Raw genomic sequence first — 44,973 nt, 5'->3', positions numbered from 1 at the left:
ATAAATCAGTCAACGAACCGACAAAAAGGGGACATCTCAAACCGCGAAAAAGAGGACTTCTCAGACCGGCATTGACATTAGTTCTGGCAGCTACCATCTCTTCAGTAGGTAACTGCCAGATAAATGCCATCGCACTAAAGTGCGGCCATTTAGTTCGATTGTCTATTGGCTCGCGCTAACTACCCGATAGTGCCCTTTCGGCAAAATATGTGATCCAAACATCAGTGAAGCAGTAGCGGTTTTGGGGCTCAGTATCGTCATGCCATTGTACTCGCCGAGTATTGTAGCATCGTAGGTGCCGGGCATGGCCGAGACTATCCCATCCAACTCAACTCTGGCTGAGCGGGCTGTTGGTCGTCCCTGTTCAACTTCGTTCATCAATACTGAAAGGGCAGCGCGGATGCCGGCGTCTGCATATTCTTTCGCGAGCTTTGCATCCTCGCTTAGCCAGCCTCTAGGGCCGGTGAAGGGGTGAGGTGTGGGGGCGTGGTAGATGTAGACATTTGACCACTCCTCACTGCCGCTCACATTACGTAGCGATGCGCGCATATATACATAGAGTCTCGCGTTAATCGCGTCACTGGTGCCTAGATAGACCCAGGGTCGCAGTATGAGGGTGTTGTCTGGGCTTTCGGGCACACCTATTCGGAAGCGGTTCTGAGCGTTATTGTCATCGATGACCTGTCTAGCAATGCTGAGTACCTGTTCTGAGAGGGAGTATTGCAAGCTGCCTTCGTGTCCTGTGACGAACGCCTGGCTAGCCTCTTTCCCGCTGCTGTGTGCAGCCATGACGCCCAACAGGCCTGTCATCTTGTGGGCTGTTTCCAAGGGCTTAAACTTTCCGATGACGTACATGCTATTAGGCACTTCATACGAGCCTATCGGCCTGTTGAGGCCGAGAGTTTCGTCTTCTGATTTGATCGTGATGGTATCGTAAGTGGTAGGGAATGCAGGGGATGTTTTCAGTTGTGCGCAGCCAGCAAGGCTGACAATCACAGCAGTAAGGAGAAAGATCTTTTTCATAACTATCATCCTTGACATAAGGGGGGTGCTCTATTTTTTGTCCAGATCTCTCGGAGTCGATGCATGCCCCTGGCTTTTCAGGTAGTCCTGAATATATTCGATCATGGGTTTGGACCTAGGTAGTGGTTTTTGCTCCAGCAGTTTTGCCAGCATTTTGGTGCCCTGTTCCCCTTTGCCCCTGAGCTGCATCGATATCGACTGCGCGTATACGGCGCCAAACCCCTTGGGCGAAAGCCCCATCGCTTTTTTGATCTCACCTCTGGCTTCATCCAACCTGTTTTGAAACACGAGGGCAGATGCCAAGCCGCCGTGGGCCTCACCGAAGTTGTGGTCTATCTCGATCGCCTTGCGGAAGGCCTGTTCGGCTCCGACGGCATCCTGGTTGGCGAGCTTAGCCCACCCGATGATCAGGTGGTTGGTCGGATATCCGGCCATGGCGTCGTTGGCTTTGTTCAGTGCTTCGATCGCTTTGGGAAAGTCCTGTTGATGCATGTAGGCCAGCCCTAGCCCTTGCCAGCCCCGCGGGTTGTTGGGCTCGGATTGAACCACCTGCTGAAAGTGGGTGACCGCTTGCGATACCTGCTGCTGTTCCATATGCCAGGTACCCATCACGACATTTGCGTCGGGGTTCTCGGGATGTTGCTGCAGAAGGTGCTGGGCGCGAATTTTTGCCGCATCCATATCGCCGTGATCCATCTCCAGCATCGAGATGTAACCTTCGGTTTTTTCCCCAGGTGATTCCTGCAGCCAGGTTTGTGCCAGCTCAAGTGCCTGCGCAGTATCGTTCTTCTTGTGCAGGGCATACACCATATAGGCAAGGTTATTCGGGGTGTGTATCCCCATCTCACGGGCTTTCTGGAATGCTGCCTGTGCCTCGTCGAACTTGCGTTGATAGAAGAGGGTTAGCCCCAGGTTGTGTAGCAGAGCGCTATCCTCCCCTGTCTGAGCCATGATGCCTTGAATGATCTGTTCCGCTTCATCGAAGCGGTGTTGGCTGATCAGGACATTCGACAGTCGGCTACGCGCGATCATGTTGCCTTCGTCGAACATCAGGCACTTCTCATAACAGGCGATCGCTTCCTCCCAGCGGCCGGATTGATGGTACAGGTCCCCCAGGTTTGTCCAGAGCAGAGCGTTTTTAGGGTCTTGCTTGATATAGGTTTCGAAACGCTTGATCTCGGCTTCTTTCGCATTCGCTGTGGAATTCATCGTTACGACATCCGTTCTGTCAGTTGCCCGTAGAGGTTGACCAGTTGTGGGTATAGGGGATGGGTTTGCGGCATATGTTGGCTCGCCCGTTCAAGGCACTCCCTGGCTTGCTCTGTACTCCCTAGCTGGAGATGTGCCAGCGCGCTATGAAAGTTTGCCATGAATTCGTCTTTCATTTCGAGCATTGGGCGCCAGGTTTCGAGCGCACCTTTGGGATCGCTGCTGTTAAGTTTGGCCATCCCCAGTTGAAACCGTGCCAGAGGGTTTTCGGGATAGGTTTCCAGTAATTGCTCGAACAGATCCGATGCCTGTTGTGTCAGTCCGAGCTGCAAGTAGACCGATGCCAGCATCCCCAGTGACAGCTCGTGATTGGGCTCTAATGCGAGTAGGGATTTCAGCGTGCTGATGGCCTCGTCGAGGTTGCCTTGCTTGGCTTGCTCGGTGGCGTCGATGAGCAGAGTTTCCACCTGCGTTCGGGGTTTTTGATCGGGCATTAGTCTCTGTCCTTGGTTACTGATGATTGTCCGGGAGAGTACGGTTGACAGTCTACCTAATCATTGCGCATTCGTCTTTTTTGGTTAATTGTCTTTTTATTTCAATAGGATAGGGTGTTGATGGGTTACGGTTACGCTTTCGCCACAACGGTTTGTTAGCATCCTGATGTTAACTTTGGATTTATAAAAAACTGAGATTAATCCCCTGGCATATTGTCGCTAAAGGGGAACTGTGGTTAGAATTGCGCTCGGCAACCGCTACAAATGTATCCGCATAGTCGCGAATATGTTTAGGGTTGTTGACGTAAAAATTGTAATAGAAGCCGTATTGGATACGGCGAAGACTGCTGTAAATAGTGGGACTCAGGGTAGATGTTGTCGAGTCCAGGGACTGAAGGGAATGAGCACAGACTTCGCGTTAGCTCTTACAAACGAAATGCTGTGGACTGCTATCTGGCTTGCAGGGCCGGTACTCGGCCTCAGTATGCTGGTTGGCCTGTTGATCAGTATTTTTCAGGTGGTCACTCAGATTCAGGAGATGTCCCTGACGTTTGTGCCGAAAATTCTCACTGTAGCCCTGGTTCTCATCGCCTTGGGGCCGTGGATGATGGCAATTCTTTTAGAGTTTTCATCCTCGGTTATCCGAAATATCCCACTCTATTTTTAACAATAAAGTGTATGAACTGACGCTCAGGATGGGGTGTCGGGTGGGTTGATGAATGCAACTAAATGCAGATATGGCATTTGTAACGGCGACTCTGCTGGCGTTTATTCGTCTTGGTGCGCTGTTTCTAATGACGCCTCTCTTTGCGACTACGCAGGTACCGGTAAATATCCGCGTGCTTCTGCTGCTGGCGCTCTCTGCTGTGTTTGTTGCCAGCCTTCACATCCGGCCGACGCAGGTGCCTCACACCCTTGGTGATCTGTTTTTAGCCTCATCGTACGAGTTATTCGTTGGCGCGTTGATGGCTTTCGGTCTATACGCTGCGTTCGGGGCATTCCTGTTTGGCGGCAGGATACTGGACTTTCAGATGGGCTTCGGTGTCGCCAATCTTATCAACCCCTCTACCAACACCCAGGGGCCGTTGCTTGGAAATATCCTCAATTTGATGGCAGTGGTGACCTTCTTCCTGCTCGACGGTCATCACGTGGTGATGAGAGGGATTGCTTACTCCTTTCAGCAGATACCGATAGGGCAGGGGCTAGTTCATTTCGATATCGAACATGTCGTATACCAGTTTGGGCGGATGTTTGTATTCGGCTTGATGCTGGTGGCGCCTGCGGTCTTTATCTTGTTGCTGCTTGATGCCGGGATGGCCGTTGCCGCCCGCACTATGCCTCAGGTCAATATCTTCATCGTTGGACTGCCGCTTAAAACCTTCGTCGGGCTCGTGGTGCTTGCTGCGTCGCTGAAGTATATGAGCCCGCTGGTATCAAAAATCTTTGAATCGATCTTCCGTTACTGGGAGAGGGCGTTGGCTTGAAAAAGGAATGTAAAGGCTAAGCATGGCTGCAGGATCAGATCAGGACCAGGATCGTAGTGAACCAGCAACGCCGTTTAAGTTGCGTGAAGCTCGCAAACGTGGGCAGGTGGCGAAAAGCCTGGAGATCAACTCGTTGCTGCTGCTCTCGGTGGCTCTCGTGGTTTCCTATTTCATGGGGGATGGCCTGATTGAGAAGCAGCTGGTGCTGAGCAAGGAGTTGCTGTCGGCAGCTGGAGCGGTCGACTTGGATGCCAGGTCAGCGGCTGGGATATTCGAATACACAACATCCTTTCTCGTGCACCTGCTGGCTCCCTTTGTTGCGGCGCTGATGCTCACCGGCATAGTGGCCAATATGTTCCAGACAGGGCCGATATTCTCTTTCTTTCCATTGAAGCCCGATATGAACCGACTCAACCCGGTCACAGGTTTCAAGCGGGTCTTTTCCAAGAAGCTGTTGTTTGAAGCGATCAAGACGATCATCAAGATCGGGATCTTCGGCTCGATTCTCTACTTTGCAATTTCGGCTCTGTTGCCGAAGGTTGTTGCCTTGCTTGATACCGATCCTCATGTCTATCCGGCTGTCGTGATGGCGCATGGTAGGGTGTTGGCCTATAAGCTGCTGCTCGCGATTTTGTTGATTGCACTGCTCGATCTCATGTATAGCCGTTGGGACTTTTCTCAACAGATGCGCATGAGTCGGCGTGATCTTAAGGAGGAGGTGAAGCGGCGTGAGGGTGATCCCCAGATCAGGGCTAAGCGGCGCCAACTGCAGAGGGAGGCCGTAAAGCGTGCCGGCGCCGTGCAACGTGTTCCGGATGCCGATGTATTGATTACCAACCCGACACACCTGTCCGTTGCGATCAAGTATGAGCGGGGACAGTCGTCGGCGCCGCAGGTGATCGCGAAAGGGGCCGGTGATCTAGCCATGAAGATGCGGCAAGTGGCGCGTAAGCACAGGGTTGTGATGGTTGAAAACAAGCCGTTGGCGCGTGCGCTGTTTAATAACACCGCTATCGACGACCCGGTTCCAGAGAAGTTGTTTCCAACGGTTGCGAAGATTCTTGCTTGGATATACCTGCAGCGTGATATGCAGGCGGGACTGGTGAGCGGGACCGGTCGTACTGTGCGGAGGGCTCAACTATGATCGCCTACCTGCGCAGCACATTGGGAAAACAGGGTGATCTGATATTGGTACTTTGTGTGACCGGTATCTTGATGGTGCTGTTCATGCCCATTCCGTCTGGGCTTTTGGACTTTCTGTTGATCAGTAACCTGAGCCTTGCGCTTGTTATTCTTCTACTTACCTTCTATGTCGAGAAGCCGCTTCAGTTTTCGACCTTTCCGTCACTGTTATTGATCGTCACTCTGTTTCGACTCTCGCTGAATATTGCCGCGACTCGTTTGATACTGTCCGATGCGGACGCGGGTAAGGTGATATCGACGATTGGGTCACATGTGGTGGGTGGCAACTACGTTATCGGGATGATCGTCTTCCTGGTGCTGATTGTTGTGCAGTATGTCGTCGTAACGAACGGCGCGCAGAGGGTGGCCGAAGTATCTGCACGCTTTACTCTCGACGGTATGCCCGGCAAGCAGATGAGTATCGATGCTGACCTGAATATGGGGTTGATCACCGAGAAGCAGGCGCAGGAGCGGCGGAAGCTGATTGAGAAGGAGACAAATTTTTATGGCGCCATGGATGGGGCCTCAAAGTTTGTTAAAGGTGATGCTATCGCGGGCATCATCATTATTCTTATCGACATTGTTGGCGGTTTGACGATAGGAATTGCGCAACGAGGTATGGAGTGGGGAGAAGCGCTTCAGACCTTCACTCTTCTGACCATCGGGGACGGTATCGTCACGCAGATTCCGGCGCTGGTTATCTCGACCGGAACGGGGGTGATTGTAACCCGTGCCGCGTCGGACGCTTTCCTCAGTAAAGAGATCTCAAGGCAGATAACGGCCTTTCCGAAGATTCTATGGATCGTCTGTGCAGCGCTAACCATGGCGCTCTTTATCCCGGGTATCCCGGCATTTCCTGTATTGGTTCTCCTGCTCGTCTTCGGTTGTATGTTGTTCTTTGCCATCAAAAGAGAACCGGAGGATGAAGCCGATATCGAACAGGACGAAGTTGAAGCCGGCTCGGAGGATGACATTTACGGCATGCTCACCGTCGAGGCGCTGGAGATCCGTGTCGGTATGAATCTGGTAGAGCTGTTCAATAGTGACGACAGCCTGATGATGGATAAGGTTGCCTCTTTCAGGAAGCAGTATGCATTGGATATGGGCTTCGTAATGCCTCGTCTAAGAGCCAAGGACGATAAAAAGCTGCCACCTCACCAATACGAAGTTTGGATGTACGGCGCGAAGGTGGGAGAGGGTGAGCTGCTGCCTGATCGTATCCTGGCTATCAATCCGGGAAATGTAACCGCGAAGCTGGACGGGCCGGAAACCCGTGACCCAACCTTCAATATGCCTGCCATTTGGATCGTCGATCAGCAGCGCGACGCAGCTGTGGAGGCTGGCTATACCGTGATCCAGCCAATGAGTGTATTGATGACACATCTTTCCGAGCTGGTGCGCCAGCACAGTGCGAATCTGCTGACACGCGGAGAAACCGAAAAACTAATTGATCGAGTTAAACAGCGGAATGCCGGCCTGGTGGAGGAGCTGGTTCCGGGTGTGCTGTCGATGGGCGATGTGCAAAAGATTTTGCAACGATTGCTGCGCGAAAAGGTATCCATTCGTAATTTGGAGATGATCCTGGAAGCGCTGGTTGACGAAGGTAAGCAAAGCAAGGATGCCGAACTTCTGACAGAGGTGGTGCGGCAGAAACTTGGCGCCTCTATCTGTCAGCCCCTCGCTAAAGGGAAGAATCTGAAGGTTTTGGTATTTGATCCAAAAATTGAGCAGAAACTGTCGACCGGCCTGAGGCGAGATGCGGATAGGAGCATGCTGGCAATCGAGCCAGGCTTCGCTGAGCAGGTGCTGACCCGTTTGGCTGCGCAGACTGAGAGCATGATGACCTCCAGCTTATCGCCGGTTCTATTATGTTCACCTGAGCTAAGGCGGCATATCAGGAGGATCACCGAACGAAGCATTCCGCACCTCTCCGTTCTGTCGATGTCGGAAGTGCCGCCGACATTTAACGTGCAATCGCATGGGATGGTGTCGTTGTGACGGTCGTAAATGTGCACAGCACGGTTCCAGGTAGCGTCGGTGAAAATTCGCGGGCGCTGACCTTCGGTACAGATGCCGATTTTGGTGACAAGCTTACGCTGGGCCAGATTATTAAAGGCAAGGTGCTAAGGCATTACGAAGGTAATCGATACGCTGTCCGTTTCGGCGGCCACGAGAAAGTAGTGGATAGCGCTATTCCGCTTAGGGTTGGAGATCAGGTGCAGGGGCGGGTCATCCGCCTGGATGACAAAGTACACCTGCAGCGTGTTCTAAGCAGCGCTTTCAACGAGGCGCAGTCTGTAACAGATGGGACGACGACCAAACAGAACCTAGGGTTGTCTGGTTCCGATCAGTTTCCGGATTTTCTTGATAAATTCCTGGCGAGTCTGTCGAAGTCCGAATTGGCGGCATTCACAAAGCTTCAAAGTAAGTTGGATGCAACTAACCTTGGGGCCAGCGCATTAATCGTGCGCAAGTTGGGATTGCCCCTTGATCCAGTGTTAGTCCGCGCTGTTCAGCGCGTTATGGCGCAACTTGAATCAGCCGGGGGCTCCACATTCTACCCCGGCGTGCAACTGGAGGCTGGTTCCGATGACAAACCAGAATCGGTGCTTATTCAAGGTCTGGCGCCGTTGCTTAATCGTATATCCGACCTCTTAACCCAATCCATACAAGACCAGCCCTCGGTGGTGACTGATCCGCAAAAGGTCGATTCGGGCTCGCTTATGGAGATGAATGATCAACAGGGCGGCGATGAGGGGCGGGAGCAAGAGAACTTGACTGAGTGGCAATTGGGAATGCAGATACTCAATGGCCAAACCGAGAGTTCAATCGCTCATAGAGTGTTGTTGATACCCCTGTGGTTTGGCGAACGTATGGTCGAACTCAGCTTGGCTCTATTTGCTGAACAGGGTGGCGGCTCAGCACAGCAAGGCAGTGATAACGCCCTTCGGTATCGTAAGGCTGTTTTTTCCCTCAGCACTGAAAACCTCGGAAAGGTCCAGATCGAAGCGAAGACCGCTGATCGTCATCTTAGTCTGCGGATTGGTGCCGAAAACGTTGAAGTCGCCGACGTGCTCAGTAGTCAGTTAAGCGTATTGACCGACTCCTTGGCTGAATGGGGGTGGGCTGTGGATGAAATCCGGTATGAGGTAGGTGGTGATGATTTGACCGTACCGCAGGCGGTTATTGAGCACCATTACCTTCAAGACAGCTTGAGTCGGGTGTTGTGATGTCAGGCGAGGAGAAAAAGGTAAAACGGGTTGTTGGACTCGAGTGTCCTCCCGGGGCAGGTGTGCCGAGAGTAATTTTAAAAGGCGCGGGCATTACTGCGGAGTCAGTGCTGGAAGCAGCTGGTAAACCACAAAGCGGCATCAAGGTGGTGAAGGATAAAGAGCTGCTTGATCGACTCTATCGGTTGCCTATCGACGCACCTATTGATCCAGAGCTTTTTGAACTGGTGGCGGTGTTGTTGGTGCATCTGTATATGGTGGACGAAAAGATGTTACGCGACACGATCAATGGTGCCGGCAAACAAGAAACGATTCGTTAGGACAAAGGGGCAGGGAAGTACGATGAGCACTGCAATTGCTATTAGCGAGCTAGGCATGATCAACGACATGCGAATGTTGGATGTGATCAGCAATAACTTGGCAAATGCGAATACAGAGGGATTTAAGCGTGATATAGCGGTAACACGAAGCTTTGAACAGTTGCTCTCACAAGCGAATGGTGCCGGACCTCAGTTGATCTCTGACCGGTTGGTTCCACCTTTGTCGGTTTTGTCTGATCACTCAGCGGGTGTGGTGCACCAATCCAGAAGCCCTTTGGATTTTGCGATTGAAGGCGATGGATATTTTGAGCTCTCGGGTAATGATGGGGCTTTTTACTCCCGAAAAGGGGCCTTTCACATAGATGCCACCGGTGCTTTGGTTAATAGTCAGGGACTGACTGTAAGTGGCGTAGACGGTGAGATTCTGCTCCAAGGAGGGGAGGTGACAGTCGATCGTGATGGGACAATCAAGGAGAGCGGAGAATATGTCGGACAGATCAAGCTGGTAACTTTCGATAGTCCCGAAGAACTGGAGCGGATGGGCAATGGGTTGTGGAAGGCCGGTGCGCAAAGCGCTAAACCTGCGACCGAGTCTGGTGTAAGGCAGGGTTATCAAGAGGCTTCCAACGTTAAACCGATGGACGAAATGGTCCAGATGATGGAGACGCTTCGCCATTTTGAAGCCACATCCCAGGTTATTAAGGGATATGACGACATTATGGGAACCGCGATTTCGACTATCGCCGAATTCTGAATGCTGAACTTATAAAGGAGTTGATGATGCTGGATGCTTTTCATATTTCAGCTAGTAGCATGGATGCCCACCAGGTCTATGTCGATGTTATAGCTAACAACCTGGCTAATACCAACACTACCGGCTTTAAGAAAAGTAAGGTCGAATTTGAGGACCTTATTTATAAGGAGCTTCGCCCTTTCAACGGAACACTAGTTTCGCCCGGAACCCATAATGGAATCGGGATGGGAACGGCCACAGCTGCGATCGAGAAAGTTTTCAGTCAAGGTGAGGCTAAAGGAACAGATCGCGATCTCGACTTGGCTGTTGAGGGCAAAGGCTTTCTGGAAGTGCTTTTACCGGATGGCGAATATGCATACACGCGCACCGGTCACCTGCAAATTGACCAAGATGGGATGTTGGTTAACTCCGATGGTTACCCGATCAGTCCGGCTATCGAAATCCCCTTCGATGCGCAGGATATTCTTATAAGTGCGGATGGGAACGTATCAGTCACAGTGCCTGACCAGGATTCTCCGGTCGATGTCGGCGCTATTGAGCTTGCCGGCTTTATGAACCCCGCTGGTCTAAGCCCTCTCGGAGATAACCTCTTCAGTCCTTCAGAGTCTTCCGGCGCCGCCTTCTATGGTGAGCCCGGCTTGGAGGGGTTCGGAACCATAGCTCAGGGATTTCTTGAGAGTTCCAACGTTAATCCAATCGAGGAGTTGACGACGTTGATGCTTGCACAGCGTGGTTATGAGATGAACTCAAAAGTGATTCAGGCTGCCGACGACATGATGGGAATCGTGAATAACCTGAGACGCTAATGGTGTGGTGTTTTTAATCCGATTTTTTCTAGTCCTTAGTCTGTTTTCCTCAGGGTTGGTGAAAGCGGGCGAGGTCATAGTTATCAGACTTAAACCTGAGGTTTCGGTCATGGAACGACAGTATCAGCTGGGTGATATAGCTCAGATATCAGCTGGAGGAAAGTGGAAGTCAAGGCTTGCTGCTATCGATGTCGGCTATTCACCGATGCCAGGACAGATGACGCAGCTTACACGGTTTCAGATCACGGCCGTTATGGAAACAGCTTATCCGGGCATCAATGGTGAAATCCAGTGGGAGGGAGAAGACACCGTTCGTATCCGTGGTGGTGGAGTCGCGTATGACGTCGGGACGCTACAAGATCGGGCCAGGGGACTACTCGAAACCTGGTTGGCTCATGAACTATCGACGTTCCGCGATGTGAACATAGCTGTGGAACCTATAGGCGGCAGCTCGAGAATTTATGTACCGAAAGGAAGAGTGGACATTGAGCCTAAGCTTTCACCGGCTGTTAGGTTGAGTAGCAGAATGGTGGTGTGGGTCGATATTCTAGTCGATGGAAAGCCTTATCAAACATTGCCTATATGGTTCAAGGTAGCTGCAATTACATCGGTCAGAGTTGCCGGCAGGAGTATAAAAAAGCACGAGTTATATCAGGAGATTGATTGGCGTATTGAGAGCCGTGATATAGCAGGGCAATCCAACTACCCGTTTGTAGGCAAAGTCCACGAGAACGCGTGGATGGTGAGAAGCGTCCATGAGAGCGACATTCTGACGGTTAATGATATTGATATAAAGCCCCCGGTTTGTGAGGGGGAAGAGGTCATCGTTATAACGTCATTCCGTAATGTATCGGTTCAAGTTAAAGGTGTCGCTCTAGAGAATGGGCAACTGAAAAAAAGGGTGAGGATTGAGAATCCGTCAAATGGAATATCTTACTCTGCGGTAGTAATTGGAAGAGGAGTTGTACGGGTTGATTAATACACGATTTCATGCTGAACGGACTAGGGTGCTGGTAAGTAAGAGTATATCGCTTATCGGCTCAGCTGTGCTCCTTTGCTCCTGTGCAATTAATGAAAACAGGGATGCCTCCTCCTCATCCGTGCATGAGAGACCTTCGAATTACAGCTATGCTGCCGAGAATATCGAAAACAAGACTCTCGATAACTTCTCTTCCCTAGTAAGCGATCATAAGCCTCGTGGTGTTGGCCAGAGCGTGACTGTTCTTATTCTTGAGGAGGCTTCGTCGACGACAAGCGCCGATACTCGAACTAGTAAATCGTTAGATGTCACTGGACGGCTCGAGGCCAACAGTCGTTCAAATGATATTGGTTTGGATTTGGGGAATAGCAGTGTCGGCGCTGGGGAAATTAACCGCAAAGGAAAATTGGTTGCCAGTGTGTCCGCAACAGTGGAGCATGTATTTCCAACTGGAGAACTATTTATATACGGGGAACAGGAGATTGAGTTTAACAACGAAACTCAGTTTATCAGGATCTCTGGGCGAATCAGGCCAGAAGATATAAATGGAGACAATACGGTCCTGTCGTCAAGAATGACTCAAGCCCGAATAACGTATAAAGGGGATGGGCTTCTCGGCAGCAGACAAAAGCCAGGGGTGATTACTCGTGCAATTAACTGGCTTTTCTAATAATGAGCAATGGAATGGTTAATAAAGTATTAGTACACCTGTTGTGTTTTATTTTCGTACTGTCATTTGAAGCAAGTGCGAATACTAAGGGGAGCGTTAGGCTCAAAGATTTGGCGAGGTTGGCAAGCGTCAAAGACAGTGCGCTGGTCGGTTACGGGATCGTAACTGGCTTGGCGGGAACCGGTGATTCCACGCGCAATTCAGCGACGCTGCAATCTGTTCATAACATGCTGCTCCGTTTCGGCCTCAATGTACCAACGGATCAAGTGAGAAGCCGAAACGCCGCGGCCGTCATGGTTACCGCAACTCTACCGGCATATTCGCAGTCCGGGGATAAGTTGGATGTAAATGTAACCTCAATCGGCGATGCGCGCAGTTTGGTGGGTGGGACATTGTTGCTGACGCCCATGGCGATGTCCGATCGTGATATCTATGCAATGGCACAGGGACCTCTGTCTGTCGGCGGTTTCAGTTACGACTTGAATGGGAATGTTGTACAGAAAAACCACCCAACGGCAGCGCATATTCCGGATGGTGCTACGGTAGATAGATCCGTTAATACCGCAATTGTTAACGGTGACGGAAAGGTTGTCTATAAGCTCCATCGGCCTGACTTTGAAACCGCTAGCCGAATCGTTGACTCACTGTCGCGGGTAATCGGAGCAGGCAATGCCAAGGCGTTGGATGCTGCCCGTATAGAAATTAGAGTACCCGGTAATAAGCCAACGGAGCTCGTAAGTTTTCTGACTCAAATCGAGCGGATTGAGGTAGTACCGGACAGCCACCTGATGGTGGTTGTAAATGAGCGTACGGGAACGGTAGTTTCAGGAGCCGAAGTCGTTATTTCACCGGTAACGGTAGCCCATGGGAATCTAAACGTGGCGATTAGTACTGAATACCAGGTGTCGCAACCGTTCGGAGTCGGGAATGTGATTATAGATAGCGATTTCGCCGGTGTAAGAACGGAAGTCGTTCCGAAGACATCTATTAATGTGGAAGAGCAGCAAACAGTATCGGTGTCATTACCTCAGGGGTCGAAAGTATCTGATTTGGTAACTGCTTTGAATAAAGTACATGCTAGTAGTCGCGACATTATCACTATTTTGCAAGGTATAAAAAGAGCTGGCGCGCTTCATGCTGAGCTTATTATTCAATAATTGACGAGAGTATAGGGATATTATGATCGAAGATGTAGGAGGGGTAACCTCGCAACTGGTATCTATCGCGTTAGATGCGGCCAAGCTGCGCCATGAGGTTATTGCCAATAATATAGCAAATGTGAATACGCCGGGCTTCTATGCCAAACGGATGCAGTTCGAAGAGCTCCTATCTGGAGCTTTGGATCGGTATTTGAATAATGAGGAAGGTATAGATAGGACTCAGCTTGATCTTATAAAAGAGAAGGTTGAGGATGGAGCCGGCTTGATTTTTTCCACATCTCATCTTGTCGAGTTGGATCAGGAGATGATTCGGCTTGCTGAAAATACACTGCGTTATGAAGCGATTATTAAGGCGAATGGTAAACGCGGTGATATTATAAAAATGGCTGTAAACGAAGGGAAACGATAAGTCATGAGCTATTTCTCTACCTTAGATATTAGTGCGTCAGGTATGGAAGTCCAAAAAATAAGGCTGGATACAGTTGCGTTGAATCTAGCCAACGTAAACACCACTCGCGGGGTGGATGGACGTCCCTATCAGCCGCTGAAAGTGGTAATCGGTGAAAAAGTACCGAGCCAATTCGATAGTACATTATCCATCTATCAGCAAAGCCTGCGGGGACCGGAAGTCGTCGATATAAGTCCGACTGGAGCCAGCCCTAAGTTGGTATATAAGCCTGAACATCCGGATGCTAATGAAGATGGGTTGGTGGCGTTTCCAGATATTAACCCAGTATCAGAGATGGTCGATCTACTTGAAGCGACCAGGGCATACGAAGCAAATGTGCGTGCAGTAAATGCTGCGAAGACAATGGCATTGCGTGCACTGGAGATCGGCGAGGGATAACGAGTATGACGATTGAATCGATAAGTTTCATCGCTGAAGACGCGAATATTGATATGTTGGCTGGACTTAAAAGCACACCGCCATCTGGCAGCTTCGTTGGCTGGCTAAGTCATGAAATGAGTATAGTGAATAGTCAGATTAATCAGGCTGATATTCAGGTCCAGAAGTTGGCTACAGGGGAAGAGGATAATTTGCATCAGGTGATGATGAGTCTTGAAAAAGCAAAACTAAGCTTTGAACTAGGTCTTCAGGTAAGAAATAAATTACTTGAAGGCTATCAGGAAATCATGCGGATGCAGGTATAAGTACCAATATGTCGACCTCTACTAGTGTATGGAGCAGTATGACGAAGCCAGCGAAGGTTTCGTTGCTTGCAGGTGTAATAGTTATTCTATTAGTCACAATTGGTGGATTCTTGTGGGTAACGTCGGAAGACTACCAGGTTCTATTCTCGGATCTAGAGGCTAGGGATGCCGCAAACCTGGTCGCAGAGCTGGATAAGCAAAAAATCGAATACAAGCTAGATGATACAGGTACGCAGATTCTGGTACCTGGGTCCACTGTACATGAGATTCGGCTCAAATTGATGGGATCAGGGCTACCAATGTCAGGAGGTGTCGGATTTGAGATATTTGATAGTGCTGATTTTGGTATGACTGAGTTTGCACAGAGGATAAATTATCAACGTGCACTGGAGGGTGAGTTGACGCGAACTATTATGACCTTGAACGAGGTTAAATATGCCCGTGTTCATCTAGTACTTCCGGAAAAGGGGCTCTTTCAGAAAGAGGATTCATCGCCTACAGCCTCAGTTACATTGTTTTTAAAATCTGATTACGTTGGTGATAATCAGGCATTGAGTACCAGTCAGATTATTGGTATTCAGCGTTTAGTTGCTGCCTCTGTGCCAGGTATGGATTTTAAAGAGGTCACAGTTACGGATCAATCTGGATTAACATTGAGTCATATATTGCCTCAAGATGGAGAGTCAGCAACTATTTCATCTAAGCTAGAGCAAAAGAAAGCAGTTGAATCCTATCTTCAAAATAAGGTCAGTTCATTACTTGCAGCGAGTTTGGGTATAAATAAGGCTGTTGTAAGTGTTGATGTCGATCTGGATTTTAAAGAGGTTAGGCATACATCTGAAAACGTTCTCGATAACGCAGAGGGCGGAAAAGGAATTATTCGTAAACGTGAAACTAAACAACCATCTTCTTCAGATGGTAAAAAGTCTCCTGGCTCAAGTATTACGACCGATATTGAGTATAAGCTTGGACGTACTGTTGAGCAAACAGTCGAGACACCAGGCTCTATTCTTCATTTAAGTGTTGGGGTGGCTGTTCCCGAAAATACTAGCGATAAGACTATTGAGAAAATACAGGAGCTGGCAAAGATGGCTGTCGGTTTTTCACAGGCGCGTGGAGATAGCATCGCTGTTCATGCGACTGTAAAAAAAGCCGAAATTAGCCCCAAAGATGTGGTGCCGAATACAGTTCCGAAACCGAAACTGAATGACATAAGCCAATCCAATTATTCAGAATTAAAAAATATTTTAGTGGGAAATATTTTTTATATCGTCGCTGCCGGGATCTTTCTGTTCCTGCTTCTCGTATTGGCGTTACTTCGTCGTCGGAAGCCGCTTCATGCGCGAGAGTTAACGGAAACGGAGCGCCGAGAGCTTTTGCGCAGGATAGAGCATTGGCTCGAAAGTGATGATACATCTGAAATGAGAAGGGTGGGGTGATGACAGTCCACCGCAAAATAGCACTACAGCTTCATGCACTGAATAAGAAGGATAGCCAATGGATACTGGATCAATTGGGAGCTCGTGATCGTGACAGTGTTGCTGTGCTGTTGGATGAGCTGGTTGAGTTAGGCATTCCAAGAGATCAGCCACTACTCACAGACAGTGCTATCGAGGAGCTTATTCAGAATGAGCGTGGAGAAGAGCCGTCTCAGCCCTCCTCGACAGAAGCGATCATAGCGCGGGCAGGTACCGAGGAGATTGTCAATGTGCTTTCGAGTGAGTCTGATGATGTTATTGGTTTGGTGTTGAGCATAAGTGACTGGCCTTGGTTACCCGCTTTTCTTGATTACTTTAGGGAGCCTCGAAGGACTGCAATCAGAAATGCATCATCCCGTACGAGCGTAATTTCCCCCAAAGTCAAAGAATCCTTATTAGACGCACTGTTGTTACGACTGAATCAGACAGAGCGACGCATGGTGGCGAAGCGGGACCATGGACAGGTAGATGTTCAGGAAGCGGCTGGCGGCAGGAATAGAACACGTTTTTGGAGAGCACTATGGCGGAGGTGATACGTGCAGCTGAGGTCCAGCTCAGCCGAGGACGTGCGCTCTGTGCTCCTAAGGTGCAGGACTTGAGAGAAGAGAATTCGGAGACCGATGCATCTAGCACCTTGTACCAAGAGCAGAGTGACCTTGTGCGCCAACTAGAGGAGTCCTGCGCGTCGGCCGAACAGAGGGCGACCCGAGCTGAGCAGGCACTTGCCGATTTTAGAACCCAGTTGGATGAACTGAAGGCGGAGGCCCAACGAGAGGGATATCAAGCAGGTCTTGATAGGGCCAGTAAAGAAGCGCAGGAGGCCCAGGCAAAGCAAGATCGCCTATTTTCGGAGTTAATGACCGGGGTTAAAGATGAGCATCGTGCTCTCATTCATTTGGCGAAAGACGCGTCGATAGAAATCGGCATGGCTATAGCCACCAAGATCCTCGGCAAATATAAAGTCGATAACTCAATGCTAGAGGCCGTGGTTACTCAAGCTCTGTCGCAAGTGGTAGAACGTGAAGGGCTGATCATTTGGCTATCTTCGCAGGATTGTCATCGCATGCAGTCTATAGCCAGATCTCCCACGAGAGGATGGGTGGGCGTCGAGTTCCGTGTTGATGACAGTATCGAACTCGGTGGATGTAAGATCGAGAGCAGATGTGGAACGCTAGACGCTCGCTTAGAACTCCAGTTGAACAACTTGAAATCGTTACTCACCCAAAATAACCAGAAAAACAGCAAGACAGGGAGCGGCTTGTGACGGATAAGGTGAGTGCTGATATTGACTGGGGAAGTGACTATGCGTCGTTGATTGGCCGTTCTGATCTGGTTGGAAGAGTAGGAAAAGTCAGCCAGTTTCTCGGCTTGGTCGTTGAGTCTGATGGACCCGAGGCCTTTTGGGGAGAGCGCTGCATAATCCGTTCTGGTGTGGGCAAAGAATCGACCATCGCTGAGGTGGTTGGCCTCAAGAAAGGAAAAGTGCTGCTGATGCCATATGGTCCCCTCCATGGAATCAGCCTCGGATGTGAGGTCATATCGACGGGTCGCCCCTCAGATATCCCTGTAAGTGATGGACTAATAGGTAGGGTGATTGACGCTTTTGGTAATCCTCTGGATGGTGGGCCGGAGATAGATGCTGATGATTACCTGCCTATCTATAGAGAACCACTGAACCCTCTGGACAGACCGCCTATCGAAGATGTCTTGGAAACAGGCGTGCGCAGTATCGATGCGCTGATGACAGTAGGGCGAGGGCAGCGAATGGGTATTTTTGCCGGCAGTGGCGTTGGTAAGAGTACGCTTCTCGGAATGATAAGCCGCAATATGAATGCCGATCTGAACGTCATTGCCATGATCGGCGAGCGTGGACGTGAAGTTTTAGAATTCATTAAAAATGTATTGGGTGATGAAGGGCTGAAGAGATCCGTAGTGATCGTTGCCACATCGGACCAGCCCGCCCTGGTAAGGTCTCATGCGGCTTTGGCGGCGACGACAGTTGCAGAATATTTTCGCGATAAGGGAAAAGATGTCGTACTGACTATGGATTCCATAACCCGATTCGCGATGGCCCAAAGAGAGCTCGGGCTTGCCGTTGGAGAACCCCCTACTAGTCGTGGATATACGCCCTCTGTATTTGCGCTGTTGCCTCAGTTATTAGAGCGATGCGGTACTTCAAGAAAGGGGTCTATTACCGCCTTCTATACAGTATTGGTTGAGGGGGATGATATGAATGACCCGGTAGCTGACCATGTAAGGGCGATACTCGATGGAGGAATTGTGTTATCGCGGCACCTGGCAAACCAGCGTCATTTCCCTGCAATTGACGTACTCCAGAGCAACAGTCGACTGATAACAACGCTCGCCTCTGAGGAGGAGCGTGTATTAGCTGGCCGCTTGGTAAAAATGCTAGATACTTATGAGAGATCTAGAGACATGGTTGACATAGGTGCTTATAAAACAGGAACTAACCCTGACCTTGACCATGTGTTGACAAAAATAGACCTTATACAAGGTTATCTTCAGCAGCCATTTGATTTATCAGTACTAAGAAGTACATCTCTAGAGCAACTGCAGAATATCTTCAACGGATGAAAAATCACAAGGAATTTAAATGATCGAGCGACACGGACGTAGAAGCAGAACCTTGGCGCTGACAATCAGAAAGCGGGAAAGCGAATTAGAAGTTGTTAAAGCTAAGAGTCTGGATGCGCGGAAGGTTATGGCTGATTTGAAGCTTAAGGTGAAGAATATTGCCGATGATATTGCGGATCATGAAAATATAGTGAGCAAATCTATAGCCTCTGATGTGAGCTTCAATCCTGATTTTCTTTATTCAGCTCAGCTATATATCGATCAGCAACAGCACATATATAAGGAAACGATGAATGAGCTTAAGAGAGCAAGACAAAAGGTAGAACTTTTTGAAAAAGAGTTACGTGATAGCACACTGGAGATGAAGGGGATGGTACGCGTTAAAGAAAAATCAGATAGGTTTGTACAAGGGGAGATCGAGAAGATAGCGCTGGATAGAAATATGGAGCTTTGGTTGATGCGACAGGTGAATATTGAAGTGGGTGAAGTATGAACGTTAAAAATATGAATGCTTCTCTTGAGTTATCGTCTTTGCATACCCAAAGGGGAAGTTCGAACAACGGACACAGGGATCAATGGCAGCGTTCGTTGGAGAAAGCGTATTTCGAAAAGCAAACTGAACTTCTGGCAAGTATTGAAAATAGGAGCGTAGCTGTTTCTGCTAATGAATATGAACGCGCAGGACGTTTTACAAATACAGAGGAAACAGTAGCACCATTGATAAAAGAGTATTCAATAAATGAAATTTACGACCCATGTTTAGAATTGTTAAGTAAAAAGACTATTGTTGATGTAAATATAGTAGAAGATCAGTTGGTTAAAAATGCGGTAAAAAAACCAATTGGCGTTGATGCTAGTCTTTCTATTAACGATTTCAATCTAAAAACAGAATCAACTGTAAAAAAACAAGATGATTCTAAAATAGACGTGGGCTCATTAATAAAAAGAGAACTTTCTTTTCCTGACAAAAGTCATGTTTCCATATTGACGACAGAGCATGGAATTCATCTTGTTATCCGAGATGAGTCGATGACTGCAGAACGGATACGTACATTATCGAAGCAATTATTTTCATATTTTGAAAGAAATGGAAAGAGTTTGTGGCGCGTAACGTTAAATGGTGAAGATATATTTCGAGAGCCCAATATTGAACTCGATCCAGGCCGTAAAGAGGCTGGACGTATAAGTTCTTATATAAGTAAGATTTACTAAATAGGATATAGAGTATGGAAACGTCTGGAATTGGAGCAGGATCAGATAACAATGTAACCAGCAGGGCTGCAGTTAGCCAGGAGGATTTTCTGAAAGTTCTTCTAGCCCAGTTACAGTTTCAAGATCCACTCGAACCTCTTGATAATAACGAGTTTATAGCACAGTTTGCACAATTGACTAATCTTGAACAGACCCAGCAATTTAACGAAAAGCTAGACACTTTGCTCTCTCTTCAAAACGCAGGTCAGGCTATAAACCTACTCGGTCGTTCGGTTGAGGCTGCGATTGATTCAGGAAGTATCGTTGGAGAGGTAACTTCTGTTAGCTTCAGTAATGGCAGTCCTGCTATGACGATACGTACTGAGACAGATCAATTTATAACGGGTGTCTCACTTGGTCAGGTAAGTGTTATTCGTTAGTAAACGGAGTTTCTATATGAGTATTTATGGGACGATATATAGTGGTACTTCAGGACTGATTACCTTTTCTAAGGGATTAGATGTTATTAGTAATAACGTAGCGAATATGAATACGCCTGGGTTCAAGAGAAGTGATCTTCTATTTCGTGATCTTTTCTATAACTATCAGTACACTGGACAATTTAATCAGGATTTTTCATCAAGAAAAGATGGGAATGGCGTTACTGAGTCTGGAACGACAACAAGTTTTTCACAAGGAGATAATCAGCAAACTGGTAATTCGACCGATGTTGCTATAAATGGAAACGGGTTTTTTATTTTCCGTGATAGCGGAGATGTACTGTATTCAAGAGTTGGTCAGTTCGAAATAGATAATAATGGTTACCTCGTATCCACAGTAAACAATAGTCGTGTGGCTGGAATTAATAGTTCAGGAAAACTCGTTGATATTAATTTTTCCGGTTTGAAAAATAGTCCAGCTGTCGCTACTAAGGAAGTCAAGTTTATAAATAATCTATCAAGTGGCGCTACCGAACACACGATCAATGATATAGAAGTATATGATGTGCTTGGTAATACTCATAAACTTACACTCACGTTGACTAATAACAGTACAAGTACTCCTCGTAGCTGGTTAGGAACGGTAAAAGATGAGGAGGGAAATGTCATCGCTTCTGATCTTGAAATTCGATTTCAGGGAAATGGATCCCCGGCAGAAGGTTTTAGCAGTTTTACTTTTACTCTAGATCCTGAAGATGCTTCTCCATCAGACATTACCTTCTCATTTGGAGAGCCTGGTTCGTTCACCGGTGCTACCTCATTCTCATCTGGCTCTAGCTCCGATTTAGCTGTAGGCGAACAAGATGGAGTTCCATTTGGGATACAGACGGGTTTCTCCTTTACAAGAGACGGAGTATTAGAGGTTGAGTACTCGAATGGAGTTACGGCAGAGGGTGGGCAATTAGCATTAGCCTGGGTGAGTGATTTACAGGGTATGAAACAGCTCGGGGGCGGACTTTTTGAATATGATGAATCAGGCAGAATTGAAATTGGTACCGCTAATGATGGCATGATGGGAGAGATAGTAGGGGGGAGTATAGAAATTTCGAATGTGGATCTATCACAAGAGTTTACGGATTTGGTTATTGTGCAGCGTGGTTTTCAGGTTTCTTCGCAAGTTGTCAGTATCGCTAACGAGATGCTCCAGCAACTAATTGAAAATACAGGGTCTAAGTAATGCTCGTTCGCCCTTTTATTATTCTTGGAGCTGATCATATTCAGAAACTTGAAAATAGTTTGGAAAATATCTTCAGCGATTGGGTATCTGAGTGGTTTACAGGTCCCGGTGATATATCTATTCAGGTTGAAACTTTAGGTGCGGATGGGGTAACTATTGAGTCTGATGATGAGCTATCATCATTTTTTAAAAACTCAGTGGATGAGTGGGTGGCTTTTAGGTGCGATAATGATTCAACGCTAAGCCTGGCTGCTTCACTTTTAGGATTAAATAGGAATGACATTCAAAAAATACCCAAGATGGGTGGAATAGTAAATTCCGTTATTCTAGCTGCATTTAATGACTTTGGTGATAAAGCTTTAAAATGTGAATTGTTTCCCTGTACGTCTGGAATAGAATACTTTCTTCATAAATCAAATGAGCCTGGTAAAGGGGTTATTCGATGTTCGATAAATCTAGGTGATGTGAAATTGGTCGTGCTCATGCCTGCTTTTAAAATGGCTGAGCTATATCTGTCGAAACATGAGATGATAGGAAGTAACCCGACGTCTATGAAAAGTCCCTTGGATGCAATGGGAGGGCAAAAGATTAAAGGCGAGTTGTCGCTAGGAGTGTTTGAACTGTCTTTAGGATCACTAGCTAACTTAGAGTGCGGTGATGTTATAAAGCTCGATAAAAATCTAGGTGATCCATTAAGTCTTCGTTTTAATAATACAGGCGCGAATTTTTTTGGGCACTTGGGACAGTATAAAAGTCGATTTGCTTTCAAAGTTGAAAATATTAGTGACAACTGATTATAAAGGATTTTTTAAATATGAATAATATTGAGGCCTTAACTTTTGAAGAGTTGGAAGTGGGTAAAGAATCTGGACCTGCAATTATTGGAAAGAACTTTGACATTATAAAAGATGTTAAAGTCAAAGTTGATATTAAACTGGGAGATTCAGAAATAACGGTTAACGAATTGATGAATATTTCAAAAGGGTCGGTCGTTCAGTTGTCCCAGAAGATAACAGAACCTCTTGAATTAATTCTCGATGGTAATGTCGTAGCTAGGGGCGAGCTTGTTGCTGCGGGTGACAATTTTGGAATCAAAATAGTTGAGGTAAAAGAGATCAATGGTTCCGCTTAATAGGAGGTTTCTGTATTTTATACTGCTAATCTTAGTTGTATTCTCTGAGTTTGGTTTTGCTGGCGAGGCTGGAGTAGTAGAAAGAAGTGGTGCTGGAATCCCATTTAAGGAAAGCTCAACAGCTTCAGATGGAAGTCTTCCTAATGTTGCTCTTGTTTCTGGATTAGCAGTGGCGCTTAGTGTTGGTATTATATTTTTGATTAGAAGGCTTTATCGCTTAAAGTACGGGGTTTCTTCTGGGGATAATAGGAGGATCGTCTTTGTTGAGGGGAAGATGATAACACCTAAGGTGACGGTCGCTCTCATTAATGTTGATGGGAAAGCATATTTGTTGGCTCAGTGTGGCGATAATATACAATTAAAAAGGCATTATGATCACGAAGTTATGGATAACAATAATGAAGCCTAGGTGTTTATTTATATGTGTATGGTGCTTAGTTTCTGCATTTTTTTTGTTTTTAAGTCAGGAAGTTAGTGCGCAAGATATTTCTACATCGGATATAAATATTGGTTTTTCAGTTGATGATGCTGATTCTGGAAATGTTGCCAATGCTGTTAAAATTATAATCGGATTAACGGTCCTGAGCTTAGCACCAGCTATTTTAATAGTAATGACCTCATTTACCAGAATAATTGTGGTGCTCTCGATGTTAAGACATGCGTTTGGTATGCAGCAAACACCACCTAATACGGTAATCATTAGCTTGGCGGTATTCTTAACTATATTTAATATGTTACCTAGCTTGCAAAAGGTGCAGGCGGAGGCTTTCCAACCATATATGAGCGGTGATATAGGACTAGAGCCAGCTATAGATCGAGGGTTGGTCCCTTTTCGAGATTTTATGGTTCGCCAGACTCGAGAAGAAGACTTGATGTTGATGGTTGATATAGCCAAGGTCGAACCTCCAAAATCGGTTAGTGATATTAATACCTTTCTATTAATCCCTGCATTTATGCTCAGTGAGTTGAAAAGTGCTTTCCAAATCGGATTTATTATATTTCTGCCCTTTCTTCTTATAGATCTTGTTGTGGCTAGTGTTCTTATGTCAATGGGGATGCTAATGGTTCCACCGATGATGATATCACTCCCTATTAAGGTCCTGATGTTTGTCTTAATAGATGGATGGAACCTTGTTGTTTATTCGCTCCTTAATAGTTTCTCTTAGATAAGAATATATATGCGAGAAAGGAATCTCGAAATTAGTGAAGACTTGCTTTGGGAGAATTATCTTTCGACCTCTGATGGAAGAGTTCGTACGCTTTTGATACAGCGTTATACAAAAATTGTAAAGAAAATTTCGGCAGTGCTCTTTGCGAAAAGAACTGACGATGAGATAGAGTTCGACGATTATTTTCAGTTTGGAATGATTGGGCTAATTGAGTCGATTGATAGATTTATGCCTGACAAAGGTGCTTCATTTGAGACTTTTGCAAGCTATAGAATAAAAGGAGCTATTCTAAATGGTATAGAAATCTCAACCGAAAAAAGGAGCCAGATAGCTTTCCGGTCTCGCTTAAAAAGGGAAAGGATCGAGTCGATCGCTACCTCTTCCGATAGGCGACCAGCCTTGTTCGAAGAAATGGTTGAATTGACACTTGGTATCGCCATCAGTGTTATGCTCGACGATACAGGGCTGGTAGAAGATCAAAATGAGTATACTGATGATACAAGTTACTCCCATAGTGAAATAATACAGCTTAAACATCTTCTGCTGAATATAGTGTCAGGTCTTCCTGAACGGGAACGAAAAATTATCGAGTATCACTATTTCCATCAAACTAGTTTTGAGAGCATTGCAACTATTTTGGATGTATCGAAGGGTAGGATTTCTCAGTTACATAAAAGAGCTCTCGAGATGATTAAGGATAAATTGAATGAACGATCAATGGACGATTATTATTGAGTTGTATTCTGGTTAAAAGCCTTTCGAAAAGCGCTGTCACATAATGATGATGTACTGCAAGATAAGGCAAGAGCGGTCTCACTCTTCATCCTGGGCCTCTCAGTATTCCACAGTAAAACTTTATACATAAGGAGGCGGGACCGCCTCCTTTCTATTTTGTGCGCCAGGCATGGCGCGTAGCGCCGTGACTGGCGCTGTTCCGGTGCGCGTGGTGGCTGCCTGGAGCTGCGACTGCGGCTCAAGGTCAATGTCGAGAAAAGCGGTGTGGCCCGCCCGTCCAAGCGGGTATTCCTGGGCTACAGTGTGCACAGCAGTCGCTCACGGGGCGTGCGCCTCAAGGTATCCGCCAAGGCGGTCGAGCGCTTGAGGGGCAACCTGAAGGCGGTGTTCCGACGCGGACGGGGGCGACATCTGCTCAAGGTGATCAAGGAGCTCAACCCGATCCTGCGTGGCTGGTTGAACTACTATCGCCACATTGAGATTACCGGCATCCTGCGGGAACTGGACGGCTGGTTACGCCGTCATCTGCGCAAGATACTGTGGCGTCAATGGAAGCGGGTGTTCACGCGCGCGAAGATGCTGATGCGTCTTGGTCTGGAGGAAGCGAGGGCCTGGATCAGCGCGACCAACGGCCGAGGTTCCTGGTGGAACGCGGGCGCCTCGCACATGAACCAAGTGCTGCCGAAGCGGCGCTTTGACCGGTTGGGGCTAATCTCGCTCGTGGACCTGTATCGTCGTCTCAGGAGTACAACATGAACCGCCGTATACGGAACCGTCGGTCCGACGTTGCGGCGTACGGTGGTGTGGGAGGTCGGCGGGGCAACCCCGCCTCCTACCCGATCAACCGGCTGACCTGCGAACAATCCTGTTCTGATCTCTTGGCATCGGGGGCTGATTGTTGCCAGCTCCACAATGCTTCGTTTTGGCGGCCGGTATTCGCAATGCCGATAACGGTGTCACTAAAGCGTGACAGCGCAGTAGATGGGGCTAAGCTGTAGTTAAGGCGGATGGGGCTCCTGTTATACCCACCGTCTCCTGAATCAAAACAACTGCAGAGATTCAGCCATGAACGTCAGGTATCGACACGACTCAGCCCTACCAAAAGAACTCAATCGGCCCGGGTATACCAGCCTGCTCGATTTTATCGATGATGTGTGTAATCGCTATGCCACTCAGCCTGCATTTACCAGCTTTGGCCGCACCCTCAATTACGCCGAGCTCGATCAGCTATCGGCATCCTTTGCCGTATACCTGCAGCAGCATACCGACCTGAAGCCTGGCGACCGTATCGCCATTCAGTTACCCAATCTGATCCAGTACCCGGTGGTGCTGTTCGGCGCGCTTCGGGCGGGGCTGGTGGTGGTCAATACCAATCCGCTCTATACCTCCCGGGAGATGGAACACCAGTTCATCGATTCGGGAGCCAAGGCGCTGGTGATCCACAAGAGCATGGCGCACAAGGCGCAGGGGATTCTGGATAAAACGGATATACAGCATATTTTTGTGACCCAGGTCGGAGATCTTCATGGCTTCGTCAAGCGCACGCTGATCAATGCCACGATCAAATATGTCCGGCACATGGAGCCTGATTATTATCTGCCCGGCGCTCTCGGGCTCAGGGAAGTGCTGCTCAAACACATCGATGAGCGCCCCAATCCCGTCAGCATTCGCGGTACCGATATCGCGGTATTGCAGTACACCGGTGGTACCACAGGCGTCGCCAAGGGAGCGATGTTGAGCCATAACAATCTGCTGGCGAATCTGATGCAGGGCAGCGAGTTTATCAATGCTGGAGGCACCGGCTGGGCAAGGACGGTGGTGTTGCCGTTGCCGCTTTATCATATCTACGCCTTTACCGTGGCACAGATTGTCATGGTGTCGGGCGGACATGTGGTGTTGATCGCCAACCCCCGGGATATCGACTCTCTGGTACGTGAGATCAAACACTGCCGCATGAGCGCCTTTATCGGCCTGAACACCCTGTTCAATGCCCTGTGCAATCGCGACGCCTTCCGTGAGCTCGACTTTTCGACACTGGAGCTGACCCTGTCCGGAGGGATGGCCTTGACGCATGAGGCCGCCGAGCGCTGGCAGCAGGTTACCGGTTGTCCTGTGGTCGAGGCTTACGGTCTGACTGAAACTTCACCCGCCGTGGCGATCAACCCGCGGGATGCGATTCAGCCGGGTACCATCGGTCTGCCCTTACCCTATACCGAGGTGAAGGTGATCGACGAACAGGAGAATGAAGTGGCCGATGGCGAAAACGGCGTGCTGTGCGTGCGAGGTCCTCAGGTGATGGCGGGATACTGGCAACGTCCGGACGATACGGCTCAGGTGATGACCAGCGATGGCTTTTTGAAAACCGGTGATATCGCCACACGCCAGCGCGACGGCTATCTGCGGATTATCGATCGTGCCAAGGATGTGATCATCGTATCCGGCTTCAACGTCTACCCGAACGAAGTCGAGGATGTGGTGACCTCCCATCCGGATGTAGTGGAGTGTGCCGCCATCGGTGTGCCCGATGAGGACAGCGGCGAACGGGTCAAGCTGTTTATCGTCAGTCGGTCGGCGAGCTTGGATCGTGCGACTGTAAGGGACTGGTGTCGAGAGCATCTGACAGCCTACAAGGTGCCACGGGAGGTGGAGTTCGTCGATGAGTTGCCCAAATCGCCGGTCGGCAAGGTGATCCGCCGTCACCTGAGGGAAAGTGAGCCCTCCGTTGAGACCAGTATCGATTCGGGAGCGGCAAAGGGGTAACCGAGATGTTGATGCAGGGGCAGTTCGTACGTGTAGTGTCCGTCGGCAGCGGCCTTTACGAGCTGGTGTTCGACAATAGACATGACAGCATCAACACGCTGAGCCAGTCCTGTATCGACGAATTTGGTGACGCCATCATGCTGCTGCGTGATGTCGAGAACCTGCGCGGTGTCATGATCACCAGCGATCACGAGGACTTTATCCTCGGCGGTGACGCCGCTGAATTCGATCGCCACGTGCGCATCGCCAAGCATGAGTTGATCGCACTGCTGGAGGAGATGAAAAGCTGGCTTAGTCGATTGGAACAGCTTCCAGTGCCAACGGTAGTGGCGATAGCAGGGGATGCTTCCGGAGGCGGCTTCGAGCTGGCCCTGGCGTGCGATTATCGTGTTTTAAGCACTAATGCACGGGTGCGTCTGCCCCATGTACGGCGTGGATTGATACCGGCTTGGGGGGGCTCGGTTCGTCTGCCACGCCTGGTTGGCTTGGACAGCGCCATCGACTGGATCTGTACTGGCCGCTACGTCGCGGCTGAGGAGGCATTGCGAACGGGGCTGGCGAGTGTTGTCGTTTCCTCCAGCCACCTGCGCGAAGCGGCACTCGACCTGCTCGGACGATGCGCTGAAGGCGAGTTTGATTGCCATTCGCTGCGGCAGCGCAAACAGCAGGCGCTGCCGATGAGTAAGTTGGCGATAACGCTCGCGGTCGAATCGGCTCGTGGCCGGGTCGCCCGCATCGCGGGCAAGCACAACCCGGCGGCGGTTCAGGCGCTGGATGTGCTACTCGAGCAGGCGCCGTTAGCGGCGGAGCAGGCGATGGCGGTTGAAGCCAGGTACTATGCCGAGCTGGCGAGCAGTGAGATCACACCGGCGTTGACCGCTCTGTTTCGCAGTGAGCTGCAAACCAAGCGTCGTGCCCAGGCCGAGCTGAAACGGTTTGACTTCAGATGTGTAGGCGTCCTCGGTGCCGGGGTCATGGGCAGAGCGATCGCGGCCCAGGCCGCTCTGAATACTATGCGTGTGGTGATGATGGATGCCAAAGACCGCCAGTTGGTCGATGCCTTGGAGGAGACCTCTAGCCGTCTGTCACGGAAGGTTGAGCAGAAAAAGCTCGCCGCCGAGGAGCGGGTCCGGATTTTGATGCGGATACGCCCGACCCTCTGCCATCAGGAGTTCGCCGGGGTCGATCTGGCGATTGAGGCGGTGATCGAGGATCCGGGTGTTAAGGCATCCGCGCTGGCGATGATCGAAAAACACCTTCCCGAGAATGCGATATTGGCCACCAACACCTCGGCCATTCCGGTGAGCGGGTTGGCCAGAGGGCTGAAACGACCTGAGCAGTTTTGTGGCATCCATTTTTTCAATCCTGTCTCCACCAAGCCGCTGGTCGAGGTGGTGCGTGCCGCGAAAACCAGCGATGAGACCCTCGGCAGGGCGCTCGGCTTTGCCATTGCGATGGGTAAAACGCCGGTGGTGGTGCGCGATTGCCCGGGGTTTTTCGTCAATCGGGTTTTGCACAGCTATCTGCAGGCTTTTCTGTTCCTGCTGCGTGATGGCGTGGACCCTTACCGTGTTGACAGGTTGATGGAGGAGTACGGCTGGAGCCTGGGGCCGGCGCGTACGCTGGATAAGCTGGGCATCGATACGTCGCTCAATGCCAGCCGCATGCTCGCCGCCGCATACCCGGAGCGGCTGTCATTTCCGGGTGAGAGTGCGCTCGATCGGCTGCGCGCCTTGCGACGGTTGGGGCGAAAAAGTGGATTGGGTTTCTACCGATATGCCAAGGGCGCCGGATACAAGGGGCTGCCCGATCTGGGCCTGGCGGCGGAACTTGAGGATCTGGTCGTGAGGCAGCAAGAGGTGAGCGATCGCGAGATCGTTGAGCGGATGATGATTCCGCTGAAGATCGAAGCCGCCCGAGTGCTCGAAGAGGGCAATATCGGCTCACCGGCCGAGGCCGACATCGCGTTGGTGTTGGGAGTAGGCTATCCGGCGTTTCGTGGCGGCGCTTTTTATGCTTTGGACCGGGAGGGGTTGGGGCGTTTCGTCGCCAGATGCCAGAAGTACTCGGAGCTTGGGCCGATCTATCTGCCCGGGCTGCAGTTGAGGGAGTGGGCCAGTGCCGGTCGCAGCTACCGGGAGTGGGAGGCGCGCGATGAAGCTTAGGCCGACCGACGTGGTGGTAATCGATGCGGTGCGCTCGCCCCTGGGGCGCAGTGGCGATGGGTGTTTTCGGCAACTGAATGCCGAGCGGCTCAGCGCCCGGGTGATCGATGCGCTGCTGTCGCGAAATCCCGAGCTGGATCCCTTTACCGTAGAGGACCTGATCTGGGGCTGCACCAGTCAAGTGGGAGAGCAGGGCGGCAATATGGCGAGGGTTGCCCTGCTGCTCTCCAGCCTGCCACAAACCGTACCGGCGCAAACGGTGAATCGCCTGGCGGCGTCATCGATGACGGCGCTGCATCTGGCAGCCCAAGGGATTCTCAGCGGCGCCGGCGATTGCTACATCGTTGGCGGTGCCGAGTGCAAACTGCGATCCGCTATAACCGAAGAACCCGATCCGACACTGGGGCGGGTCACGGCGCGGGCGGCAGCAAACCCAGCGGCGGTAGCTGAACTGCTCGCGCACACCCACGCCGTAGACCGGCAGTTGCAGGACAGCTACGCACTGCGTTCCCATGAGCGGGCCCGGCGCACGCTTCAGGAGGGTGGTTGGGAATCGGAGCTGGTGCCAATTGAGGGAGTCGATGCACACGGCTATATGCGGCTGATTGGCGGCGATGAGTGGCTGCAGGAGCCAATCAGCCAGGAGCAGCTCGACGGCTGCAGGCCCCTGCTCAAAATGGATGGTGGCAGCGTCACGACAGGAAACCTGTCCGCAGCCGCCGATGGCGCTTCAGCCTTGCTGTTGATGTCGGCGGAAAGAGCGCAACTGTCGGCGCTGAAACCGCGTGCCCGGATTCGCGCCATGGCACTCACTGCCTGCGATCCGGCTGTGGCTGGCTTGGGCGCTGTCACTGCCGTGGAGAAACTGCTTGACCGGTGCAACCTGACGCTTGCCGATATCGATCTGATCGAGCTGCATGAAGAGAGTGCAGCGCAGGTGCTGGCGGTACTCAAGGAGCTGGACCTGACCGAACGGCTCGATGACCGAATCAACCTCTGTGGCGGCGCTATTGCACTTGGTGATCCGCTTGGCTGTTCCGGCGCACGTATCTGCACCACCCTGTTGCACCAGATGCCGCGGCGGGGTGCCAATCTGGGCCTGGCGATGACCAGCGCAGGGATGGGGCAGGGAGTTGCCACCCTGTTCGAGCGCCTGAGCTGATCATCGACATTGTCGCGTTTCCGACAAGCCACCTGCAATCGACACCTCTTTCGCTCCGGATCTATTTGTGAGCCAGATACATCTATCTGAATTTCAATAACTTTTATTGTCTTTGTCGTTCATGTCTTGCTGGTGCAGCCTTTGCAATATCAGCCCATACAGCCGAGCCCGCCGTTTCGGCCAGAGTTGCCGTCAGGAGATCGAGAATGAATGCAGAGGTCGCTTTTGAGTGTGTCGCTGATGCCGTTAGCAACGACCAGGCGCTGATCGTCGCCTTTGCTTCCCAGGAGGGGGATATGGTCGACCAGCACTTCGGCTCGGCGCAGGCGTTTTTCGTCTGGGCGCTGACCGCCGACAGGGCCGAACTGATTGCCAGCCATGATTTCGGCTATGAGAAAAAAGATGGTAACGAGGACAAGCTCAAGCCGAAGATGAAGTTTCTGGTGGGGGCTGATGTGGTGTATTGCGGCTCCATCGGCGGCTCCGCTACCCGTCAGCTGGTTACATTGGGGATCAATCCGATCCAGGTAAAGGGTGGTCCCGAAGTGGCGGAGCTGATTGAAGAGCTGCAGCTCCAACTCAACAGCGAGCAACCGGAGTTCTGGCTGGCCAATATCCTCAAGCGCAAACGCAGTAGCGGCAGTAGCCGTTTCGATGATATGGAGGATGAGGGTTGGGACGAGTCATTTGCCGACTGAAGAGCTCAAGTTAACGGCCTGCCGCTGAAATTAAGCTCCGTTTAGGGCATAATGGCGCGCTTTCCGTGGGTGCTTCCCGTGCCCGGAGTCTGACAGTAAGGCAAATCGACATGAGTATTAAACAGGCGCTGATCGAGCGTAGCGGCAACCGTTGTGAACTGTGCAGTTCCGAAGAGAATCTGGCGGTGTACCAGGTACCGCCGGTAACCGACGAGAGCGCCGACCGCGCGCTGCTGCTCTGCGGCAAATGCCAGAGCGAAGTAGACTCCGACGATGCGCTGGATGTTAACCACTGGCGCTGCCTGAACGACAGCATGTGGAGCCAGGTGCCGGCGGTTCAGGTGATGGCCTGGCGGCTGCTGACGCGCTTGATCGGTCAGGCCGAGATCTGGGCCAGCGACCAGCGTGATCTGCTCTATATGGACCCGGAGCTTCAGAGCTGGGCGGAAGCGGGTCAAGCCAGTGGTGCCGGCGAGGCTGTGGCCGCGACCCTGGACAGCAACGGCACGCCGCTTGCTGATGGCGATACCGTTACCCTGATCAAGGACCTCCCGGTCAAGGGCGCCGGCTTTACCGCCAAGCGCGGCACCGCGGTGCGCAATATCTCGTTGACCAATAATCCTGAGCAGATCGAAGGGCGGGTCAACGGCGTGCGTATCGTGCTGCTGACCCAGTATCTGAAAAAGGCCAACTGATCTAGCTTCAGGCCTTCCTGCTGCCAATGCTGCCGGTCATCCTGATCGCAGCATTGGGGCGATGCCAACGGCGGTAATCAGCTATATACTGGCAACCCGTTACCTGGGGGGCGGTCGATGATATCGCGGCGCTGATTATCCTGTCGCTGCCATTTTCACTCATCACGGTTGCCCTGTTGAAGGTCCTGTTTCTTCCCGTTTGATACCTGTTTACGAAGCCCAACATGTCGGCCACAGCACTTGTGCGTGATCGCCGCCTGGATACCCTGCGTGGGATGTTCCTGGTGATCATGCTGATCGATCATCTCGGCGGATATATCGCCAGCTTTACCTACCAGCCATTCGGCTTCATGTCGGCGGCGGAGGGGTTCATCTTTCTGTCCGGTTTGATGTTCGGACAGATCTATGCCCGCTATGTGGACGAGCCGTCAAAGCTGGTCCGTCGCAGTCTGGCACGTGCCTGGCTGATCTACCGCTACCACGCGACGATGGTGCTGCTGTTGGCGGCCCTGGCGTTGCTGCCATTTTTCGACTCGCTCTGGTACTGGGCTTTGCGCCCCTATCGGGAGGCGCCGTTGACCACGCTGCTGGCGATGCTGGCACTGGTTCATCAGCCCGGCTATCTGGATATCCTGCCGATGTACGTGCTGTTTGTGCTGATCTCCCCGACGATATTGCTGGCGCTGCAGCGAGGCCGCTTCCTTCTGGTGGTGGGGGGGAGTGTCATGCTCTGGTGCGCCGGGCAGTGGGTCGATCCGCTGCGCGACCTGTACAACTCCCAACAGATCCAGCTCCACCCAGGCTATTTCAACCTGTTCAGCTGGCAGGTGTTGTGGATGGCGGGGCTGGTGCTGGGCTATGCGCGTCTGACCGGCGTGAGCGTGGGCTTTGCGCGCGAGCGCGGCCTGCTATGGCTTGCCTTGGCCTGCGCGCTGGTACTCTGGGTCTGGCGGCGGGAGTACGTTCTGCCTGGTCCGTTCGTCACCTCATTACTGGATAAGCTGGATCTGGGGCCGCTGCGGCTGTTCAACTGCATGGCGCTGGTGCTGATCGGCTGGCGTCTGATGGATAGGTTCCGGCTCGACCAGTATCTGCCGTTCTTTGAACTGCTGGGCCGCTACTCCATACAGGTGTTCAGCTTTCATGCGGTGCTGCTCTACACCATGCAGTATACGACGGGTACGGTGCGTGCTTTGGGCGCGGGATGGTTCGCGTTGTACAGCCTGGCGCTGGTGCTCTGCCTGTTGATCCCGGTGGTGGTTACGCGGCGTTTTCATCGCCAACCCAACGGCCATCTGCTGACAGGCCGGTTAGGTTAGCGAGATTTTAACGGTCTCAGGCGACGCTGAGTTTGCGGCAGGGCAGAGCCAACAGCTGCTCGAACAGGAACGGAGTCGCCAAGACCAGGGAAAGCTCTGTGCTGTTGAGCCATGCCAGCGCCTGCTGACGGCTCCCGGCATCGAGCAGCTTGACCCGGGCCAGTGCCGCATTGGCCTGGAAGCGCTCGCTGTCCTCCTCCAGAGCCGGATCGGGGGTCAATGCCAAATGGCGTGCCACCAGCTCCGCTGAATCCATCAGCTGCTCTACTGTCGGTGTTGCGGCGATCTGCGCTTCATACCAGGGCAGCATCCCCTCCTTGAGTGCCACGACCTCCGGTGCCTGCGTCTCTTCCGGTGTGCGCAGTATTCCCACCCGTTTGAACCAGGATCCAATACCCAGAGACCCGGTCAGCGCGGACAGCGGTACGGCCAGTATCAGGCCGAAAATGGCGGGGGAAAGCCAGGCCAGCAGCGCCAGGGAGTTGGACCAGGCGATCAGCGCCAGCAGCACACCGGCCAGGGTGTGCCAGCGGTGGCGGTAGATCAGCTGCAGCCAGGGCAGGCTGCCATCCTGGCGCCGCTGCGGGTTCCAGCCACTGTCGCGGCCGAGCAGAATTGAGGCCACGGCGCCGCAGTGGATGCACATCATGATCGGTGCGATGGCCGCCGACACCAGCACTTCGGTGATTATGCTGCCGCTCAGGCGAAACAGGCCGCCGGCGGATCGGCGCAGCCGGTTCGACAATAGGAACAACAGACTGCCGAGAATCTTCGGCACGAACAGTATCAACATGGTCAAAATGAACAGGCGCACGGCACGCGGCGCATCCTGTCTCGGCCAGGTCGGGAACAGGGAGAAGTCGACGCCGAAATACTCCGGTCGGATGTACTGCGCCTGCAGTGCCAGGGTGATACCCACCAGAATCAGCGCCAGCCAGAGCGGCGAGGAGAGGTAGGACATGATGCCGGTGAGCAGGTGCATGCGGCTGATCCAGTGCAGGCCGCGGCTGCCGATCACCTTGATATGTTGCAGGTTGCCCTGGCACCAGCGGCGGTCGCGTATCGCCAGATCGAGAATCGACGGCGGGCACTCCTCGTAGGAACCGGGCAGGTCGTCGGCGATCACCACCTTCCAGCCGGCGCGGCGCAGCAGCGCGGCTTCGACGAAGTCGTGGCTCATGATGGTGCCACCGAAGGGCGCCTTGCCCTTGAGTCGTGGCAGGCCGGCGGCATCCATGAACGCCCTGCGGCGGATGATCGCATTGTGACCCCAGAAGTTACCCTCAGGGTTGGTCCAGCAGGCCAGACCGCTGCCGACAATCGGGCCGTATACCCGGTTGGCGAACTGCTGCAGGCGGGCGATCAGGCTGGTGCCGTTGATCAACCGCGGGATGGTCTGGATCAGACCGGCACCCGGATTCTGCTCCATCCGGTAGACCAGCTCGGTCAGCGTAAACGCCGACATCAGACTGTCGGCATCGAGTACCACCAGGTAGTCGTAGTGCGAGCCCCAGTGGCGGCAGAACTCGGCCACGTTACCCGCCTTGCGGTCGATGTTATAGCGGCGTCTGCGGTAGTAGATGCGGGTTTTGTCACCCAGGCGCTGGCGCAGCAGTGTGACCGCCTGCTCCTCCTCCAGAGCGCGTCGCGGGTCGCGAGTATCGCTGAGCATAACCCAGTCGAACCAGTCTGCGGCGCCGCAGTCGACCAGCTCCTGCACCATCGCTTCAACGGCTGCCGCCAGGTGGGCGGGATCTTCGTTGTAGCAGGGCAGCAGTACCGCGGTGCGGCCTTGGGGGCGGAAGAGTTCATGGCGCAGAGGTGTGCGCAACTGGCGGAACTGACGGACGAAACCGAACAGGGCGCTGACGGCCGCCAGGGCTATCCAGCCGAAGGTGGAGATAAACAGCCCCAGCATGGCGTATTCCAGCGGTGTGGTGCCGCCGAGCGCCAATACTGAATACATCTCGTAGCTGCCGAGCCCGAGCAGTGCGGCCGCGGCGCTGAGCAGGGTCCAGCGCCCCAGGTGCTGTTTTGCCGTACGCGGCGCGACAGGCACTTGGGGTTCTGGACGTTGCCGCAGGTTCTGTGCGGGCATTGGGGCCGGGCGTAGTGGAGGCATGCCCGGCTCAAACCTTGTGGTCATCGTGCGGTCCAGCGGTACAGCCAGGTTTCCGCCGGGCGCTGGTCGTCGAAGTGCAGCTCCAACCGCAGCTCGGAGAGGGTCTCCTCCTGTGGGTCGAACTCGAAGCTGACACGGTAGCCGTTGTTGGTGGGATTCTCCCGTACCACCAGGTTGCGGGTGGTGCCGGCGGAGCTAAACAGGCGAGCGGTCGGCAGCGAGCCGGGTTTCTCGTCGCTGGGCACCGGGATGTTGTAATCGACGACAAACAGTCGGCGCGGCGTAGCACTCGCTACATCGGCACGACCGCTGCGGGTGGCCTGTACCCGTACTTCGCCCGGCTGCAGACGTGGTTCGACACCCCAGGTCAGACGGTAGGAGTAGCTGTACTCGCTGCCCGCCACGATCGGTTCCGCCGGCTGCCAGAAGGCGACGATGTTATCGTGGATCTCGGCATTGGTCGGTATCTCGGTCAGTACTACGGCGCCGCGACCCCAGTCGCCCAGGGGCTCCACCCACAGCGTTGGGCGCTTCTCGTAGTGCGCTTCCAGATCCTGATACTGGGCGTAGTTACGGTTGCGCTGGATCAGGCCGAAGCCGATCGGCGAGGTATCGACAAAGGCGCTGATCTGCAGTGATGCCGGGTTGGACAGCGGTCGCCACAGACGTTCGCCGCGGCCATTGACCATCAGCAAACCGTCGGAGTCATGCACTTCGGGGCGGAAATCGTCGATCTGTTCGCGACCGTTCAGCGAGAAATAGTACATGCTGGTGCCCGGTGCCAGGCCCACTTTGGTCAGGTTGACCCGCGGGAACAGGGTGGCCTGCACGTCCATTACGGTGTTGACGCCCGGGCGGATGGTAAAGCGGTAGGCGCCGGTTACGCTTTTGCTGTCGAGAAGGGCATGGACGACGATCGAGTTAGCCAGGTTGCTCGGTTTCTCTACCCAGAAGGCTTTGAACACGGGGAACTCTTCACCCTCGGCGGCGCCGGTTTTCAGTGCCAGACCGCGTGCGGACAGGCCGTAAACCTGATCCCGCCCCAGTGAGCGGAAGTAACTCGCGCCCTGGAAGACGACCAGCTCGTCCCAGACATTCGGTTTGTTCAGCGGTGTGTGCAGGCGCAGGCCGGCGTAACCTATATCTTCCAGCGGCAGGTTGAATTCGAAGCGGTTGTCGAGCGTGAACTGCTCCGGGTCATAGGCCAGATGGGTGGCTTTATCGCCCTCTACCAGTGCAATCTCGACCGGCTCGCTGTAGTAGAAGCCACGATGAAACATCTGCATCCGGTAGGGGACAGCTTCATCCGCCCAGATCGCTTTTTCCGGACGGTAACGGATGGCGCGATACTGGTCGTAGGTCAGATTCTTGATTGACTCCGGTATCGGAGTAGGGACGGTTCTGAATGGGCGCTTTGCCAGTTCGCGGGCGATATTCTGTACCGTATCACGGGAAAACTCCCCGGTTTTGGCAAACTGTACGGCAGCAGCGGCTTGCTGAAACAAGCTCGCAACGAGGATCAGCAAACCAGCCAGAATGGGCCGGTACAACCGTATACGACCGCTCGCGACAAGCGGTAAAGCTCTGTAAATGGAAGTCATGCGTAGTTCGCGTCTCGGGGTCACAATATCGTTTTCAGGCGATCTCGACAGTGGTGCAGGCACCAGCAGGGAGCGCGCCAAGGATTTGCATACTTGCGACGAACGGTTATTGGCCAAGGTTAGTCATTATTGTGCCTGTTCCTGCCCGGCGCTTTTGACACCCGGGAGGAGCGGATCTGGGGGGCAGATCCAGCAAGCGGCACTATTATACGCCGTTTTTTGCAGTGCAATAGATATCCGACACTAAAAGTAGCGACGATTTTTAAGCCTGTTTACCGCAACGGCGTAACTTCTATCCTTGCGCGCGATTAGATGAACCTGTTGGTCGCAATCTGTGAGCGCATTGGTCCTGTTTTGGGTTGAAAAGTTTCAACTTTATTTCAGAACGATCAGCTCGCGCTTGGCGTTAATCTCGTCGATACGGGCACGAGTAGCCTTGATGAAGGCCTGGCTTGCGGCATCGCGCGCCGCCGCCTTGTCCGGTTCGCGCAGAAAGGCTTGGGTGATCAGCTGTTGCCGTTTGTCCAGCCAGGCGTTCTGCTCCTTGAGTTCGGCCACCCTTGCCTCTTTGGGCAGGAAGTCGAGCATATCCTGAAACAGCAGGAAAAGTTGTGCGTCGTACAGGTAGGATATGTTGGATAGCGTCTGGCTGCGGGTGCTTGGCGACGGAGCGTTGGCGTAACTCTCGCGCAGCTGCTCCAGCGGCTGCTCAAGGCTTGGGAACCAGTCCAGCTCCTCACTCAGTCCCTTGGCAATCTTGTCACCTCGGCTCAGGGGCTTGGATTTGGTTGGCGTTGGCGCAACCTCTGCCGTTGGTTCCTGTGCCGGTTTTTCGTTGATGTAGGGGATGGCGGGCAAAGTGTCACATCCGCTGATCAGCGCGATGGCCAGAATAAGGCTGCTGGTGCGCGCGAAGAGCCTTGGAGTCATACGAAAGGGTTCCCTGTTGTTCTTGAGCCAGGGTTGCATTCTACCGTTTTTGACCGGCCTGTCGTCACCTTCACCGGCACCCGAATAGGTAAATACGCTATTGTCTGCTCCCCAAACGGCGCCTGATGCGCGAGAGTGTCGCGGTAAGGTCCACTTTCTGCCACAGATTGGTATAATCGCCCGCCTCTAAAAGTGAACGGGTGGTTCTCTTTCGAATAGTGCGTAGTGCCGCGTGTCTGCCGGGGCTACCGAAGCTGGAGTAACAGGAGACAGACATGGGTGCAAAGATCGCAATCGTGATGGGATCGCGTTCCGATTGGCCGACCATGGAGGAGGCCGCCGGAATCCTGGATACATTGGGTGTAGAGTATTTCACCGAGGTAGTCTCGGCCCACCGCACGCCGGACAAGATGTTCCGTTTTGCCGAGCAGGCGGCGGCAAACGGTTTCAAGGTGATCATCGCCGGTGCCGGCGGTGCAGCGCACCTGCCGGGTATGATTGCGGCCAAGACCCTGGTGCCGGTGCTGGGTGTGCCGGTGCAGAGTAAGGCGCTCAGCGGTAAGGACAGTTTGCTCTCCATCGTACAGATGCCGCGAGGGATACCGGTCGGCACCTTGGCGATCGGTGGTGCCGGTGCCTTCAATGCCGGGCTGCTGGCCGCACAGATGCTGGCGGTCGAAGACGCGGAGCTGGCGCAGCGTATCGCCGACTGGCGTGCCGAGCAGACCCGGGCTGTGCTGGATAATCCCGACCCGCGTGGTTAACAGCCACACGCTTAACAGCCCTTGTGGTTAACAGATAGCAGGTTGAATGATGTTGCCAAGAATCGTCGTGGCCGGTAACGGCCAGCTGGGTCAGATGCTGCAGCAGGCCGGTGCGCCGATGCAGTTGCAGGTGATGCCGGTAGAGCCCAATCAGGATATCGAGATCGCGCTGCACGCTGATGATGTCATCACCGTCGAGATCGAGCACTGGCCGGATACCGTCACCGGTCTGCAACTGAAGAATCACCCCAATTTTCGCAACGCCTCGGCGCTGCACGCGGTGATCGATCGTCAGCGGCAGAAGAGCCTGCTCGACCGTCTGCAGGTGCCGACCGCACCCTGGGTCGTGCTGGAAAGCGAAGCCGAGCTGGATGAGAAGCTGGAAAGCCTGGGCGAGCGTGCTGTGGTCAAGCGTCGCCGCGGTGGTTATGACGGTCGCGGTCAGTGGCGCTGGCAGCGTGGCGGCGAGGTTGAAGCCGAGTGGGCCGGCAGCTGCATCGCCGAGGCGATGATTCCGTTCAGTCACGAGGTTTCGCTGGTCGGTGCGCGTAATGCCAAGGGTGAAAAGGTGTTCTATCCGCTAACCCGGAACTGGCACGAGAACGGTATTCTGCGCGCCAGCGTAGCCAATCTGCCGGTGCCCGAGATCCAGCAGCAGCATGCTGAGGAGTGGCTCAGCCGGATCATGGATGACCAGGAGTATATCGGTGTCATGGCGATGGAGTGCTTCGTCGTCGATGGCGATCTGCTGGTTAACGAGCTGGCGCCGCGTGTCCATAACAGCGGTCACTGGACCCAGGAGGGCGCGACGATCAGTCAGTTCGAGCTGCACCTGCGTGCGTTGGCCGAGTTGCCGCTGATCACTCCGGAGGTCAAGGGTGTTTCGGTGATGTACAACCTGCTCGGACGCCGCTGGAAGCCGGAGTGGCTAGGGGTAGATGGCGTGCATGTGCACTGGTACGGCAAGTCACTGCGTCCGGGGCGCAAGGTCGGCCACGTCAATATCAACCGGCCGACGGTCGAGCAGCTCAAGCAGAGCCTGGCGGCGCTGCGCGAACTGGTCGATGCAGAGGATGTCGTCGCTTTCGACTGGGCGCTGGAACAGCTCTAGGCACCTTTGGCCTGCCCGCTACGGCTTGTGTCGCGGCGGGCGGGTTGTTAATATCCATCCCGCTCTTGGGGGAGTAGTCTTCCGTTCTCGATTCCCGGTCGAGGCGGAGTGGTTGTCAACATAATTGAGCCTCAATGCTCATGGCAGCCACGTCCACGATCCTGTTCGTGGATTGACGAGACCTGAGACACTGCATGCTGCTCATGGCGGGCCGGCGTGTCGTGTCTTATGGTCAATGCCCGCCTGGAATCTGTTTTCGATGGATGCTTTTCTCTCCTCGACGCTTGCCGTTGCCATCGCCGAGATCGGCGACAAGACTCAACTGCTAACCCTGTTTCTGGTCGCACGCTTCGCGCAGCAGCGCGGCGCAATCGTACTTGGCATTCTGCTGGCAACCCTGGTAAACCACGGTGTCTCCGCCTGGCTGGGTGGCTGGCTGGCCGATCTGATTCCGGAAAGCTGGATCGCCTGGATCGTTGGGCTCAGCTTCATTGCTGTCGGCCTTTGGGTGCTGGTTCCCGATAAGGATGATGAGGAGGAGAGTGCAAGCTTGAAATATGGCGCTTTCGTCGCCACATCCATTTTGTTCTTCATTGCGGAGATCGGTGACAAGACCCAGATAGCGACGGTGATTCTCGCGGCGCGCTATGAGGAGATGCTGTTGGCGGTGGTCGCCGGCACGACCCTGGGCATGCTGCTGGCCAACGTGCCGGTAGCCTATTTCGGCGGTGCCTTGATGAAAAGGGTGCCGCTGGACTGGGTGCGCCGAGCCGCCTGTGCTTTGTTCGTGGCGTTAGGTCTGCTGTCGCTGATCCATTTTTAAGTCGGATCGAGCTATCGGCTGAACTTAGCGCCGGTTTTCAGCTCTATAGCGAATATCGACCTCGGCGGGCGGGGTTGGCTTGAAGGGAGATCGACAGCCTTGAGGGCGCTAATTTATCTGGTTCTGATGCTCGGCTCTTTGCTGGGCGGCACCGCGCAGGTGCTGGCCGGTGAGTTGCGTCTTGCAGATGAGGTGCTGGATCAGCTTCCGGGCAACGATCACTGCCTTAACGACCCTGGCCTGCTGAACGACCTGCCGCCGCTGCCGAGCGACAATGAGTCGAGACCTCTTGTCGCCGAAACGGTGGTCATGCTTTCCATTCGGGCGGTGTTGGACACGGCGTTTGTGGTCTCTGCTCCTGTCGCCGCCGCTCTCTTCTCCTATCCGATTCGCGCTCCTCCATCCTCAGTCGCCTGAACCCAGTCTTTTGTAATAAACCCCAAGCTTTAGCCGGTCGTCGGCGCAGGCCGTTGGCTGGTGTCTGAGGAGGTCAGATGATCACCGCAGTAATGTTCCGTCATGGCATCGAAAACCCCGAGGCGATGCAGCGGATACGCTCGCGCCTGGAGCGACTTGAATCCAGATCGAGCTGCATTCGACGTGTAGGCGTTGTGTTGGATCGTATTTCGCACGGCGGCTCACCGGGGTGTAACTACCAGTGCCATATCTCATTTCGGGGTACCGAAAGACGCGACTTGGATATCTATGCAGATAAGCGGCAGGCCGAGATGGCCATCGATGACGCGTTCGACCGCCTGCAAATGGAGTTGAAGTCTGGATTGGTGCGTCGTCTGCGTAAACGCCGTTGACTTGATTAGAGACTCTTTGCCCATACACATGACAAAAATGGAAATGTTGAGGAGCTTGATATGAAAAGAGCTTTGAAACTGGGAGCGGCCGCACTACTGACGGTCGCCTCTCTGAATGCGTCGGCGGCCCTGCCGATCAGTGATCCTCAGGGCAGGGAACTGCCCTCGCTTTCACCGATGTTGGAGCAGGTGAACGCCGCGGTGGTGAATATCGCGACCTTCTCCAATCAGCAGGTCTACAACCCGCTGTTGAGCGACCCGTTTTTCCGGCGTTTCTTCAATATCCCGGACGAGCAGGCGCAGCCGCGCCAGCAGCGGCGACAGGCCAGTGCGGGCTCCGGCGTCATCGTTGATAAGAACCAGGGCACTATCATCACCAACTACCACGTCATCAAGGGCGCGGATGAGATCCAGGTGCAGCTGCTGGATGGGCGTACCTTCCAGGCCGAGCTGATCGGTGCTGACCCCGAGGTGGATATCGCGGTATTGAAGATCAAGGCCGACAAGCTGACGGCGCTGCCACTGGCGGATTCCGACAGACTGAAGGTGGGTGACTTCGTGGTCGCGATCGGTAATCCGTTTGGCCTCGGCCAGACCATTACCACCGGCGTGGTCAGTGCGCTGGGCAGAACCGGTCTTGGCATCGAAGGGTTTGAAAACTTCATCCAGACCGACGCCTCGATCAACCCAGGTAACTCGGGTGGTGCGCTGGTCAATCTGAATGGCGAGCTGGTGGGGATCAATACCGCGATCATCGCACCGGGTGGCGGCAACGTCGGTATCGGCTTTGCGATACCGGTCAATATGATGCGTAACGTGGCCGATCAGATCCTCGATGTGGGTGAGGTGACCCGCGGCCAGATCGGCGTCGCGATTCAGGACCTGACGCCCGAACTGCAGCAGGCGTTCGATATCGATAACGGTCAACAGGGCGTACTGGTGACCGATGTAATGAAGGACTCCGAGGCGGAGAAGGCCGGTCTTAAAGCGGGCGACCTGATTCTTGAGGTCAATGGCAAGCTGACGCCCAACAGCGGCCAACTGCGTCATCGCATCGCCTTTGCCGGTGTGGGCGAGACGGTCAAACTCACCCTGATTCGGGATGGAAAGCGGATGGATATCGACGTCAAAGTTGGCAAGTCCGCAACCCTGACCTCCGATGTCCGGCTGCACAAACTGCTGGATGGGGTGACCTTCGCCAACTCGCCGGATGGTCGTGGTGTGGTGATCGCCGAGTTGGATCCGCAGTCGACGGCCGCAGCCGCAGGGTTGCGCTCAAACGATGTGATTCTCAGCGTTAACCGGCAGCGAGTAGACAGTATGGATGACCTCAACCAGGTGCTTGCACGTGTCGACGACAAGCTGTTGCTCCAGGTAAGACGCGGCAATGGGGTGTTCTACCTGGTGTTGCGTTAAGAGCGCACTCTACTCAGCTGGTCGAAAAGCCGCGCCTTCGGGTGCGGCTTTTGCGTCTGCGGCTTTTCATTAGCTGAGCGGCTTCCATCCATCCATTTAGTGCCGGGTTCGCGCTTATCTCCTTTTATGACAGGGTCAGGCGTTCAATATTGTCCTAACCTGAAAGCTGATACGAGCTCTTTGATCCTATTTTGAAAGTAATAAAAACAAAATAAAAACGTTATTCGGGGCTTGTTATCGGTAAATATGTATGGATAATACGTAACTAAATTACATAACAAGGTTCAAGCGGCCGACAAGTCAGGCCCGGGAGATACGGCATGAATCCAACCGTAGCGGCAGTAACTGAGCGCATCATCGAGCGCAGTCGGCAAACCCGCGCCGATTATCTTGCGCTCATGGAGCAGGCGCGGCGAAACAAGCCGCACCGTACGGAGCTCTCCTGTGGCAACCTGGCGCACGGCTTTGCTGCCTGTGGTGGCGAAGATAAAAACCGTCTGAAGCTGATGCAGCGCGCCAATGTCGGCATCGTCTCCGCCTACAATGATATGCTCTCGGCGCACCAGCCGCTGGAGCGGTTTCCGGCGCTGATCAAGGAAGCGGCAAGCGGCATGGGCTGCACCGCACAGTTTGCCGGTGGCGTGCCGGCGATGTGCGATGGCGTGACCCAGGGTCAGCCCGGCATGGAACTGAGCCTGTTCAGCCGCGATACCATCGCCATGGCCACCGCCGTGGGGCTTTCGCACAATATGTTCGATGCCGTGCTCTGCCTCGGCGTCTGCGACAAGATCGTACCGGGTCTGCTGATCGGCGCGCTCAGCTTCGGTCATCTGCCGGTGATCTTCGTGCCGGCAGGCCCCATGACCACCGGGCTCTCCAACAGCGAAAAATCCCGCATCCGCCAGCTCTACGCCGAAGGCAAGGTGGACCGCGATGCGCTGCTGCAGTGCGAGTCCGACTCCTACCATGGCCCCGGCACCTGCACCTTCTACGGTACCGCCAACTCCAACCAGTTGCTGATGGAGGCGATGGGCGTGCATCTGCCCGGCACCTCCTTCGTCAACCCCAATACACCGTTGCGCGATGCGCTGACCAAGGCGGCGGCCGAACAGGCCTGCCGTATCACCGAGCTGGGGTCGGACTACCGCCCGCTGTGCCAGGTGATCGACGAGAAGGCGATCGTCAACGGTATCGTGGCGCTACTGGCCACCGGTGGCTCCACCAACCACACCATGCATATCATCGCGATCGCCAGGGCGGCCGGTGTCATCGTCAACTGGGACGACTTTGCTGATCTGTCCGACGCGGTGCCGCTGCTGACCCGGATCTACCCCAACGGCAGTGCCGATGTGAACCACTTTCACGCCGCCGGCGGTATGGCGCTGCTGTTCCATGAACTGCTCAGTGCCGGGGTGTTGCACGAGGATGTGCTGACCGTGGCCGGCAGGGGGCTGGCGCAGTACACCTGCGAGCCGTTCCTGGATGGCGACAAGCTGATCTGGCGCGAAGGGCCGAAGCAGTCGCTGGATCCGGAGGTGGTTGCCAGCGTCGGCGAGCCGTTTGCGGCCAACGGCGGCCTGAAACTGATGAAAGGTAACCTCGGTCGCGGCGTGATCAAGATCTCCGCCGTCAAGCCGGAACACCGTGTCGTGGAGGCGCCCGCGGTGGTGCTGCACGACCAGAACGATCTGGAGCCGCTGTTCAAGAGCGGCAAGCTGGAGCGCGACTGCATTGTTGTCGTGCGCTTCCAGGGGCCTTCGGCGATCGGTATGCCGGAACTGCACAAGCTGACCCCCTATCTGGGCACGCTGCAGGATCGCGGTTTCAAGGTGGCGCTGGTCACCGACGGGCGCATGTCGGGGGCTTCCGGCAAGGTGCCGGCGGCGATCCATGTGACCCCTGAAGCCTACAACGGCGGCATGCTGGCCAGGGTCCGGGATGGCGACTTGGTGCGGCTTGATGCCAATACCGGCGAGCTGGTATTGCTGGTCGACGAATCGGAGTTGGCGAAACGCGAACCCGCCATCGCTGATGTCAGCCATAGTCACCATGGCATGGGCCGCGAGCTGTTCGCCGGTATGCGCCGCCTGGTGACCGGGGCCGAGCAGGGGGCCTGCTCACTGTTTGTTGATAATCCGGGTCAGTCGATCTGAAGCGG

47 protein-coding genes and 1 riboswitch are annotated in these 44,973 nt (G+C 53.1%); of the genes, 41 read left to right on the top strand and 6 right to left on the bottom strand.

Going from position 1 to position 44,973, the window contains the following annotated elements; all coding sequences use genetic code 11:
* Positions 1–162 precede the first annotated feature (162 nt).
* From KQ940_RS06700 to KQ940_RS06690, 3 genes are read right to left on the bottom strand one after another with little or no spacing between them, the layout of a single operon-like run.
* A complete protein-coding gene (locus KQ940_RS06700) occupies positions 163–1,023 on the bottom strand; it encodes a hypothetical protein (RefSeq protein ID WP_217412657.1) in 861 nt (286 codons plus the stop codon).
* Between the two features lie 30 nt (positions 1,024–1,053).
* Positions 1,054–2,232: a tetratricopeptide repeat protein gene (locus KQ940_RS06695; protein ID WP_217412656.1), complete on the bottom strand. Its 1,179-nt coding sequence runs from the start codon at positions 2,230–2,232 to the stop codon at positions 1,054–1,056.
* Positions 2,233–2,234: 2 nt separating this feature from the next.
* On the bottom strand, positions 2,235–2,726 hold the full coding sequence (locus tag KQ940_RS06690; RefSeq protein WP_217412655.1) for a tetratricopeptide repeat protein: 492 nt from the start codon (positions 2,724–2,726) through the stop codon (positions 2,235–2,237).
* Between the two features lie 400 nt (positions 2,727–3,126).
* Between KQ940_RS06690 and fliQ the strand changes: the two genes are divergently transcribed.
* From fliQ to opgC, 34 genes are all read left to right on the top strand, one after another.
* Complete coding sequence (fliQ, locus tag KQ940_RS06685) at positions 3,127–3,393, top strand: flagellar biosynthesis protein FliQ (protein ID WP_217412654.1); 267 nt, start codon at positions 3,127–3,129, stop codon at positions 3,391–3,393.
* A gap of 70 nt (positions 3,394–3,463) precedes the next feature.
* The gene (fliR, locus tag KQ940_RS06680) at positions 3,464–4,210 is read left to right on the top strand and encodes a flagellar biosynthetic protein FliR (protein ID WP_217412653.1); all 747 of its coding nucleotides are present in this window, start codon (positions 3,464–3,466) and stop codon (positions 4,208–4,210) included.
* A 22-nt stretch (positions 4,211–4,232) separates the two neighbouring features.
* Positions 4,233–5,354 carry a flagellar biosynthesis protein FlhB gene (gene flhB / locus KQ940_RS06675; protein WP_217412652.1) on the top strand — a complete coding sequence of 374 codons (1,122 nt, stop codon included), beginning with the start codon at positions 4,233–4,235 and terminating at the stop codon, positions 5,352–5,354.
* Entirely contained in the window at positions 5,351–7,390 is a 2,040-nt protein-coding gene (gene flhA, locus KQ940_RS06670; protein WP_217412651.1) for a flagellar biosynthesis protein FlhA, read from the top strand. Before flhB ends, flhA begins: the two co-directional genes overlap by 4 nt.
* On the top strand, positions 7,387–8,622 hold the full coding sequence (gene fliK, locus KQ940_RS23045) for a flagellar hook-length control protein FliK (protein WP_217412650.1): 1,236 nt from the start codon (positions 7,387–7,389) through the stop codon (positions 8,620–8,622). The genes flhA and fliK overlap by 4 nt, the downstream gene beginning before the upstream one ends.
* Positions 8,622–8,942 carry an EscU/YscU/HrcU family type III secretion system export apparatus switch protein gene (locus KQ940_RS06660; protein ID WP_217412649.1) on the top strand — a complete coding sequence of 107 codons (321 nt, stop codon included), beginning with the start codon at positions 8,622–8,624 and terminating at the stop codon, positions 8,940–8,942. The genes fliK and KQ940_RS06660 overlap by 1 nt, the downstream gene beginning before the upstream one ends.
* A gap of 22 nt (positions 8,943–8,964) precedes the next feature.
* Positions 8,965–9,696: a flagellar hook-basal body protein gene (locus KQ940_RS06655; RefSeq protein ID WP_217412648.1), complete on the top strand. Its 732-nt coding sequence runs from the start codon at positions 8,965–8,967 to the stop codon at positions 9,694–9,696.
* Positions 9,697–9,722: 26 nt separating this feature from the next.
* Positions 9,723–10,502: a flagellar basal-body rod protein FlgG gene (flgG, locus tag KQ940_RS06650; RefSeq protein ID WP_217412647.1), complete on the top strand. Its 780-nt coding sequence runs from the start codon at positions 9,723–9,725 to the stop codon at positions 10,500–10,502.
* 109 nt (positions 10,503–10,611) lie between these two features.
* Positions 10,612–11,481, top strand: a complete 870-nt coding sequence (flgA, locus tag KQ940_RS06645; protein WP_217412646.1) for a flagellar basal body P-ring formation chaperone FlgA — start codon at positions 10,612–10,614, stop codon at positions 11,479–11,481.
* Positions 11,482–11,509: 28 nt separating this feature from the next.
* Entirely contained in the window at positions 11,510–12,151 is a 642-nt protein-coding gene (locus tag KQ940_RS06640) for a flagellar basal body L-ring protein FlgH (protein ID WP_217412645.1), read from the top strand.
* Positions 12,152–12,165: 14 nt separating this feature from the next.
* The gene (locus tag KQ940_RS06635) at positions 12,166–13,308 is read left to right on the top strand and encodes a flagellar basal body P-ring protein FlgI (RefSeq protein WP_217412644.1); all 1,143 of its coding nucleotides are present in this window, start codon (positions 12,166–12,168) and stop codon (positions 13,306–13,308) included.
* Positions 13,309–13,330: 22 nt separating this feature from the next.
* A complete protein-coding gene (gene flgB / locus KQ940_RS06630; RefSeq protein WP_217412643.1) occupies positions 13,331–13,720 on the top strand; it encodes a flagellar basal body rod protein FlgB in 390 nt (129 codons plus the stop codon).
* Positions 13,721–13,723: 3 nt separating this feature from the next.
* Positions 13,724–14,158 (top strand): flagellar basal body rod protein FlgC, encoded by a 435-nt coding sequence (flgC, locus tag KQ940_RS06625; RefSeq protein WP_217412642.1) that lies wholly within the window; start codon positions 13,724–13,726, stop codon positions 14,156–14,158.
* A gap of 5 nt (positions 14,159–14,163) precedes the next feature.
* Positions 14,164–14,463, top strand: a complete 300-nt coding sequence (gene fliE, locus KQ940_RS06620) for a flagellar hook-basal body complex protein FliE (RefSeq protein WP_217412641.1) — start codon at positions 14,164–14,166, stop codon at positions 14,461–14,463.
* Positions 14,464–14,471: 8 nt separating this feature from the next.
* Entirely contained in the window at positions 14,472–15,902 is a 1,431-nt protein-coding gene (fliF, locus tag KQ940_RS06615) for a flagellar basal-body MS-ring/collar protein FliF (RefSeq protein WP_281419213.1), read from the top strand.
* Positions 15,902–16,474, top strand: a complete 573-nt coding sequence (locus tag KQ940_RS06610; protein ID WP_217412639.1) for a hypothetical protein — start codon at positions 15,902–15,904, stop codon at positions 16,472–16,474. The genes fliF and KQ940_RS06610 overlap by 1 nt, the downstream gene beginning before the upstream one ends.
* Before the next feature lie 62 nt (positions 16,475–16,536).
* A complete protein-coding gene (locus KQ940_RS06605) occupies positions 16,537–17,205 on the top strand; it encodes a FliH/SctL family protein (protein WP_217412638.1) in 669 nt (222 codons plus the stop codon).
* Complete coding sequence (locus KQ940_RS06600; protein WP_217412637.1) at positions 17,202–18,536, top strand: FliI/YscN family ATPase; 1,335 nt, start codon at positions 17,202–17,204, stop codon at positions 18,534–18,536. The genes KQ940_RS06605 and KQ940_RS06600 overlap by 4 nt, the downstream gene beginning before the upstream one ends.
* Before the next feature lie 19 nt (positions 18,537–18,555).
* Entirely contained in the window at positions 18,556–19,029 is a 474-nt protein-coding gene (locus tag KQ940_RS06595; RefSeq protein WP_217412636.1) for a hypothetical protein, read from the top strand.
* Positions 19,026–19,748: a hypothetical protein gene (locus tag KQ940_RS06590; protein WP_217412635.1), complete on the top strand. Its 723-nt coding sequence runs from the start codon at positions 19,026–19,028 to the stop codon at positions 19,746–19,748. Before KQ940_RS06595 ends, KQ940_RS06590 begins: the two co-directional genes overlap by 4 nt.
* A gap of 14 nt (positions 19,749–19,762) precedes the next feature.
* Positions 19,763–20,167 carry a flagellar hook assembly protein FlgD gene (locus KQ940_RS06585; protein ID WP_217412634.1) on the top strand — a complete coding sequence of 135 codons (405 nt, stop codon included), beginning with the start codon at positions 19,763–19,765 and terminating at the stop codon, positions 20,165–20,167.
* A 16-nt stretch (positions 20,168–20,183) separates the two neighbouring features.
* A complete protein-coding gene (gene flgF, locus KQ940_RS06580) occupies positions 20,184–21,404 on the top strand; it encodes a flagellar basal-body rod protein FlgF (protein ID WP_217412633.1) in 1,221 nt (406 codons plus the stop codon).
* Positions 21,404–22,198 carry a FliM/FliN family flagellar motor C-terminal domain-containing protein gene (locus KQ940_RS06575; RefSeq protein ID WP_217412632.1) on the top strand — a complete coding sequence of 265 codons (795 nt, stop codon included), beginning with the start codon at positions 21,404–21,406 and terminating at the stop codon, positions 22,196–22,198. Before flgF ends, KQ940_RS06575 begins: the two co-directional genes overlap by 1 nt.
* Positions 22,199–22,218: 20 nt before the next feature.
* The gene (locus tag KQ940_RS06570) at positions 22,219–22,536 is read left to right on the top strand and encodes a FliM/FliN family flagellar motor switch protein (RefSeq protein WP_217412631.1); all 318 of its coding nucleotides are present in this window, start codon (positions 22,219–22,221) and stop codon (positions 22,534–22,536) included.
* A complete protein-coding gene (locus KQ940_RS06565; RefSeq protein ID WP_217412630.1) occupies positions 22,523–22,945 on the top strand; it encodes a flagellar biosynthetic protein FliO in 423 nt (140 codons plus the stop codon). The genes KQ940_RS06570 and KQ940_RS06565 overlap by 14 nt, the downstream gene beginning before the upstream one ends.
* Complete coding sequence (fliP, locus tag KQ940_RS06560; protein WP_246589792.1) at positions 22,908–23,702, top strand: flagellar type III secretion system pore protein FliP; 795 nt, start codon at positions 22,908–22,910, stop codon at positions 23,700–23,702. Before KQ940_RS06565 ends, fliP begins: the two co-directional genes overlap by 38 nt.
* A gap of 12 nt (positions 23,703–23,714) precedes the next feature.
* Positions 23,715–24,440: a sigma-70 family RNA polymerase sigma factor gene (locus KQ940_RS06555; RefSeq protein ID WP_217412629.1), complete on the top strand. Its 726-nt coding sequence runs from the start codon at positions 23,715–23,717 to the stop codon at positions 24,438–24,440.
* Between the two features lie 264 nt (positions 24,441–24,704).
* On the top strand, positions 24,705–25,196 hold the full coding sequence (locus tag KQ940_RS06550) for a group II intron maturase-specific domain-containing protein (protein WP_217412628.1): 492 nt from the start codon (positions 24,705–24,707) through the stop codon (positions 25,194–25,196).
* A gap of 309 nt (positions 25,197–25,505) precedes the next feature.
* Positions 25,506–27,200: an AMP-binding protein gene (locus tag KQ940_RS06545; protein WP_217412627.1), complete on the top strand. Its 1,695-nt coding sequence runs from the start codon at positions 25,506–25,508 to the stop codon at positions 27,198–27,200.
* A 5-nt stretch (positions 27,201–27,205) separates the two neighbouring features.
* Positions 27,206–29,365: a 3-hydroxyacyl-CoA dehydrogenase NAD-binding domain-containing protein gene (locus KQ940_RS06540; RefSeq protein ID WP_217412626.1), complete on the top strand. Its 2,160-nt coding sequence runs from the start codon at positions 27,206–27,208 to the stop codon at positions 29,363–29,365.
* On the top strand, positions 29,355–30,527 hold the full coding sequence (locus tag KQ940_RS06535) for an acetyl-CoA C-acyltransferase (protein ID WP_217412625.1): 1,173 nt from the start codon (positions 29,355–29,357) through the stop codon (positions 30,525–30,527). Before KQ940_RS06540 ends, KQ940_RS06535 begins: the two co-directional genes overlap by 11 nt.
* 206 nt (positions 30,528–30,733) lie before the next feature.
* Positions 30,734–31,225: a NifB/NifX family molybdenum-iron cluster-binding protein gene (locus tag KQ940_RS06530; protein ID WP_217412624.1), complete on the top strand. Its 492-nt coding sequence runs from the start codon at positions 30,734–30,736 to the stop codon at positions 31,223–31,225.
* A 110-nt stretch (positions 31,226–31,335) separates the two neighbouring features.
* Positions 31,336–31,920, top strand: coding sequence for a PhnA domain-containing protein (locus tag KQ940_RS06525; RefSeq protein ID WP_217412623.1), 585 nt, complete (start codon positions 31,336–31,338; stop codon positions 31,918–31,920).
* A gap of 224 nt (positions 31,921–32,144) precedes the next feature.
* Positions 32,145–33,239 carry an OpgC domain-containing protein gene (gene opgC, locus KQ940_RS06520; RefSeq protein ID WP_217412622.1) on the top strand — a complete coding sequence of 365 codons (1,095 nt, stop codon included), beginning with the start codon at positions 32,145–32,147 and terminating at the stop codon, positions 33,237–33,239.
* Positions 33,240–33,255: 16 nt separating this feature from the next.
* Here opgC and mdoH read toward each other — a convergent pair whose 3' ends face one another.
* The 3 genes from mdoH to KQ940_RS06505 all read right to left on the bottom strand — a co-directional run bounded on the left by mdoH (position 33,256) and on the right by KQ940_RS06505 (position 37,892).
* Positions 33,256–35,385: a glucans biosynthesis glucosyltransferase MdoH gene (gene mdoH / locus KQ940_RS06515; RefSeq protein WP_217412621.1), complete on the bottom strand. Its 2,130-nt coding sequence runs from the start codon at positions 35,383–35,385 to the stop codon at positions 33,256–33,258.
* Entirely contained in the window at positions 35,382–36,866 is a 1,485-nt protein-coding gene (locus KQ940_RS06510) for an OpgD/OpgG family glucan biosynthesis protein (RefSeq protein ID WP_217412620.1), read from the bottom strand. The genes mdoH and KQ940_RS06510 overlap by 4 nt, the downstream gene beginning before the upstream one ends.
* Positions 36,867–37,337: 471 nt before the next feature.
* Positions 37,338–37,892, bottom strand: coding sequence for a hypothetical protein (locus tag KQ940_RS06505; RefSeq protein WP_217412619.1), 555 nt, complete (start codon positions 37,890–37,892; stop codon positions 37,338–37,340).
* 275 nt (positions 37,893–38,167) lie between these two features.
* Here KQ940_RS06505 and purE point away from each other — a divergent pair, with 275 nt between their 5' ends.
* The 7 genes from purE (at position 38,168) to edd (ending at position 44,968) form a co-directional block, all read left to right on the top strand.
* Entirely contained in the window at positions 38,168–38,656 is a 489-nt protein-coding gene (gene purE / locus KQ940_RS06500; RefSeq protein WP_217412618.1) for a 5-(carboxyamino)imidazole ribonucleotide mutase, read from the top strand.
* A gap of 46 nt (positions 38,657–38,702) precedes the next feature.
* Positions 38,703–39,767 carry a 5-(carboxyamino)imidazole ribonucleotide synthase gene (purK, locus tag KQ940_RS06495; protein ID WP_246589790.1) on the top strand — a complete coding sequence of 355 codons (1,065 nt, stop codon included), beginning with the start codon at positions 38,703–38,705 and terminating at the stop codon, positions 39,765–39,767.
* Positions 39,768–39,823: 56 nt separating this feature from the next.
* Positions 39,824–39,941: riboswitch (yybP-ykoY riboswitch) on the top strand.
* Positions 39,942–40,026: 85 nt separating this feature from the next.
* Positions 40,027–40,590 carry a TMEM165/GDT1 family protein gene (locus KQ940_RS06490; protein ID WP_217412617.1) on the top strand — a complete coding sequence of 188 codons (564 nt, stop codon included), beginning with the start codon at positions 40,027–40,029 and terminating at the stop codon, positions 40,588–40,590.
* 99 nt (positions 40,591–40,689) lie between these two features.
* Positions 40,690–41,007: a hypothetical protein gene (locus KQ940_RS06485; protein ID WP_217412616.1), complete on the top strand. Its 318-nt coding sequence runs from the start codon at positions 40,690–40,692 to the stop codon at positions 41,005–41,007.
* Positions 41,008–41,084: 77 nt separating this feature from the next.
* Positions 41,085–41,399 (top strand): HPF/RaiA family ribosome-associated protein, encoded by a 315-nt coding sequence (locus KQ940_RS06480; protein WP_217412615.1) that lies wholly within the window; start codon positions 41,085–41,087, stop codon positions 41,397–41,399.
* A gap of 60 nt (positions 41,400–41,459) precedes the next feature.
* The gene (locus KQ940_RS06475) at positions 41,460–42,815 is read left to right on the top strand and encodes a DegQ family serine endoprotease (protein WP_217412614.1); all 1,356 of its coding nucleotides are present in this window, start codon (positions 41,460–41,462) and stop codon (positions 42,813–42,815) included.
* Positions 42,816–43,135: 320 nt separating this feature from the next.
* Complete coding sequence (edd, locus tag KQ940_RS06470) at positions 43,136–44,968, top strand: phosphogluconate dehydratase (protein WP_217412613.1); 1,833 nt, start codon at positions 43,136–43,138, stop codon at positions 44,966–44,968.
* The last annotated feature ends 5 nt before the right edge of the window (positions 44,969–44,973 follow it).

Origin of the sequence: Marinobacterium ramblicola (genome assembly GCF_019084545.1) — a bacterium.
GTDB lineage: Bacteria > Pseudomonadota > Gammaproteobacteria > Pseudomonadales > Balneatricaceae > Marinobacterium_D > Marinobacterium_D ramblicola.
The sequence above is the reverse complement of the archived record's forward strand: the minus strand, read 5'-3'. Positions and strand labels throughout refer to the sequence as shown.

Excerpts from the sequence above, each read along its gene's own strand:
- KQ940_RS06575 (WP_217412632.1), top strand. The coding sequence starts at position 21,404 with ATGCTCGTTCGCCCTTTTATTATTCTTGGAGCTGATCATATTCAGAAA.
- KQ940_RS06555 (WP_217412629.1), top strand. The coding sequence starts at position 23,715 with ATGCGAGAAAGGAATCTCGAAATTAGTGAAGACTTGCTTTGGGAGAAT.
- fliQ (WP_217412654.1), top strand. The coding sequence starts at position 3,127 with ATGAGCACAGACTTCGCGTTAGCTCTTACAAACGAAATGCTGTGGACT.
- KQ940_RS06695 (WP_217412656.1), bottom strand. The coding sequence starts at position 2,232 with ATGAATTCCACAGCGAATGCGAAAGAAGCCGAGATCAAGCGTTTCGAA.
- KQ940_RS06635 (WP_217412644.1), top strand. The coding sequence starts at position 12,166 with ATGGTTAATAAAGTATTAGTACACCTGTTGTGTTTTATTTTCGTACTG.
- flgF (WP_217412633.1), top strand. The coding sequence starts at position 20,184 with ATGAGTATTTATGGGACGATATATAGTGGTACTTCAGGACTGATTACC.
- flgB (WP_217412643.1), top strand. The coding sequence starts at position 13,331 with ATGATCGAAGATGTAGGAGGGGTAACCTCGCAACTGGTATCTATCGCG.
- KQ940_RS06535 (WP_217412625.1), top strand. The coding sequence starts at position 29,355 with ATGAAGCTTAGGCCGACCGACGTGGTGGTAATCGATGCGGTGCGCTCG.
- KQ940_RS06590 (WP_217412635.1), top strand. The coding sequence starts at position 19,026 with ATGAACGTTAAAAATATGAATGCTTCTCTTGAGTTATCGTCTTTGCAT.
- purK (WP_246589790.1), top strand. The coding sequence starts at position 38,703 with ATGATGTTGCCAAGAATCGTCGTGGCCGGTAACGGCCAGCTGGGTCAG.
- KQ940_RS06540 (WP_217412626.1), top strand. The coding sequence starts at position 27,206 with ATGTTGATGCAGGGGCAGTTCGTACGTGTAGTGTCCGTCGGCAGCGGC.
- KQ940_RS06545 (WP_217412627.1), top strand. The coding sequence starts at position 25,506 with ATGAACGTCAGGTATCGACACGACTCAGCCCTACCAAAAGAACTCAAT.
- KQ940_RS06690 (WP_217412655.1), bottom strand. The coding sequence starts at position 2,726 with ATGCCCGATCAAAAACCCCGAACGCAGGTGGAAACTCTGCTCATCGAC.
- flgA (WP_217412646.1), top strand. The coding sequence starts at position 10,612 with ATGGAACGACAGTATCAGCTGGGTGATATAGCTCAGATATCAGCTGGA.
- flhB (WP_217412652.1), top strand. The coding sequence starts at position 4,233 with ATGGCTGCAGGATCAGATCAGGACCAGGATCGTAGTGAACCAGCAACG.
- KQ940_RS06480 (WP_217412615.1), top strand. The coding sequence starts at position 41,085 with ATGATCACCGCAGTAATGTTCCGTCATGGCATCGAAAACCCCGAGGCG.
- edd (WP_217412613.1), top strand. The coding sequence starts at position 43,136 with ATGAATCCAACCGTAGCGGCAGTAACTGAGCGCATCATCGAGCGCAGT.
- KQ940_RS06565 (WP_217412630.1), top strand. The coding sequence starts at position 22,523 with ATGGTTCCGCTTAATAGGAGGTTTCTGTATTTTATACTGCTAATCTTA.
- KQ940_RS06490 (WP_217412617.1), top strand. The coding sequence starts at position 40,027 with ATGGATGCTTTTCTCTCCTCGACGCTTGCCGTTGCCATCGCCGAGATC.
- KQ940_RS06610 (WP_217412639.1), top strand. The coding sequence starts at position 15,902 with ATGACAGTCCACCGCAAAATAGCACTACAGCTTCATGCACTGAATAAG.
- flgC (WP_217412642.1), top strand. The coding sequence starts at position 13,724 with ATGAGCTATTTCTCTACCTTAGATATTAGTGCGTCAGGTATGGAAGTC.
- KQ940_RS06475 (WP_217412614.1), top strand. The coding sequence starts at position 41,460 with ATGAAAAGAGCTTTGAAACTGGGAGCGGCCGCACTACTGACGGTCGCC.
- KQ940_RS06660 (WP_217412649.1), top strand. The coding sequence starts at position 8,622 with ATGTCAGGCGAGGAGAAAAAGGTAAAACGGGTTGTTGGACTCGAGTGT.
- mdoH (WP_217412621.1), bottom strand. The coding sequence starts at position 35,385 with ATGACCACAAGGTTTGAGCCGGGCATGCCTCCACTACGCCCGGCCCCA.
- opgC (WP_217412622.1), top strand. The coding sequence starts at position 32,145 with ATGTCGGCCACAGCACTTGTGCGTGATCGCCGCCTGGATACCCTGCGT.
- flhA (WP_217412651.1), top strand. The coding sequence starts at position 5,351 with ATGATCGCCTACCTGCGCAGCACATTGGGAAAACAGGGTGATCTGATA.
- fliP (WP_246589792.1), top strand. The coding sequence starts at position 22,908 with ATGATCACGAAGTTATGGATAACAATAATGAAGCCTAGGTGTTTATTT.
- KQ940_RS06570 (WP_217412631.1), top strand. The coding sequence starts at position 22,219 with ATGAATAATATTGAGGCCTTAACTTTTGAAGAGTTGGAAGTGGGTAAA.
- KQ940_RS06585 (WP_217412634.1), top strand. The coding sequence starts at position 19,763 with ATGGAAACGTCTGGAATTGGAGCAGGATCAGATAACAATGTAACCAGC.
- fliE (WP_217412641.1), top strand. The coding sequence starts at position 14,164 with ATGACGATTGAATCGATAAGTTTCATCGCTGAAGACGCGAATATTGAT.
- purE (WP_217412618.1), top strand. The coding sequence starts at position 38,168 with ATGGGTGCAAAGATCGCAATCGTGATGGGATCGCGTTCCGATTGGCCG.
- KQ940_RS06530 (WP_217412624.1), top strand. The coding sequence starts at position 30,734 with ATGAATGCAGAGGTCGCTTTTGAGTGTGTCGCTGATGCCGTTAGCAAC.
- KQ940_RS06595 (WP_217412636.1), top strand. The coding sequence starts at position 18,556 with ATGATCGAGCGACACGGACGTAGAAGCAGAACCTTGGCGCTGACAATC.
- fliF (WP_281419213.1), top strand. The coding sequence starts at position 14,472 with ATGTCGACCTCTACTAGTGTATGGAGCAGTATGACGAAGCCAGCGAAG.
- flgG (WP_217412647.1), top strand. The coding sequence starts at position 9,723 with ATGCTGGATGCTTTTCATATTTCAGCTAGTAGCATGGATGCCCACCAG.
- fliR (WP_217412653.1), top strand. The coding sequence starts at position 3,464 with ATGGCATTTGTAACGGCGACTCTGCTGGCGTTTATTCGTCTTGGTGCG.
- KQ940_RS06700 (WP_217412657.1), bottom strand. The coding sequence starts at position 1,023 with ATGAAAAAGATCTTTCTCCTTACTGCTGTGATTGTCAGCCTTGCTGGC.
- KQ940_RS06655 (WP_217412648.1), top strand. The coding sequence starts at position 8,965 with ATGAGCACTGCAATTGCTATTAGCGAGCTAGGCATGATCAACGACATG.
- KQ940_RS06525 (WP_217412623.1), top strand. The coding sequence starts at position 31,336 with ATGAGTATTAAACAGGCGCTGATCGAGCGTAGCGGCAACCGTTGTGAA.
- KQ940_RS06505 (WP_217412619.1), bottom strand. The coding sequence starts at position 37,892 with ATGACTCCAAGGCTCTTCGCGCGCACCAGCAGCCTTATTCTGGCCATC.